The following is a 57,671-nucleotide window of genomic DNA, read 5'->3' on the forward strand; positions in this document are numbered from 1 at the left end:
GTCACACCTGTTCCCATCTCGAACACAGAAGTTAAGCTTCTTAGCGCCGATTGTAGTGAAGGGTTTCCCTTTGTGAGAGTAGGACGTTGCCGCGCAAACGAAAAGCAAGCATGCAGGATATTCCTGATGCTTGCTTTTTTTTATGCCTAAAAATAGAACAGCCTCCAACCAGCGCGGGAATTTTTCCCTCATGCAATTCGGGGAAAACGGTTAAATATCGGCTGACGCAAATTGACATACATAACTGCAAGGAATATAATATAAACAACACATGAATGTATTTTCATATGTAATGCGGAATCATTCCGTTTTCGGATAAATAATACGAATGCTTAGGGTTGAGGAGTGAAAAATATGTCTGAGAAAGTGAAGCAGATTGAATGGTACTTGGACGAATTGGATTGTGCCAATTGCGCCAACAAAGTCGAGACCGGCATCGCGAAAATAGAAGGGATCCTGGAAAGCAACGTGAATTTCATGACGAAGACTTTGCGGATCGAAATCGAAGAGGATCAAGAGACCGATATTTTACCGAAAGTGAAACAAAAACTCAGTGTACTGGAGCCGGATATCCATCCGACTCTGAAAAAAAGCGGCGCATCAATTGGAGTGGATGGATTTCCGATGGGATTGAAACATCCCCAAGATGACTTATCCACAAACATCAACAAACAGCACAACCATGATGCTGCACATGAACACACGCATGCGCATGGAGAAGGGGATAAGGATGAAATCCGGAAAGCCGTCTTCCGACTCGCTGTCGGCTTTGGGATCTTGCTGGCGGCGATTTTCGCCCCAGTCAGCGGAACGATTTCGCTGGCATTGTTTGTGACTGCGTACCTGGTTGCAGGCTACGACATCGTTTGGAGCGCGCTCCTGAATATCAAGAACGGTCAATTGTTCGACGAAAACTTCCTGATGACGATCGCCACCTTGAGTGCTTTTTATATCCAGGAGTATCCGGAAGCGGTGGCTGTTATGCTGTTCTATCAGCTGGGGGAACTGTTCCAGGACATCGCCGTCGACAAATCCCGGCGCTCCATCTCTGAACTGATGGACATTCGCCCTGATTACGCAAACGTGAAAACAGCAGCGGGTATCGAAAAAGTGGCACCGGAAACCGTCAAAATCGGCGATATCATCTTGATCCGCCCAGGCGAAAAAGTGCCGTTGGACGGGAAAGTCGTGAGCGGTACCTCCGCTGTCGATACCTCGGCATTGACCGGCGAATCGGTTCCACGTGGCATCAAAGTCGGCGACAGCATCCTAAGCGGGTTCATCAACAAGAACGGGGTCATCGAAGTAGTTGTCGAAAAGCCGTTTGCGGAGTCCACAGTCGTCAAGATTTTGGATTTGGTTCAGAACGCCAGCGGCAGAAAAGCGCCTACGGAAAACTTCATCACCAAATTCGCCCGCTACTACACGCCAGTCGTCGTCATCGCTGCCGTGTTGTTGGCGGTGCTGCCGCCGCTCTTGTTCCCGGGCGAAAGTTTCCAGGAATGGTTGTACCGGGCCAGCATCTTTCTGGTCATCTCGTGTCCGTGCGCTTTGGTCGTTTCGATTCCGGTCGGCTTCTTCGGCGGTATCGGTTCAGCCTCGCGCAAAGGCATCCTCGTCAAAGGCAGCAACTTCCTAGAAGGCCTGAATGATGTCAAAACGGTCGTGATGGACAAGACCGGAACGTTGACGGAAGGTAAATTCGCTGTGACCCGGATCGAAAGCGCCGGCGAGCTGGCGGAGGAACGCTTGCTGGAACTGGCAGCCTATGCAGAACTGCATTCCAGCCATCCGATTGCCGATTCCATCAAGGAAGCTTATGGAAAACCGATAGCTGAAGACCGGATTGCCACCACAAATGATATACCGGGCCAGGGTTTGCAGGTCGTCGTTGATGGGCAAGAAATCCTGGCAGGCAATGCCAAACTGATGGCGAAATTTGGCATCGCACATGCACCGGCTCCTGAAACCGGGACGGTTGTGCATATCGCTGTGGATAAACAGTATGCCGGCTACATCCTGATTGCAGACGCCATCAAAGCTGATGCGAAGGCCACGATCGCCGGCTTGAAGGCGAGAGGGATCCGCACCATTATGTTGACTGGGGATTCCCGTGCGGTAGGCGAGGCGGTCGCTAAAGAAATCGGCATCGATGAAGTCCATGCGGAATTGCTTCCGCAGGACAAAGTGACAAAGCTGGAGGAAGTGTTGGCGAGCAAACGCAAAGGTGAAAAAGTCATCTTCGTGGGCGATGGCATCAATGATACTCCGGTGCTGGCCCGTTCCGATATCGGGATGGCGATGGGCGGATTGGGATCCGACGCCGCCATCGAAGCGGCCGACATAGTCATCATGGACGATCAGCCATCAAAGATTTTGACAGCAATCACCGTGGCCGAGGAAACACGAAAAATCGTCTGGCAGAACATCATTTTCGCCATGTCAGTCAAAGGGGTGTTCCTGATCCTCGGCGCGTTCGGCGTCGCAACCATGTGGGAAGCCGTCTTCGCCGATGTCGGCGTGACCGTTTTGGCCGTGTTGAACAGCATCCGTATCCTGAAAAAATAATCGTTAGTATGTGGGGGCCGCCAGCGGCCCCTTTTTTGGTATGTTCCGGCGTTCGCCGGAGGACAGCGGTGAATAACGGGGCCAGCTCCGGTGGGAACCGCCAAGCCGGAGTTGAGCGCCCGAAATCCGCTGCTTCTCCGATGAGGCGGGGCTCATCGGAGCTTAAACCAAAATATTGGGAAGAACTCCGGCGAGGCCCCCGTTCCCCGGAGATCACGCAAGCTGATGCCGGCGTCCGCGCCTGCCGAAGCATCCCAATCGGTTTATCCACATAGCTGTGCTACAATTAGAAAATAATATACGAAAAGTGAGTGATGAGATTGGAAAACGGAATCCGTAATTTTGAGTTTCAAAATCCGACAAAAATAGTTTTCGGCAAGGACCAGATCAAACGCATGAATGATTTGATCCCTCAGGATGCGAAAGTATTGATTTTGTACGGCGGCGGCAGCGTCAAGAAATTCGGCACCTTCGACCGCGTAGTCGAAGCTTTGGGCAACCGCGAATGGGCTGAATTCGGCGGCATCGAGGCCAATCCGACCTATGAAACGCTGATACAAGCAGTCGATAAGATCAAAGCGGAAGGATATGACTACTTATTGGCAGTCGGCGGCGGCAGCGTCATCGACGGCGTGAAATTCGTTGCGGCAGCTGCAGTTTTCGCGGGCGATCCTGTCGATATGTTCGGCAGCGGCGTAGGCAAGGGCTTGCCGGTTACAAAAGCTCTGCCTTTCGGGACTGTGTTGACGTTGCCGGCCACTGCATCGGAAATGAACAACAATTCGGTTGTCACCTTTGTGGAAAAGCAAGCGAAGATCAGTTTCGCCAGTCCACATACTTATCCACAATTCTCCATCCTGGAACCGGAAGCGACCTACACGTTACCGAAACGTCAACTGGCCAATGGTGTCATCGATTCCTTCATCCATGTGATGGAAGCCTATCTGACGTATCCGATTGACGCAAAAGTGCAGGATCGCTGGGCGGAAGGGTTGCTGCAGACATTGATCGAAATCGGCCCGGACGTTGTCGAGGAGGACAACCACGACTATGCGACCCGCGCCAACTTCATGTGGACAGCGACGAATGCGCTCAATCGTTTCATTTCTCCCGGTGTTCCCCAGGACTGGGCTACGCATCAACTGGGCCATGAGATGACGTTGGCATTTGGGATCGACCATGCGCGCACGTTATCGATTGTCCTGCCGGCCATGATGAAAGTCCGCAAGCACCAGAAATGGGACAAACTGCTTCAGTATGCGGGACGCGTGTGGGATATCCGCGGCGATTCCAATCTGAGCGACGAAGAAAAAATCGATCTGGCCATCAAAAAGACCGAAGACTTCTTCGCCGGCCTTGGCGCGCCGATCCGCTTCTCGGACGTCGGACTGGATGAGAGCGACATTCCGGGCTTGGTGGAAGCACTCGTCCGCCACAAGAAAGAGAACATTTCCGAGCGCGGCGACTTCACTACCGAGGATGCAAGAGCCGTCTATACAGCAGGACTTTAAAATTTTGTCTATTTTTCATCACAGCGAACTCCCTGCAACCGGGGAGTTTTTTTGTGCATTTTACTAAGGTTAATTTAACAATTTTAAAAACTAACATAGTGACACTGTATAATATATGGTAATATTGAAGAAAGAGAGCATCGGAGTCAATGGGAAAGAAGGGTTGCCAATTGGAGAATAACCAGAGCATTTTTGATACAATCTGCCGGCTGAGGGACGAACAGCCTGGTCTGCCTTATCGATTCCAGGATGAGCGGACGGCTGGGCAAAAAGATGTGCTTTATGTACTTGCATCTGAAGGGATCCCTTTTTGGCGGAAAGAGGACTTGGCGAAGGAGTGCTGCGGCATCCTCAAGGACCTCGTCAACAAAGAAGAAGCGATCCTGACAGATCCTGTCCTGCGCCATTTTCTGGAGCATTATCCGATCTGCAGTTATTTTCTGGAATTACGCGAAAGAGTGCGCATTACTTTGGAAGCGGAATCAGGAGCGAGGGAGCGTCTTTATCACCTCGGCATGCGGCTCGCACGCAGCGGTACCGACCCTGAACAGGTGAAATTGGGCATCATCCTTTTGGGCTTCTTTCCGTATGATACGACCAAACAAATCATGCGCACACTGGGTTACCACAGCGAGTATACCTTGTATGTGCTCGAGAGCATCCAGTTCATTTTCCCTCTGCAGAACAATTTCATCTTTGAGTTGGCCAAGCACACGGTCGGCTACGGAAAGCTGGCGGCCATGTTCCTGCTGAAGCCGGTCCGATGGGAGCAGCAACACTGGATGATGCATGAGGGCATCAAGAGCGATTTCCTCGCCAACATCTATGCCAATCTCTGCATCCAGAAAACGGACATGCGCGCCTATTTCAAAAAGACGGAGATCACAGCCGCCAATTTTACGGATTTTGCGTATCTGATCTGTTATGCGGACTACAACAATGATAGCGTGACCATTGATGCCCAGCTGGACTTCCTGTATAGGTTCATCGACAAACGCGACTTTGCGGCAAGCTTCATCGATCTGGGCGCGCTCGTCAGCATCTGGTATCAGGTAGTCGATTTTTGGCAGCAGGATTATGACTTCATCAGTCAAAATGAGACGAAATACCGCCGTACCAAAACCATGTGGGATACCCGCATCGCCCGCTACGAAAAGCTGGTGCATAAAGTCGAAAGTTTCCTGCACCAACCCAAATGGCGCCATGTCGTTTATCAAGAAATTTCCGCCCCGAATGAATCGGATAACCTGATCATGAAAGTGCTCGTCTATCTGAACATGCATCCCGATTTTCCGGCTTTCATGGAAGTGCTGAGTCGGCAACCTTTGGGATTCAATATGCTCGATTTTTTCCTGAAAATCAATCCCGAATTCTATTTCGACGATGTCTGTGAATACCTCGAAGCGATCCTGAACCCGGATCTTTATGCGCTCCCTTTGGAAATCGAAGAGCCGGAGAATCCGAGCGTAACGGATCTGATGCGCGCCGACGAATGGTTGTTGCGCCTGTTCGAAGTGATGAGCGAGAAACGCAAATACAATGAAGCCTGGTGCATCCGCGGCATCCATTACCGCAATGCCGGCGTGCGCAAAAAGGCGGCCCAGGTGCTGCAGCAGCACAGGAAAAAATGGTCCGACCAAGTGGAATCCGAACTCCGGATTGCGCTTGAAAAAGAGCCTAACATCAAACTGAAGCGGCAAATCGACAGACTGTTGCAGCCGGAAAATCTGAAGAATCAAAAAGAAAGCCGTTATCTGAAGGTCAAGCAGCCAACATTGAGCCATGCCCATACGGATAAGGAATTGCTGCATACGTATATCGCCGGCACGCAATTCCAGGAGCTGAGCGGTGTCGCCGATTTTCTGAAACCGGGGGATTTGCTGCAGTTAGTCCGCGAGACCGATAATGCTTATGACGCGAATGCCATCGCTGTTGCGACGCAAGCCGGCTACATGCTAGGTTATGTGCCGCGGTCGGAGAATGCTGTTCTGGCCAACTTGTTGGATGCCGAAGAGCGCCTTTACGCGATTCTGGAATCGCAGACAGTCGAGATGGAACGGCCGAAAATCACCATCGTTCTGAAACGCACTTTTTTCCAGGCGCAACCGACCGAGCAGGGTCAAGGCATCATCCTGCCGTTTCCACCACCCAAGAAAAAGAAATACGAATGATGAGAATGGAGAGGAACACCGAAAGAACACGGTGGGCCTCTTTTTGCGCTGAAATGAACTTGACTATTTCGGCGGAAAGTCGAAAATGAGAGGAGAGTGTTAAATTGACTCAAGGGGGATTACATATATGAATTTTGGAAAGCTAGTGGGGACATTGATTGTGGCATTCATCGGAGGCTGGGCAGGGATCCGCTTCCGAGTTCCAGCCGGAGGGATGATCGGCTCGCTGGTCGCGGTCGCCATCTATAATTATTTTTCGCAGATGGGCTATATGCCGCCCAATCTGAAGATCGTCGGCCAAATCATCATCGGCGGGACTATCGGCATGAACTTCACGAAAAGCAGCTTGGCCGAAATGAAACAGGTGTTTCTGCCTGCGATCGCTTCCGTGTTGATCCTGTTGACTGTAGGCGTGATCGCCGGATATATCCTGCATAAAGTAGCCGGAATCGATCTGATTACAGCATTGCTGGGGACCTCGCCGGGCGGTTTGACCGATATGACGATACTTGCGGCTGCCTTCGAAGCGGATACGATCATCGTCTCGTCCATCCATCTCATCCGGTTGTTCTCGGTCATCTTCCTGATGCCGATTTTTGTCCGGATCATCAGCACGTATATCAGTAAGTAAGAAAGTGGCCGTCTCGGAATAAAATGGGACGGTCATTTTGTGTGTTGACCGTAGTAAGAGTGTTTCGCTGCTAAGGCTAGTAGTTTGTCCGATAACCGCAAAGAATCGGACAAGCGCAACGCATAAGGCTAGTAGTTTGTCCGATAACCGCAAAGAATCGGACAAGCGCAACGCATAAGGCTCGTAGGTTGTCCGATAACCGCGAAGAATCGGACAAGCGCAGCGCATAAGGCTAGTAGTTTGTCCGATAACCGCAAAGAATCGGACAAGCGCAGCGCATAAGGCTAGTAGGTTGTCCGATAACCGCGAAGAATCGGACAAGTTCAGCGCATAAGGCTCGTATGTTGTCCGATAACCGCAAAGAATCGGACAAGCGCAACACATAAGACTCGTAGGTTGTCCGATAACCGCAAAGAATCGGACAAGCCCAGCGCATAAGACTCGTATGTTGTCCGATAACCGCAAAGAATCGGACAAGCGCAACACATAAGACTCGTATGTTGTCCGATAACCGCAAAGAATCGGACAAGCGCAACACATAAGACTCGTAGGTTGTCCGATAACCGCGAAGAATCGGACAAGCGCAACACATAAGACTCGTATGTTGTCCGATAACCGCGAAGAATCGGACAAGCGCAGCACATAAGGGTCGTAGGTTGTCCGATAACCGCGAAGAATCGGACAAGCGCAGCACATAAGGCTCGTATGTTGTCCGATAACCGCGAAGAATCGGACAAGCGCAGCACATAAGGCTCGTATGTTGTCCGATAACATCCGTTCCCCGGAGTTGAGGCCACCGCCCTCCTAAAACCGATCCGACCTTACCCGATCTTCCAATTAAATTCTGCCGAAAAGGCAACAAAAAAGCGACTGTCTGCAAGAGACGGCCGCTTTTTTGTGTAAAATCATAAGCTGTTATTCGTATTTCTTCAGGAAGAACAATCCCAGTGTCCCAAGTCCTGTATGCGAACTGATCGTGGAACCGATCGTGTTCACATAGACGTGGCGCGGATGGAAATGTTCTTCGATGTACTGACGCATTTCTTCGACTGCTTCGGCATCGTCGCTGTGGCAAAGGAAGACGTTCTGTTCCTGGATCATATCCGCTTCATCGCGCAGGCGTTCGTACATCCGGTTCATGACCTTTTTGCGTCCGCGCAGTTTTTCGACGGGGACCAATTCACCATTGATGACTTCCAATAACGGTTGGATATTCAGCAATCCCCCGAAAAAGGCGCTTGATTTCGAAAGTCGGCCACCTTCGGCAAGATAATTCAGATCCTTGACCGTAAACAGAGACACGACGTTGGCAGCCGTGAAACGGACACGTGATTCGATCTCATCCAAAGTAAAACCGGCCTCGCGCATTTCGATGGCTTCAACGACGGACAAGCCTTCACCGACCGAAGCGCTCATGGAATCGACCAACCGCAGATCGAAGTCCGGGAACTCTTCTTTCAGTTGCTGATAAGCCAAGTTGGCCGCTTGGTAGGTGCCGGAAAGCTTGGCGGAAAGGGAAATGTAGATGCCTGATTCGCCGGCTTCGGCCACGTTCCGGAAACCGGATAGGAATTTTTCCAAGGACACTTGGCTCGTTTTCGGATGACCGCCGCGTGCGATCATTTCATAGACTTTGTCGGCCTGTATTTCGATCATGTCTTCGTATTCGCCGGTATCCAGCAGCGTGGTCAACGGGAAGACTTCCACATCATTCTCCTGCAGATAGGCATAGGCCAGATCACAAGCACTATCGGTAAATATTTTCATCTTGAACGCCTCCTCTAGCGCGAGTTCTATCACGGGATATTCCGTGGACTACTCTACAGTATAGCACGTTTCGTCCATTTGGAAAATTTCGGCGCTACCGCTTCATGAAGTGGAACGGAGCGGATGCCGGAACAATCGGTCAATCGTTCCGTTCGCCAAGTTCCTCCTTGATCAGCATCGCAGTCTTTTCCGGGATGCCCAATGCTTTGAGGTCTTCGTAGCTGGCTTCGCGGATGTTCTTCATCGTCTTGAAATGCTTCAGGATCTTCATGCGGGTTTTCGGTCCGACACCTTCGATCTGGTCCAATTGCGAAGCGATGCTGTTTTTTGCGCGCACTTGGCGATGGAAAGTGATTGCGAAACGGTGGACCTCTTCCTGGATTCGCTGCACAAGATGGAAGGCCTGGCTGTTCGGACTGAGTTCCACGATTTCATCCTTCTCGCCGAAGATGAGCGAGGACGTCTTGTGCTTCGTGTCCTTGACCATGCCGGCAACCGGAATGTCCAGCCCGAGTTCGTCCTCCAGCACTTCCTTGGCGGCATGCACCTGGACTTTGCCGCCGTCCATCAGGATCAGATCCGGCATGGCGCGTCCTTCGCGCAGCAGACGGCTGTATCGGCGGCGGATGACTTCCTGGGTCGTCGCGAATTCGTTGCTTCCTTCGACCGTCTTGACTTTGTATTTCCGGTAGTTTTTGCGTTCCGGCTTGCCGTCCTTGTAAACGACCATCGCCGAGACCGGATTGGTTCCCTGGATGTTCGAATGGTCGAACGATTCGATAATCTCCAGATATTCGATGCCGAGCGCCTCGGAAAGTTCCTGGATGGCGCCGACCGTCTTGTGGGTGTCGCGCTCGATCAGCATGAATTTCTCAGTCAGCGCCAGTTCGCTGTTCGTGATTGCCAGTTCGAGGATGCTGCGCTTGCTGCCGCGGACCGGGGTGTGCACCTTTGTTCCGAGCGCTTCCTGAAGCAATTCCGTGTCGACGCCTTTCGGGACGAGCACTTCCTGCGGCAGGATATGATTGGGATCCTGATAGAACTGCATGATGAAGGAAGCCAGCTCTTCCTCAGGCGTATCGTAGCAAGGGAAAAGGGCGGCTTCGCGTTTGATGATCGAGGACTGGCGCAGCAGGAAGACCTGGATCGACAGCCAACCTTTGTCCATATGGAAGGCGAAGACGTCGCGGTTCGTGTAGTCGCGGGACATGACCGTCTGTTTTTCGACGGTCGCCTCGATATAGCTGATCTGGTCGCGGTAATCGGCAGCCTGCTCGAAGTTCAGGATATCGGCGGCGCGGTGCATTTTTTCCCGCAGATCCTTCTTGATTTCCTTGACCTCGCCGTTCAGGAAAGCGGCAATGCGTTTGATCTGGGCATCATATTCCTCTTTTGATACCTCATGATCGCAGCAGCCGATACATTGGCCCATATGGTAATAAAGGCAGGCGCGCTTGGAATTTTTGGCGCACTTGCGCAACGGGTAGATTTTCTGGATGAACTCCTGCGTCTCAGTCGCCGCGTAGACGTGTGGATAGGGGCCGAAGTAGAGGCCGCCGTCATCCTCGACCGTCGAAGTGATGAGGAGCTGAGGATCCTTTTCGTTGGTGACCTTTAGATAGGGATACATCGTCCCTTGCTTCAGCTTGATGTTGTATTTCGGCTGGTAACGCTTGATCAGATTGATCTCCAGCAGCAGCGATTCCTTGTCCGTCTTGGTGACGATCGTTTCGAAGCGCTCGATGTCCGCGACCAGCAGCTGCGTTTTGCCTTCATGCTTGCTGTGGAAGTAGGACTTCACGCGGTTCTTCAAATTTTTGGCCTTGCCGATGTAGATGATTTCGTCATCCTTGTCCCGCATGATGTAGCAGCCGGGCAAGTCGGGCAACAGCGCCAATTTTTGGTTGATTTCTTCTCTGCTCATCCGTTTCAATCCTTTTACTTTTTGTTAAGAATAGTATAACATGAATGGAAACATACGTTCAGCCGTTTGATCTTGGCGCGGCGAAATCCTTTCCAGCAGCAAGGAAGTGAAAAAAGTGTCAAAGCATATGAAATATGAAAAGTGGCAGCGTCAAACGGCGCTCTTTTTGGGCAGTCAGACGATTTCGCTGTTCGGCTCTTCCCTTGTCCAATACGCGATCTTCTGGTATCTGACCTTGGAAACGCAGTCCGGCGTCATCATGACGCTCTCGACCATCTTCGGCTTCCTGCCGACGTTCTTCATCTCGCCGTTCGCCGGCGTGTGGGCCGATCGCTACAACCGGAAGCGCCTGATCGTCCTTTCCGACGGCATCACCGCGATCTCGACTTTGGTGCTTGTCCTCCTGTTCCTGGCCGGGCAGCGTTCGATCTGGATCCTGCTGGCGACCTCGGCCATCCGCGCAGTCGGGGCGGGCATCCAGATGCCGGCGGTCGGCGCCATCCTGCCGCAGATCGTGCCGGAAAAGGAATTGACCCGGATCAACGGGCTCAACGGCAGCATCCAGGCCGTCGTCATGCTGGTTTCGCCGATGATCAGCGGCGCGCTTTACCAATTTGCGCCGATGGAAGGCATTTTCCTGATCGATATCGTGACCGCGGCTTTGGCGATCGCCATCCTAGTGTTCCTGCTGAAAGTCCCGACGCATGAAAAAGCCAGCCAGGAGCAGGTCAGCAATTATCTGCAGGACATGAAACTAGGATTCCGTTACATCCAAAACCACGCGTTCATCAAAAGGCTGTTCCTCTATTTTTCGCTCGCCTTTTTCATGGCGGCGCCGGTGTCGTTCCTATCCCCTTTGCAAGTCGCGCGTTCGTTCGGTGAGGACGTTTGGCGCTTGACGGCGATCGAAATCGCCTTTTCCATCGGGATGATCGGCGGCGGTCTCTGGATCGCGTCATGGGGCGGCTTCAAGAACCGGATCCATTCCATCGCGGCGGCGATCGCGGTCATGGGTTTGAGCACTTTCGGGATGGGTGTCATCCCGGATTTCTGGATCTACCTCTTCCTGATGGGGCTGGTTGGGCTATTCATCCCGCTGCTGAACGCCCCGAGCATGACGCTGCTGCAGGAAAAGGTCGAGGAGGATTTTCTTGGCCGCGTCTTCGGCGTCCAAAGCATGGTCGCAAGCTCGATGATGCCGTTGGGGATGCTGGTCTTCGGACCGCTGGCGGACCGGATGGCGATAGAAATCCTGATGGCCGTATCGGGCGTGTTCCTGATGGTCGTGGCATTCTTCGCTATCCGCGACCGGGTCCTATTGGAAGCGGGGAAACCGGAAGATTCGGACAAGCAGGGATAGGAATGTGTTGAGGTTGTCCGATTCAGTGCGATTATCGGACAAGTTGCGATAAGAATATGTTGAGGTTGTCCGATTCAGTGTGGTTATCGGACAAGCAGCGATAAGAATGTGTTGCGGTTGTCTGATACTATGCGATTATCGGACAAGCAGCGATAAGAATGTGTTGCGGTTGTCTGATACTATGCGATTATCGGACAAGCAGGGATAAGAATGTGTTGCGGTTGTCCGATTCAGTGCGGTTATCGGACAAGCAGCGATAAGAATGCTTTGAGGTTGTCCGATTCAGTGCGATTATCGGACAAGCAGCGATAAGAACGTGAAGAGGTTGTCCGATACTTTTTAGTTATCGGATAACCGCAACCCGAAAGAAAACAACCATAAAGGACAAAATAGATGTAAACAACACCAAAAGAAGGGCCGGACACATTAAATGTGCCGGCCCTTCTTCGGTGTTTTCAGTTACAATCCGCATTTCAGCTGCGCGCCGCAATTGGTGCACGTGTTGCAGCCGCCCAGATCTTCGACCGTACCTTGTCGGCAGATCGGGCAGGTGTCGCCGATTTCGTTGCCGATTGTGACATCAGTGGACGCGAGACTGGCTATCGAATCCACCAGGAAAGTCTTGTCCTTGTTGATTTTGACGTGCTCTTTTTCTTCTTCAAGCTTGGCTTCGTCATCCCAAACGTTTTCTTCGGCTTTCAGCGTCAACACTTGCGAATCGCGGCTGCCGTCGACGTAGACCGTACCGCCCTTGGCTCCGCCCAGGTAAAGGCGCTCGTAGATTTTCTCGACTTGATCGACAGTATAGCCTTTCGGCGTGTTCACCGTTTTTGAAATGGAACTGTCGACCCAGCGCTGGATCGTCGTCTGCACATCGACGTGCTCCTCGGGGGCAAGCGTCATGGCAGTCGCAAAATAATCAGGCAATTGGTTCGGATCGGCGTCCGGATGGCGATCCAGATATTCTTGGACGATCTCCGCCTTCACTTCGATGAACTTGCCGAGACGGCCGCTGCGGTAATACGTGAAGGAGAAGTAAGGCTCCAAACCGGTGGAAACGCCGGCCATCGTGCCTGTCGATCCGGTAGGCGCCACCGTCAACAGATGCGAGTTGCGGATGCCGTATTTCAGGATGCCTTCACGGACGTGTTCCGGCATTTTTTTCATGTAGCCGGTGTTGATGAAACGCTCGCGCAGGATCTGCGTTTCTTTTCCGGTCTGTCCGACCAAGAACGGGAAGCTGCCGCGCGTTTTCGCCAACTCGATGCTTTCCTCATAGGCCGCCACGGCGATCGTTTCGAATACTTGGTCGATCAGCTGCAGGCTTTCCAGTGAACCGTAACGGACGCCGCAATAGATCAGCATATCCGCCAAGCCCATGATCCCCAAGCCAATCCGGCGTTCGCCGAGCGCTTGTTTCTTGTTTTCTTCCAAGAAGTAAGGGGTGGAGTCGATGACGTTGTCCTGCATATGGATGCCGGTGCGGACGGTCTGTTCCAATTTGGCGAAGTCGACCATCTGCAGGTCCTTGTTGACCATTTCGGCCAAGTTGACAGCGGCCAAGTTGCAGACGGAATAGGCTGCCAATGGCTGCTCGCCGCAGGGATTGGTCGCGACGACTTTTTGGCCATAGGCGACCGCATTCGTCATTTTGTTTGCGTTGTCGATGAAGAAGATGCCTGGTTCGGCGGCGTAAGTGGCGCAGACGTTGATCAGGCGCCACAATTCGCGGGCATTGACGGTACGGAAAGTGGTGACAGCGTTGCCTGCGGCTTCCCAATCGCGGACATCGCCGCAGTTGGTCCATTCGGCATCGTAGTGCATCATCTCGGCTTCATTGTAGTGCTCCACATCCGGGAAACGCAGCGCATACTCCTCATTCCTCATCACGGCGTCCATGAAGTCGTCGGTGATGCAAACGGAAATGTTGGCGCCGGTCAGGAATTCAGGATTGTTGACGGTGTAAGTGCCGCCATCACGCAGTTTCTTTTCGGCTTCATGGATGACCGAGGCGTCAAAACCGCCATGTCCGGCAATGTGCTTGTAGTTGACGATGCCTGTGTACATGTTGATGTCTTTAGACGAAAATGGCGTGAAATGCAGCTTTTCCTTCGCCAGCATGCGGATCTGTTCATCCTCAAAATTTTCGATGATGTAGCGGAGGATGCGCGGATTCTGCATCTTGGAAATGATGAATTCGAAGATGTCCGGATGCCAGTCGGCCAGCATGATCATCTGGGCGCCGCGACGGGAACCGCCTTGTTCGACCAGATGCGTCAGCTTGGCGATGTCGTCCATCCAGGAAACGGAACCGGAAGAGCGGCCGTTGACTCCTTTCACCAATGTATGGCGCGGGCGCAAAGTCGAACCGTTTGAGCCAACGCCACCGCCACGGCTCATGATTTCCATGACTTTTTTGCGGTGATCGGAAATACCGCCGCGCGAGTCGGGCACGAAAGGCATGACGTAACAGTTGAAATAGGTCACATCGGTACCGGAGCCGGCGCCGTAGAGCACGCGCCCGGCCGGGATGAAATTCAAAGCTTTTTGTTCTTCGTAGAACTTCAGGAACGCTTCATGGCGCAGTTCCGGCGTGATTTCGACCTCGGCCAGACCATGCGCATTGCGCATCGCAATCTGTTCGTAGAAAAGCTCCAGCGGTTTGTCCAATGTCAGGATCCGGCGCGTCACGATGCCGCCTTCCTCGACTTCGAAATCATCGATGTTGTGCTGGTATTCTTCGGAAACTTTGATGCGGACAGTCTGTTCCTTGTGGTTTACGGAAAGGACGGTTCCTGTTCCGCGGGCCGGATATTTCGGGTCCTCCTTGACCGTCAGAATCACCAGATCCCCTTCGGACAGGGTCTCCTTGGTAGAATCCTTGTAGGAGTAGCGATCCAACATGACGAGGCGGGACACTCCCTCGTAAGTCACGTGCATATCATCCGTGATCGGAAATACATGCGGGAACCGCTCGATGTCCTTGTTCAATTTTTCAAATCCTGCTTTAAATGTGGTCTTTGTTGCATCCACAATAATCACTCCCTTATTTACGGCGAAAACACTAGATGTTGTGCTGTCGGTTTGTTTCTCATACTATATATACTAATTCTGTTCATCGGATAAATCAAGGGGAACAGTCGGCGAATTGGATTATGCAAACGGATGAAAACGTTATTCGGATGGAAGGGGATGCGTTTGTAAATATATATCGGCCAATAAGAAGTGGGTGCCGTGCGCCGGGATGGGGATGTCGGCTGTTGTGGAAAGAACGAATGGCGAACAGCCGAGATGGCAAGCCGCTATCTGGATCCGAACAACCCAACAAATCCGACCCGGAAAATAATGCGAAACAGTACCCTGTCAGCCCTCCCAAAAGCTATAATAAAAGCAGAAAGAACTACAAAAGAAAGGAGCTCAAGCATGAATGATGATAAAGAACGCTTCGCGGATATGATCCGCAATTCGCAGCGCATCGTCGCTTTCACGGGGGCGGGCATCAGTACGGAGAGCGGCATCCCGGATTTCCGTTCGGCGGGCGGGATGTTCGACAGGCTGAGTGGCCGCCATTTCAGCGGCGAAGAGACACTCAGCATCGGTTTCCTGGAAACTTATCCGCAGCTCTTTTTCCGCAATTATGCGGCGCATTTCGATTTTTCGCAGGCGCTCCCGAACGCCGGCCATCGCTTTTTCGCCGCGCTCGAGCAGACCGGCAAGAAAGTCACCGTCGTCACCCAGAACATCGACAATCTGCATCAGTCCGCCGGCAGCAGCGCAATCATCGAACTGCACGGGAACGGGGCGAGATGGCGGACGTTCGATACGGGCGAACCCGCTGATGCCTCAGCAATCAGCATGGACGCAGAAGGCATCCAACGCGATCCCCAAGGCAGGATGGTGCGCCCCGATATCGTGCTCTACGGCGAAATGCTCGACGAGGAGGCAATGGAGCGCGCAGCCGCGGCAATCGGCGCGGCAGACATGCTGGTCGTCATAGGCACCTCGTTGGCCGTCTACCCAGCCGCGAGCTTCGTCCACTATTTCAAAGGACCGTACGCAGTCCTCTTGAACCGGACGCCCGTGCCGCAATCCTTGCATTTCCAATTGGCCGTCCAGACCGATGCAGGAGCCTTTTTGGCGGACGTCTGGGAAGAATATTTTGCAGAATGAATCATAAGGCGCATTAACAAAAAAAGGATGTGGGAAGGGGGAGTCGTTATGCCCAAACTGAGTCAGCTGGCGAGGTATCTGGTCTATTCCTACGAAAACCATACGGCAGCCCGGTTCGGCGACAACGAGCTGAAGCTGCAGACGATGCTTTATTTTGCGCAGCGGGAATGTCTGGCACTTGTGGGTGAGCGTTTGTTCGAAGAAAGCTTTGAAGCTTGGGAAGAGGGACCGGTGCTGCCGGGAATGCAGTTCTTCTTCGAGGAAGGCTACGATCCCTTCGAACCATTGGAGATGAAAAAGTTGACGGAGCGCGAACAGTTCATCCTCGACCGCATCGTCTTTGCGTACGGGCAGTATGAAGGTTGGTATTTGGCGGATTTGGCGCGCCACGAAGCATCCTGGCGCAACAGCAGAACGGCAATCCCGGCGGAAGAAACCGAGCCAAAACTTCTGGAACTTGCGGGTATCCGCGAGGACGCGAAAAAAGTCCGGCTGTATGACACATTATTTGATGTTTATCTGGATGAGTTGGAGGATTTCGAAGGGGAGGTGCTCGAGCCATGAACGAAACGCAAGCCTACATCGGTGCCATTGTGAAGACACGTTTTGCCTATCATGACCTTGAAACGGACAAAATCGCCTTCAAATCGCGCCCGTTTCTGATCATCGGGGCCGAATACGACACGCTGCCGTGCGACTTCACCGCCTTTCCGATTTCGAAAGTGTCGACGAGCCAAAATATCGACCCCGTCCACGACATCAAGGTCGAAAAGGAACGCTATCCCAAACTGAGCCTGAATGCGGAAGTTTCCTACATCCGCGTCCATAAAATCCAGACGATCCACAGTTCCCAGCTTGCAATCGGGATGCTGTCTTCCTTAAATGAAACGTATCCGGAACTTTACGCAGAAGTGAAGGATGCTTATCGGGATTTTTTCGGAGGACTATTCTGACTGAGCGGAGCGGTGCCCCCTATTGGAACGCACCGCGCAAAAAAACACCCCTGCATAGCGGAGGCCCATGATGAGCCTCCGTCTAAGCAGGGGTGTTTTACAAGCGTTTATGCAAGCTAAGCGACATGCGCTTAAGCTTCCACTGCAAATTGAAATCTTTTTTTAGCAACAACAGCTGCTCCAGCTGCAGCTACCAGCAAGGAGATTCCTCCTGCCAAGTAGAGATTGTTTGCCCCGGTCTGTTTGACATCATTCCCCTTTGTCGGGAAAGTAGCTACAACAGTGCCAGGTGCATTACTGAAAACGACTTCTTTTGAAGTAACAGTAACAGTAATATCCAATACAGCAGCAGCTGCAGTAAGCTCAGCCAAGATGGCTTGTCTATCAGCTGTTGTAAGCTGATTCATGCTGTTCGCTCCGCGTGCGTTAACGACAGCTTGTGCATTATTGATGTGGACAATGATTTGATCCGCTTCTTCAGCAGTTACATCATTGGACATCAAATAATTTTTTGCTTGCTGTACGTAATTGGATGGCACGCTAGTTGCTTCCAAAGTTGCGATGATGTCATTTTCAGTTGCAGCGGCAACATTCGGTTGCGCTCCGAAGAACAACACGAATGCAAACAAAAGAGATACGATGACTTTTTTCATATATTTTTCACCTCCTTTCAGTGCGTCTGTCAGCCGATGATGAATCAGTATTGTTCCATTTCGGCCGCATAGGCACGATTTCGGCGGTAAGCCGCTCGTTTGGCCTTACTGATCAGGCTATAACCGACCAGACAAAAAATTCCCAAAATGAAGACCAGTGCGCCTGAGCCCAACAAGAAGGTAGTGTAATGCATAGCCAACGTGCGCAGTGCGGTGTTGATGTGATCCGCTGAAACGGTGATGCGCTGCGGAATCTTAAGACTCAACGCCACGATCACCGGGATGATGACGAAGGCAGATCCGGAAACTAAGCCGCTGCCGATCCAGATCAGTGAGCGGTGAGGCAGTTTCCAGTTCAAGCCGACAAGTGCCCCGGCAATCAAAAAGAAAGCCAATGGTACGAGATAGAAGTAAGCAAGAACGGTTTGCAGCATTTTCCGGACGTTCTGGAATTGCGGGAAAGCAATAACGTTATCCAGATTGAACAGCATGGTGTGGCTACCGACAATGGCGGTGGCTTCATCAATGATCGTAGCAGTCTGCGTTTGCAAGCCTTCATCGAACGGTTGGTTGTGCTCTGCGGCGTAACTCTGAACATAAGCTGTTACGGGTTCCGCGAACATGCTGTAATCGGTCGCCGCCTCATAGGAAGCGTTAGGATCAATCAGATAGTTGAGAGCTTGTTCATTGTTCGTGCGGGCAAGTTGCTGTAGGCCATGTTGGTCCATCGCGGCTTCCACGAAGACTTCCTCGGGTATGGACGTTTCCAAGCTCAACGTCTTGAATTTAGCGGAAAGGCTTTCCTCCACTTGGGTGTAGTAGGGGCTGTCGTCCAACTGCTGATTGAGGTCGCTTGCGTTCAAAAGGACTTGCTTCATGAAGATGACCCCGATCAAGGCAACCACTACAAACATCAGGAGAAAGCTGAGGATCACTCTGCCGATTTTTTTTATATTTCGCATCAAGGTGCTCCTTTAAAAATTGATTTCTGACAGTGGCTTGCCTTCGACCAATTTTGCGGTCACGACATATCTGTCAGGTGTGTTTCCGATGTAGTCGAAAGGATAACAAGTGTACAGCGTCAAAATCTGCTCTTCGGAGGGCGCCAGAATGCTCTGGTCGGTCCCGTTTTTGATTTCAATATTGCTGATTTCATAAACATAGGTTCCGTAGGTCAGCTCCAAGCGGATAGCATCGCCGACCTGCGCGTCACCCAATGTCTTGAAGACGGAATTGGTGTGCCCGGCAATGACTGTGTTTCCGATATCCCCCGGAAATACGGAGCCATAATATTGGCCGGCGCCGTAAAGTAGTTGCGTAGCATCATCGCCGACGAAAACAGGCGTAACGATGCTTGCCGCATCCACGCTCAGCGTCCCGTATTCATCCCCGTACTTCGGGAAGGATACTTGGGTTGCCACTGTTGCATCCTCAACAACCGTGTTGCTGTCGCTCAGGTTCGTCTGCGCGATTGCGACTTCTTGCGGAAAGAACATCCGCGACAAGTAAAAGGTGTAAGAGATATTATCAAAAAAAGCCAAGGAAAGTAGCGTGATGCCGGATATGAAAAGCAGTACCGGGACGCCGATCAGCGTACCGAGCCTCCGCCGCTTTGCCTGATTTTTTTGACTTATTTTTTTCCTCATCATTCCACTCCATTCATTTTAGTTGATGCAGCTAGCTGTTTCTTGGGAAATAGGCCGGCCGGCGCAGGCTATTTTCGTAAATAACGGTTTAGCTAATATATTGCGGGCAACATATAAATGCTGACCTTTAATTTTTTCTTAACAATACTCTTTCAAGTGTAAAGTAAAAAACTGCTGATGTCCATGAAAAGCCAGTACTTGGTGTCAAGATGTGGATAATAGACAGTTTCATAAGGGCATATTCAACTCTGAAGAATTCGCCCAGTATCCTATTGGGGATGGAAGGATAAAAAAGAGCGCACTGAAAATCAGAGCCGTGCCCGCAGAGTGAGCCATACTGCAAAAAAACACCCATGCATAGCGGAGGCCCAAGAGGGGCTATTCCGTTTTCTATCCAAGGATGTTTTACAAGCTCCGATGTCCCCCCGTATCCAAACTCAGTGTCCCGTATTCATCCCCATATTTCGGGAAAGAGAGTTGGGTCATTGTGGTTGCCTCTTCCATAATTATGCCGCTGTCACTAGGACCTGTCTGAGCGACAGCGACTTCCTGCGGGAAAAACATACGCGTCATGTAAAAAGCGTAAGAGATATTATCAAAAAAAGCCAAGGAAAGTAGCGTAATGCCGGATACGAATAGCCGTACCGGGATGCCAATCAGTGTATCGATCCTCCGCCGCTTTGCCCGCTTTCTAAAAATATGCCTATTTTCCAACAAATTCGCAATTTTATCAAAAAATGATTTCCCTCTATTTGGTATTTGTTGAAATATACAAGGAAACAGAAAACGACGTTCTACTTTCGAATGTAATTATATTATTCCATGAACATCATGATCCCACCGTTTATAGTCCTATAGGACTATAAATAACTTCTACCGTAATTGTATTAATGGGCTATAATCCCACCTGAATAATTTTTTAGGTCTAAAGTAAGAAAGTGCTGATATCCATGGAATCCCATCATTTGGCACAAGATGTGGATAAGAGAGATTTCCAAAAAAATATCTGTTCTTGAAGAATAAGAGCAATTGTTCAATTTCGAATGGAAGGGAAAAAAGCGCACTGAAAATCAGATGTAATGATTATCAGTGCGCTTTTGTTATTTTTCGGTGTATCGTTTTCAATCCTAACCGCGGGTATATTGCTTTCAAGTAACAACGATTTCAATTTTTAGGATGACGGTATTGCCCGACATCGCCAAATGGGAGCTGATATCTTCATTAATGTCGCCGAGGTGCATAGCTTCATAGGGATGCACCGGCGCATCCTCGAACGGAATGGATAAGGCAATGAAACCTTCATAACAATAGAGCCCGCCCGCATGGACGGTTGTCGTCAATGGAATACTTGAGAACGGCAGCGGATTCGGCAACGGTGCATAGTATTCCTGATCGGCATATATCTTCAATTGAAACTCAAGCGGTCCTTGGAATCCTAGCATATCCGTGACCATGTTTTCCTGCATAGTTGCAGTATAGGCAATGCCGTCGATCGTCAATTTCATTGTTTTTGCCATTGTGAAACCTTCTTTCGGTAGTCTTCAGAACGGAATCGATCCGATTTTTAACAGACTAGCACTTGAAGTGGACTCCAAGTCAACATAAAATAGAGGGAAACAAGTTTATTTCGACAAAACAAAAGGCCGGCACCCCATTTCGGGAGTGTTGGCCTTTTGTCGGACAATATTTAAAAGTTTTTAAGGAGAATGGGGGATTCGAACCCCCGCGCGCCTTTCGACACCTAACGCATTTCGAGTGCGTCCTCTTCAGCCGGACTTGAGTAATTCTCCATAAATGACATTATACCGCTTTTCGAACAATCAGAAAAGATTATTTTTCAAAAAGTACCTAAAAGGGCAGAAAAAGTTTTGAAAAGAGATCCTGTCGATGAAGCGCGCTAAAACGGAAATATAAAGGTTTTGTTCCTTGATGGATTAAATTATGGTAATATACAATTTTGTGTACTCATCTTTTTATTACTTTTGCATAAATCAGGAGGAATTTGAATTGTATAAACTATTGAATAACTGGTACAAGCTGAGTCTTGTCAAACGCATCATCGCCGGTCTGATCACAGGCATCATCCTTGCCTTAACGATTCCCGATGTAGCGAAGCCAATCACCATTTTTGGATCTTTGTTTGTCGGTGCTTTAAAAGCGATCGCTCCAATGTTAGTATTTTTCTTGGTTGCATCCGCGATTTCGCAGCATAAAAAAGGGCAACAGACGAACATGAAATCTGTCATCGTGCTCTACCTTTTAGGGACCTTCTCGGCGGCACTCGTAGCAGTGGTCGCGAGCTTCATATTCCCGGTGACTTTGACATTAGGGGCCGGAGCCGAGGATGTCACAGCTCCAGGCGGTGTGGTGGAAGTCCTGAAGGCGCTGCTCCTGAACGTCGTGGATAATCCAGTCAAGGCGCTCTACAATGCCAATTATATCGGCATCCTGTCATGGGCTCTTATGCTCGGGTTTACTTTGAAGAATGCCGCAGCTTCAACGAAACTGATGCTATCCAATGTTTCTGATGCACTGACGGAAATGGTCAGAATTGTAATTGCCTTCGCTCCTTTAGGGATCATGGGGCTTGTCTTCGATGTCATCGCAACTAGCGGAATCGGTGTTCTGTTAGGCTACGGAAAACTGCTTGCGGTCCTGATCGGCTGTATGCTGTTCGTGGCTTTGGTCGTTAACCCGATCATCGTCTACAGCTATATCCGTTCCAATCCGTTCCCGCTCGTCTTCAGATGCTTGAGAGAAAGTGGAATCACGGCTTTCTTCACAAGAAGTTCTGCTGCGAACATTCCCGTGAACATGACCCTGTGTGATGATCTGGGACTGGACAGGGACACTTATTCTGTATCCATTCCGCTAGGCGCGACCATCAATATGGCCGGCGCCGCGGTTACGATTTCCGTCCTTACCTTGGCAGCGGTCAACACCTTGGGCATCCCAGTGGACTTCGGAACAGCCCTCATCCTGAGTATCCTGGCAGCGGTCAGTGCTTGTGGGGCATCGGGTGTAGCTGGTGGCTCCCTGCTGCTTATCCCGCTTGCAGCAAGCTTGTTCGGCATCCCGAACGATGTGGCTATGCAAATAGTCGGTGTCGGTTTCATCATCGGAGTCCTGCAGGATTCATTCGAAACAGCCCTTAATTCATCGACGGATGTCCTGTTCACTGCGACTGCAGAATTCGCGAAACGACGCAAGGAAGGCATCAAAGCCTGATTGAAGACAGAATAGCAAAAAACCACTGATCCATGTCGGATTAGTGGTTTTTTTTTGAATAGACAATAAATATTTGAATTTATAATTCTGAGCATTTTTTACAGTGAATTTCGAATTGATTTGAATCAGTCTTCCGTCCCCAAAATTTGATTAATCTCTTGTGACAGCAGGTCTGCCTTACCGCCGAATACGGCTTGGATGCCGCCTTGCACTTCGAAAACAGCAGTTGCTCCGAGATTCTTGATGGAATTTTTATCTACGATCGAACCGTCCTTGACGGAAACACGCAGACGGGTTGCACAAGCAGTGACGGATTCGATATTCGCTTCATTTCCTAATGCTTGAATGATGATTTGTGCTTCATCATTTAATGTAGAAGCCTTACCGGAAGCTGCAACCGGAACGTTTGCGTCAGATTCTGATTCATCCATACCAGGCACCATCACTTTGAATTTCGTGATCAAGAAGCGGAATACGAAGTAATAGATCAATGCCCAAACGATTCCGATCGGGATTACCCATATCCAGTTTGTTTTGGCATTGCCTTGCAGTGGACCGAACAGGAAGAAGTCGATGAACCCACCGGAGAAAGTGTTTCCGATACGGATGCTCAATAAGTCAGCAACAAAGAAGGATACACCATCAAGGAAGGCATGGACCACATACAACCAAGGTGCGACGAACAAGAACATATATTCAAGTGGTTCGGTAATACCGGTCAAGAATGAAGTCAGAGCACTACTGAAATACAGACCGGCATTTTTTTGGCGGTTCTGCTTCGGAATGGAGTGGTACATCGCTAAAGAAGCAGCCGGCAAACCGAACATCATTGTAGCGAAACGACCGGCGAAGAAACGGGTTCCGTAAGTGTAAAGGCCTGTATGATTCGGATCAGCCAATTGCGCGAAGAAGATGTTCTGGGCACCAGAAATGGTTTGACCCGCTACAACTTCGGTTCCGCCCAAAGAGCTATACCAAAACAGCGGATAAATCGTATGGTGCAAACCGACCGCACCGGTCAAGCGAAGCAAAAATCCATACAAGAACGTTCCAAAACTTCCCATCGCTGCGATGGCTGTACCGGCGGATGTCAGTGCGCCTTGGATCGGTGGCCAAATCAGGTAAAAGAATGCCCCAAGAATGATAGCTGCAAATGAGGCTGCAATCGGGATAAAACGCGAGCCCCCGAAGAAACCCAAAAACTGCGGCAATTCGATTTTACGATAACGATTATGCAGGAAGGCAACGGTACTTCCGACAACTATTGAACCAACAACCCCAGTGTCGATCGAAGCGCCTTCTGCGGAAAATAATTGCAGAAAACCACTGATGGTTGCGACGAAAACAACGTAACCCACACCGCCGGCCAAACCAGCAGTCCCTTTATCTCCGTTCGCGAGACCGACAGCGACCCCAATGGTGAAGATGAGCGCCAAATTGGCAAAGACGGCGCTTCCGGCAAAACTCATGATGCTCAGGATCACTTGCAACCAGCCAATGTCAAGGAAAGGATAGGCCGCCAATGTGCTTGGATTGGTCAATGCGCCACCGAAACCAAGCAAGAGGCCGGCAGCCGGTAAAATGGCGATTGGGAGCATCATGGCTCTTCCAATTTGAGAGAATTTTTTAAACATGTTTTCCACTCCTTATTTTAAGTTGTCAATGAAACGTTTCGCTATTTCTTTAGGCCGTGTGATGGCACCTCCTACGACAATTCCTGCTACACCCAATTCCTGGATTGCTTTAGCTTGTTCAGGCGTATGGATTTTACCTTCGGCGATGACATCCACACCGGCTTCCACCAGTTTTTTCATCAAGGTGATATCCGGCCCATCCTGTTGGGTGCTTTCCTCAGTGTAACCGCTTAGCGTTGTGCCGACAAAATCGATTCCTTCATTAAAGGCATTCAGGCCTTCCTCAAACGTGGCAATATCTGCCATGAACAATTGATCGGGATATTTCTCCTTGATTTCTTTGATGAAGGCATTGATCGTTTTGCCGTCATAGCGTTCCCTCAAGGTGCAGTCCAAGGCGATGACTTCCACACCCGTTTCAACCAATTCATCGATTTCCTTCAGGGTAGCCGTAATGAAGGGTGCTTGAGGGGGGTAATCACGTTTGATGATCCCGATGATCGGTAAATCAACCTTTTCCTTAATCTGTTGGATATCCCTCACCGATTCAGCACGAATCCCGACTGCGCCCGCTTGTTCAGCTGCAAGAGCCATCAAAGGCATGATGCCGCCTTCTTCTGTATATAAAGGTTCTCCTGGTTGCGCTTGACATGAGACAATGATGCCGCCACGGACTTTGTTGATGAAATCTTCCTTCTTCATGGATATTTCCTCCGTTATTTATTTTATTCCGGAGATTATCTCCGTAATTGAAATATAGCATACGCTTTCATGTTTGTAAATAGGTAATTTGCATTTTAAAAAGTTCGTGTATAATGAGAGACATAAACATGAAAAGGAATGACTTTATGGGACTAGCTCAACTGATCCAAGAAAAATATCACGCCTTGACGAAATCCGAGAAACGGATTGCGGATTACTTACTGAAAAATCAAGAACAGGCCATGTATCAGACAATGAAGGATGTAACCGAGGCGGTAAAAGTAGGCGATGCCACGCTGATCCGTTTCTCCCAAAAGCTTGGCTTTAACGGTTTTTCCGATTTGAAGATTGCCATCGCCAAAGAGGAATTCGCCAATCAGTATGAAGGCGATAATGAGCATCAATTTTACGATCGGATTTTGGAGAATCAAATCAAAGTTTTGGAATCGACCCGGCAGCTGCTCGATCCGGATGTAGTCTTGCAGGCAATCGAAGCCATCACTAAAGCAAAGCGGATCTACATCATCGGTGTGGGCTCGAGTGGGTTGTCGGCAGCTTCCTTGGAAAAGATGCTGCTCCGGGTAGGGGTACATGCGAATCACATAGTGGATCCGCATTTTCAGGCGCATGCCTTAGCGCTGCTGGGACCGGAAGACCTCGTGATTTGTTTCTCCTTGAGTGGTCGCACCAAGGATATCCACGATTCTTTGAAAATAGCCAAAGAGAACCATACACCGATCATTGCCATCACCAATTTCAAATCCTCGCCGATTGCTGCATTAGGCGACATTGTCCTGCAAACCGCCAATGTGGAATTTTTTGATGGCGGATCGCTCGCCGGGAAAATTTCGCAATTGTATATTTCGGAGACGCTGGTGCGGGGATATGAAATAAAGAATAAAATCAAAACGGTCGAATTGCGAGAAAAGGTATTGCGTTCCATTATTGATAAAACACTGGATTAATTTTGCAGCGGCATTATCCACCCGTCTCTGCAACAGTCACTAGCGACGCAGCCCATAGTGTAATTATATTATGGGCAGGCGCGCTATTTTTGCATGGATGAAAAGAAACAGGCAGTTTATGCAACTTTGTTGAACAGAAATTTTTGAGCAAAATAGTTGCTCAAAAATATGCTATAATTGAAGAAAGAATGAGGATGGACAAGTGAGTGTTCGGTACTTTGCATAAGAGCACGAGTCGTAGGAGGTTGATTATGGGGGAAGAGAAGCAAACGGACATAAAACAGCTGAAAAGTCCGATCAACAAGGAAATCATGAACATCGCGTGGCCAGTTCTGATCGAACTGGTCCTGAGTTCGTTGTTTGGGATGATCAACATGATGATGCTGGGTAATATCGCGGATCATGCCTATGCTGCAGCGGCCGTTTCGGCGGTCGGAGTGACGAACCAACCGCTGTTCCTTGGGCTCGCAGTTGTACAGGCGTTGAATATAGGCGGCACAGCTTTGATTGCTCGCTATTTCGGAGCCGGAAAACACGACCGGATGGAAAACGTCATGAAGCATGTCATGATCATCAGCATGATCCTTTCCGCCCCATTGGCCCTGGCCGCCTTTGTCTATTCCGATCAGATCATGGCCTTTATGGGCGCGCAGCCCGATACAGTCGAAGTCGGCCGGCTCTATTTCCGCATCATCTGCATCAGTTACCTATTTCAATCCTTCAATTTTAGCATTTCCGGTTCCTTGCGCGGGATCGGCGAAACCCAGATTCCGATGGGCGTGAATTTGCAAGCGAATTTCCTGAACGTCATCGGTAACGCCTTGCTGATTTACGGGCTGTTCGGAGTACCAGCTCTGGGCATCCAAGGCGCGGCGATTTCGACCGTCATCGCCAACACGGTGGCTTGCTTCCTGCTGATCCGTTACTTGCGTTCCGGCAAGAGCAAGCTGAATTTTTCGTTCGCGCATCCTTTTCATTTTTCGATGAAAACAATGAAGAGTCTGGCGAAAATCGGACTGCCCTCAGCGCTGGAACAGTTGGCGCTGCGTTCCGGAATGATTCTCTTCATCCAAATCGTGTCGGGCTTGGGGACGGTGGTCTTTGCCGCCCATAACATCGGCATGAACATCCTGACGCTGTCGTTTACACTGGGTCAAGCTTTCGGAATCGCGGCTTCGTCCTTGGTCGGCAGGGCATTGGGCGCGGGTGATGCAAAGTTGGCCGAAAACTATGCCTCGCGGACCGGTAAAATTGGCAGCCTGTGTGGTGCGATCCTCGGATTGGCCTTCTTTTTCGGTGCCGAGTATATCGTCAGTTTCTATTCCAGTGATCCCGAAATCATCCGGAACGCCGCAATCGCCATCCGGGTTGCGGCCATCACGCAGCCTTTTCAGTCGCATCAACTGATTGTCGCAGGTTCCTTGCGTGGGGCCGGGGATACGATTTTCCCGCTGATTTCGACTTTCCTTGGTATTTTGATCATCCGAGTCGCAGCCGCCACCTTCTTTGTGCAGGTGCTCGGACTGGGCATTCTCGGTGCTTGGTTGGCCGTCATGTTGGATCAGATCATCCGCTGGTTCCTGATCGCGATGCGTTTCCGGTCCGGCAAATGGAAAAAGCTGAAGCTGGCCTAAGTTAACTCGAGAAAAGGGCTAGCTATGCTTCCTCCAAAAATTTAATAAGCTTCAATTTGTCCGCCGCTTTCTGAGAAAGAGGCGGATTTTTTTCACATGCATTGGCGAAAAATGGTATACTGTTCAATGAGAGAACGGTTACAAATCGGGGCGTGATATCCGTATTTGGGACACCGAAATAAAGGAGGATGACCAGTATGGGAGGACAATTGATACTGATTCGGCATGGAATCGCAGAAGAGCGTACGCCTGAAGGGGATGACTTCTACAGAAAACTGACGGAAGCAGGAGTGGAGGAAATGAACGCTTTTCTGTCCGACATCGCACCCTTGCTGACAGAGCACAGAAATTTAAAAATATGGACGAGCCCGTTGGTAAGAGCGCGCCAGACTGCCGAATTGGTGGGTGAAGCCACGGCTGTTGAAGAGATCCAACAGCAGGAATTTTTGGCTACCGGAGATTACGTGGCCTTCATGGAGGCACTGGAACAAGAGGCCGAGGGTTTTACTGTGGCGCTAGTCGGGCACGAACCATACATGAGCATCTGGACGAAAGAATTGATCGGTGCCGCGATTCCCTTCAAAAAAGGGGCGGTGGCCTTCTTTACGGTGGATTTCGCGGATGATCCGATCGGGAATTTGGAATGGTTAGTTGATCCAGGCGAATCAGCGAAATGCAAACACGATGAAGCGGACAAAAAGCATGCGGCGGATAAACACGAAGGGACAGCGGATTGTGGTCCGTGCGATGGCGAAGATACTTTGTACGCCGACATCATCAAAGAACAGATGGCAGGCGTTCAGCATGCCTATGCCGCTTATCAACAAGACCCTGTCGAGCCGGAATCGGCGCATGATCTGCGGGTAACAATCCGCCAATTGCGGGCTTTGCTGAACTTCAATAAGGCGAACGGCGAGGAGAAATATTACCGGGAAGCGGGCGAGGATTGGCGAGAAATCGCTACCACCTTCGGGTATCTACGTGAACTGGATGTGCTTATGGAGGAATGCCGCGAGCTGCGCGGGTTGTATCCGGCTATGCTGGCCGAGGACGGCCAAGTCATGACCTGGTTGATGGAAGAACGCCAAGCGGAACAGGACAGCATCCATGAATTGATCACGAGCGGCGCATTGACTGAACGCATTCTCGATGCGGAGGCCGCTACGGCCCAGTACTTGAAATCCATCAACTTGGATGATGATCAGCAGAAAAAAGCGACAATCAAAAAGCTGGAAAAAATGAAGAAACGCTTGATGCGCAAGTGGGAAGAAGTCGATTTCTCAAACCATGAAGAGACCCACAGCTTGCGCATCAACGCCAAGAAACTTCGTTATGCCGCGACCTACCTCGCCCCGATTACCGGAGAGAAGGATAAGACGGTCATCAAGGAGATGAAAAAAATCCAGACGGGTCTCGGAACGCTTTGCGACCTGGACATCAATGGTAACCTGCTTTTGGAGATGGCCGAAAATACGGAAGATCCCGAACTGCAAAACCATTTCAGAATACTTAGTGCACATCAATTCAAGCGCCGGGAAGCCATTTTGAATGATGAAGATGACTGAAAAAACAACAGCTCGTCCTTTGACCGCATATCGGTCAGATGGCGGGCTGTACCTTTACCAGAAAAAATCCTCCTATACTTATTTTCACGACTCTGCTATCATGATAATTAGATTGTAAGTGTATACAGAAAAGGAGGTGTTTAAATTGGGAACAATGAAAGATGTAGCAGCTTTAGCCAAGGTGGGGGTCGGTACCGTATCGCGTGTGCTGAACAATTCCGGAGCTGTAAAAGAATCGACCCGCCGAAAAGTGGAAGCGGCGATGAAAGAGTTGAATTATATTCCGAATGCCTATGCGCGCGGCCTGAAGATGAACAAGACGCATACGATCGCATTGATCATTCCGACAATCTGGCATCCGTTTTTCTCGGAGTTCGCCTACTATGTGGAGCGCAATTTGTCCGAGCATAAATACAAGCTGCTCTTGTGCAACTCTGATGTCAGCAATGACAAGGAGCTGGAATATATCCAGATGGTCCAAGAAAACAAAGTGGACGGCATCATCGGCATCACCTATTCGGATTTGGATAATTTTGTCTCGTCGCATTTGCCTTTTGTTACCATCGACCGTCATTTCAAGGAAGAAACGGTCTGCGTCACATCGGACAACTTCCATGCAGGTGAGTTAGCGGTAGAAAAGTTGGTTGAGAAGGGTTGTCATAAACTCGGCTATGTCGGAACCCATTCACGCTTTCCTAGCGAGACGACGAAGAGAAGGGATGGCTTTGAAGCGCAGGCTGGACTTATGGGAGTTCCTTATGCCATCTACGATGGGGAAGACCCTGTTGTGGAATTCAAGCAAGAGATACGAACTTTTTTCGAAAAAAATCCGGATGTGGATGGCGTATTCGCCCACACCGATTTCATTGCTTTGGACATTCTCGAAGTTTTGGATGAAATGAAACGCAAAGTGCCGGAGGAAGTGCAGATCATCGGATGCGATGGCATCAAGATGGAAGCCGGGCGCAGACAGATCGTATCGACAATCCGTCAGCCTGTGGATCTGATGGCCAAAGCCGCAGTCGAAAAAATCATCCAAGTGATCGACGGCGAACCCGTCAAAACGAAGATCACTTTTCCTGTCCATTACCTAGAAGGGCCGACGACGAAAAATAAAAAGTTAAAATAATATGATTTAGGTATTGACAGAAAACGGTTACTGAATTATTATATGTTTAAATCAAAAACATATTTTTTTGAAGAAAAGTGGAAACGTTTCAATTACCGAATAAACGTTTCCCTATTTCTGAAATCGCGGGCAGGTTGGTTATCGATCAACCGCACCGATTTCAAAAGTAGCATGCCGATTCTTTGGCGCTGGCTGACCCAAGCGATTGGATCAGTCGCTGAAATTCTTCATAAACTATTTTTTTGAAAAAAAGTGGAAACGTTTCTATTCTGAAAAAAGACGTTTCTGAATTTTTTGAAGCAAAGTGGAAACGTTTCAATTTTCAAAAGGAGGAGTTAGATCAGTCATGAAAAAAAGCCAGACAAGCATCAAACCAAAGGGCACACAAACAAAATGGGAATTCATCCAACAGCACAGAATGCTCTATTACATGCTGTTGCCGGGACTGTTACTCACACTGGTATTTAAATATTTCCCGATGTACGGCATTCTCTTGGCTTTCAAGGATTACAACCCGCTGCGTGGGATCATGGGAAGCGAATGGATGGGAGTGGAAAACTTCGTAAAGTTCATCGACTCACCGAACTTCTCCGTGTTATTGGAGAATACGCTCAAAATAAGTATTTATGGACTGATTTTGGGATTCTTCCCGCCGATCCTTTTGGCATTATCCTTGAACCATCTGATCAGCACAAAATGGAAAAAGAGATTCCAACTGATTCTGTATGCACCGAACTTCATTTCCTTGGTGATTGTTGTGGGGATGCTGTTCATGTTCCTGGCCGCAGATGGCCCCATCAACGGATTCATACAGGCTATAACCGGTTCGCGGATTACCTTCATGACGGATCCTGATTATTTCCGGACTTTATACATCCTATCCGGTATTTGGCAAGGTATGGGATGGGCGTCGGTTCTCTACACAGCCACATTAGCCAACGTAAGCCAAGATCTGATCGATGCAGCGCATATGGATGGCGCTAATATCTTGTACCGCATCTGGTACATCGATCTTCCGGCGCTGCGCCCGATCATGGTCATCCAGTTCATCCTTTCTGTCGGGGGTATCATGAACGTTGGTTATGAGAAAGCGTTCCTGATGCAAACATCGATGAACCTGCCTGTTTCGGAAATCATTTCGACCTACGTCTATAAAGTCGGTCTGCAGATGGGCGATTATGGCTACTCCACTGCCGTTGGGCTATTCAATACAGTCATTAACATCATCTTGTTGCTTACTGTGAATGCAGTCGCGAACAAGGTCGGCAGTGAAGATGCCGCATTATAGAGAGGAGGATAAACATGATAACCTTAACAAAATTTGATCGTCGCATTCTGTTTCTGAACCGCATTCTGATAGGTTTCTTGGTACTGGTTACCTTATCGCCCTTGCTATATGTGCTCATCGCTTCCTTCATGGATCCGTATATTCTTCGTTCACAAGGGTTGAGCCTGAATCCTGCCAATTGGAGCGTGGAAGGGTATAAACGGGTGCTGCAAGACCCCGCAATCGTTCGCGGTTTCTTGAATTCCATCTTTTATTCAACCGCATACAGTGCCTTGACAGTAGGCGTTTCGATCCTCACGGCCTACCCGCTTTCGAAGAAGAAGCTGATAGGGAAAAGACCCATCACGATTTTCTTGATCATCACCATGTTCCTCGGTGGAGGATTGGTTCCGACCTATCTGTTGGTGAAGAACTTGGGCATGCTGAATACGGTCTGGGCGATCATCCTTCCCGGATCGATCAATATCTGGAACATCATCCTGGCGCGGACGTACTTTCAACAATTGCCTACCGAGTTGGAGGAGGCAGCCATCATTGATGGCGCAAACGAAATGCAGATATTCTTCAAAATCATGCTGCCGCTGGCAAAACCGATCATTTTCGTATTGTTCCTCTATGCCTTTGTAGGACAATGGAATTCCTACTTTGACGCCATGATTTACCTGAACGATGCAGACCTGCAGCCGCTGCAAATAGTGCTGCGAAAAATACTGATCCAAAATCAACCGCAGCAAGATATGATCGGATCCGCCACCCAGATGGCAGAAATGGCCCAATTGGCCGAACTGATCAAATACTCGACGATCGTCCTCTCCAGCTTGCCGCTTCTGGTGATGTATCCTTTCTTCCAGAAGTACTTCGATAAAGGGATGATGGCAGGTTCACTTAAAGGTTAGGCAATAAGAAATACAATATAAAGGAGAAATACAAAATGAGAGTAAAATACTTTGGCACGGCACTATTATCCACAGCAACAGTCCTGACTTTAGCAGCTTGCGGTTCATCCGGCGGGGCCTCTTCCCCGGACTACGAATTGACGGATGTATCCTTCCCGTTGAAAGAGACCGTTAGCTTGAAAATGTCCACTTCCAGTTCTCCGTTGGCTCCGGCCGATCCGAACGAAAAGCTGATTTTCCAACGTTTGGAAGAACAATCCGGCGTCAATATCGAATGGAAAAATTATTCTTCTGACTATATCGAAAAACGGAATCTGGACATTTCCAGCGGCGACTTGCCGGATGCCATGTGGAACGCCGGCGCCAGTGACTATGATCTGCTCTCATGGGCGGAAGACGGCATCATCGTTCCTTTGGAAGATCTGATCAATGAACACATGCCGAACTTCAAAAAAGTGTTGGACGAAAATCCGGAATATTTGGCCATGATCACAGCACCGGACGGCCATATCTACTCACTGCCATGGATCGAAGAATTGGGCCAGGATAAAGAGTCCATTCACACGGTGAACGATATCCCGTGGATCAACGTCGACTGGCTGGAAGCTTTGGGCTTGGAAATGCCGCAGACAACGGATGAATTGATGGTTGTATTGGAAGCGTTCAAAACCCAAGATCCGAACGGCAACGGCGAAGCCGATGAAATCCCGATTTCCTTCATCAATGATGGCGGAAATGAAGACATGAAGTTCCTCTTCGGCGCATTCGGGATCGGCGACAACGATGATCACTTGGTCGTCAATGACGACAGCACCATCGACTTCACTGCCGACAACGAAGAATTCAAAAACGGCGTTACTTATTTCAACGAGCTGCACAACAAGAATCTGGTCGATGTGGAAGCTTTCGAACAGGATTGGAATGCCTACGTGGCGAAAGGGAAAGAGCAACTGTTCGGCGTTTATTTCTCATGGGATAAAGCCAATGTTTCGGGAGCGAACGATTCCTACGAACCGCTGCCTGCTTTGGCCGGACCGAATGGGGAAAAACATGTCACGCGTACGAACGGCTTCGGATTCAGCCGCGACCGCTTCGTCATCACAAGCGCCAACAAAAATCTGGAGTTGACTGCCAAATGGGCCGATCAAATGTATGTGCCGATCCAATCTGTACAGAACAACTGGGGCACTTATGGAGATGAGACACAGCAGAATATCTTTGAATACGTAGAAGCAACCAATTCGTTGAAACACTTGCCTTTGGAAGGCACAGCACCAGGCGAATTGCGTCAAAAAACCGAAGCTGGCGGACCATTGGCAATCTTGGACGAGTACTACGGAACTGTGACGACAATGCCGGATGATGCGCAATGGCGTTTGGATATCTACAAAGACACGTACTTGGCTGATGTTCATAATCAATTCAATTATCCACGCGTATTCTTGTCGCTCGAACAAGCGGACCGGATCGCTCAAATCGAAGCGGATTTGATGCCGTTCGTCAACAGAAAACGTGCGGAATGGATCGCCAACGGGAAAATCGCCGAAGAATGGGATGCCTACGTAGAGGAATTGAACCGTTTAGGGTTGGAAGAATGGATGCAGATCAAACAAGACGCTTATGATACATACTTGTCAAACAATAAATAATCATAAAGAAAATAAAAAAAATCCAAGAAATGAGGGGTAGCGTGAACACCCAAAGTCAAGTTGAGTATTCAATCGATCGGGCCAACCGATACATAGCAGAAAATAAGGGGACAGTGAATCCGCAATACCGGAATCGCTATCATGCCTCACCTCCAGTGGGCTGGATGAACGATCCGAACGGTTTCATCCAGTTCCAAGGAGCATACCACCTGTTTTACCAGTTTCATCCCTATGATGCGAAATGGGGTCCCATGCATTGGGGCCACATGCGCTCAGCGGATTTGATCCATTGGGAAGACTTGCCTGTCGCCTTGGCGCCGGATCAAGCGTATGACCGGTCCGGTTGTTTCTCAGGAAGCGCCATCGAGCGGGACGGAAAACTTTATCTGCTTTATACAGGTGTGACCGAAGCCAATGAAGAAGGCGTCCATCACCAGGTGCAGTGCCTGGCGGTGTCGGAGGATGGTCTGCACTTCGAGAAAGTGCAGCAAAATCCGGTCATCCCGGTTGCGGCTTTGCCGGCAGATGCTTCCCAGATCGATTTCCGGGATCCTAAAGTTTTTGAACACGAAGGCACCTACTATACGGTAGTCGCCTCCAAGGCTGGCGACGAGACAGGGCAGATTTTGCTTTACCAATCTGCTGACTTGGTGGAATGGGAGTTTGCCTCCGTCTTCCTGAAGGGGAACAAAGAGCAAGGGATCATGTGGGAATGCCCGGATTTCTTCCACTTGGATGGGAAAGATTGCCTGATCTTCTCGCCGATGCAATGGCCGCAGGATGGGGACGACTATCAGAATCTGAATGCGTCGGTACTGGCTGTCGGCGAGGTGGATTGGGCGACGAAACAGTTCCACCCGGAAAGTTATCAAGAATTGGATCACGGTTTGGATTACTATGCTCCCCAAAGCCTTGAGGACGACAAAGGCAGAAGGATCTGCATCGGTTGGATGCAGATGTGGGGCCGGAATTTCCCGACGGATACGCTGGGCCACGGCTGGACAGGATCGATGACGATCCCGAGAGAGCTGAAATGGGAAGATGGCAAGTTGAAGCAATATCCGATCGGCATCGTAGCGAACAGCGACAATCAGGGAGAAATCAGCCCGGTGATCACGATGGCAGATGCCAAAGAAACAATCCCTGGTATCGCAGGGTATTGCGGATTGCTGACGCTGAAAGTGGACACGTCCGGATTGGAAAAACTGTCCATCCATCTCCGTGAGAACGAGAACGAAAGAACCATAGTCTACTATGACAAAGCAAAGAATGAATTGGGAATCGATCGATCCGCAAGCGGTATCGAACTGAAGGGGGAGGAAGCACACCCTCCTGTCAGCCGGAAAGTAGCATTGTCCGGAAAGAGCGATCATCTTGAACTCGCCATTTACTTGGACCGTTCGTCGGTTGAAGTGTTTGAGAAAAACGGCGAAGCGGTCATGACCGCAAACGTATATCCAACAGCGGAAGCGACGGGCATCTCCTTTGAATGCAGCGGCAAAGCAGTGTTTGAGGAAGCTACTTTTACGCCCTTTATCTGATCGCAGCTGCAGGTAGGTATGCGGAAAAAATATTTTGGAAAGGCAGGAGATGTTATGCGGAGAGTGTATACGATCGGAGAGATACTGATTGATTTTTTTCCGAGCGAAATCGGGGTGCCCTTGAAAGAAGTTCAGGGCTTCACCAAACAACCGGGAGGTGCGCCAGCGAATGTCGCGGTGACGGTCAGCCGTCTGGGCGGGAACGCGAGTTTCATCGGCAAAGTGGGCCAGGATGCCTTCGGGGATTATCTGACCGATGTGCTCAAACAGAATCAGGTGGATACCCGTCACCTGTTCCGGACCGCTGAGGCAAACACGGCGCTGGCATTCGTTTCGCTCCAGGAAAATGGGGAGCGCGAATTCAGTTTCTACCGCAATCCCAGCGCGGATATGCTGCTGGACAAGAAAGAGTTGGAGGAACTTGTTTTCACCGCTGCGGATATCCTGCATTTTTGCTCGGTCGATCTGATTGAAGCACCCGTAAAGTATGCGCATCTTGCCGCTTTGGAAAAAATGCAGCAGGCCGGCGGGACAATCGTTTTTGACCCGAATGTGCGCTTGAATCTCTGGCCGGATCCGGAAATGCTGAAGCAGACGATCCAGCAATTCCTGCCGTATGCCGACATCCTGAAAATCAGCGACGACGAATTGTCCTTCATTACGGACACGGATTCGGAAGCGGATGGGATAGCGGCGCTGCTGAAGACGGAACCGAAATTGCTGATCCTTACAAAAGGCAGCAAGGGAGCGGACCTGTACTTCAAAGGCGAGAAAGCCAGTGTTGAAGGAATCAGTGTCAAAGCGGTTGATACGACAGGGGCAGGCGATTCGTTCATAGGAGCCTTCCTCTATCAGATAGCCAACAGAGTTAATTGGGAAGACTGCAGTTTGGATGAAATACGCGAGATGGGCACGTTCGCCAACCGTGTGGCCGCATTGGTGACGACGCGACCAGGCGGCATGCAATCCATCCCGACCCTGCAAGAAGTATTGAGCTTGGAAGGATAATAAATGCAGCACTGAATTTAGGCTCAGAAATAACCTGCAATAACAATGTCAGCAGGGAAATCAGTTCGAATCACAGTCAGAAAAGCCGCCAAAACTGACTTGATGGGGAAATTGTCCACAGTAACCTCAATATTCCCCATCAAAATCACCTTCACGGGGAATCTCGACACGAACTCGAACCCAAAAACAAACAATTAGACACTCAGATCATCAAACCACAAGAAACCGGGTTGCCTCATTTTGAGGCAACCCGGTTTCTTGTGGTTTAGGATCCGTTGAAGACATTATTCGCCTACTATTTTCATGAACTCTTCGCCGGTGATGGTCTCTTCAACCAGCAAGAAGCGGGAAAGTTCATGGAGCTTGTCGATGTTTTCGCTCAGCAAGGCAGCGGCTTTTTCATGGGCTTTCTTGATGATGTCCAGCACTTCGCGGTCGACCTGTTCGGCCATGCCGGCGGATACGTTCATGGAAGTGTCGCCGCCCAGATATTTGTTGGTCTGGGTTTCGATCTGCATCATGTCGAAGGCATCGCTCATCCCGTAGCGCGTGATCATGGCGCGGGCCATTTTGGTCATCTGCTCGATGTCATTCGAAGCACCGGTCGTGATGCTGCCGAAGACGATCTCTTCTGCGGCGCGACCGCCTGCCAGCGTGACGATTTTGTTGAACAGTTCCTGTTTCGTCATCAACGATTTTTCGCCTTCCTCGATCTGCATCGTGTAGCCGAGTGCTCCGGAAGTGCGCGGAATGATCGTGATCTTGTGGACTGGCGCGGATTCCGTCTGCTTAGAGGCGACCAGCGCATGTCCGATTTCGTGGTAGGCGATGATTTCTTTCTCTTTCGGAGAAATGACCGCGTTTTTGCGTTGGTAACCGGCGATGACGGTTTCCACCGATTCTTCCAAATCACTTTGGGTGACGGCGGTGCGGCCCTCACGGACTGCCCTCAGGCCACCCTCGTTGATGATGTTGGCCAATTCGGCACCGGAAGCACCGGAAGTGGCGCGGGCGATCGTATTGTAATTGATGGAAGGATCCATCTTGTAGTTCGTTGCATGCACTTTCAGGATCGCTTCGCGTCCTGCCAAGTCCGGCAGTTCAACCGGTACGCGACGGTCAAAACGTCCCGGGCGCAGTAGGGCAGCGTCAAGGGATTCCGGACGGTTGGTGGCAGCCAGGAGGATGATGCCTTTGTTTGCTTCAAAGCCGTCCATTTCCGCCAGCAGTTGGTTCAAGGTCTGCTCACGCTCATCGTTACCCCCGCCGTAGCCGCCGTTATCGCGTTTCTTACCGATCGTGTCGATTTCATCGATGAAGACGATACAGGGGGCTTTCTCGTTGGCTTCCTTGAACAGGTCGCGGACTTTGGCGGCGCCGCGTCCGACGAACATTTCGACGAATTCGGAACCGGAAATGCTGAAGAACGGCACATCGGCTTCGCCTGCGACAGCGCGGGCCAACAGGGTTTTACCGGTTCCGGGAGGTCCGACCAGCAGGATACCTTTCGGATTCTTGGCACCGATATCTTGGTATTTTTTCGGTTGATGCAGGTAATCAACGACTTCGCTGAGCGCTTCTTTGGCTTCGTCCTGTCCGGCGACATCCTTGAATGTTTTCGAATCGCCTGCCTTCACGTAGACTTTGGCGTTCGATTTGCCGAATGACAGCGCGCCACCGGCACCGCCGCCGCCCATCCGTTTCGCCATCTGTTTCCCTAACAGGCTACCCAATCCCCAGAACAACAGGAGCGGTAAGACCCAAGAAACCAAGATGGAAAGGATCGGGGAGGCTTCAGTCGGGATGTCTTTGCTGAAGGTCACGTCAGCTTCTTCCAAGCGGGTGACGAGTGTCGGGTCATCGATTAGGCCGGTCATGTAGACTTGTTTGTCGCCTGCGTCATCGGTCGCGACAAAGGTGATTTGGTTCTCTTCCAGTTTCACTTCGGATACGTCACCAGTCGACACTTGATTCAGGAACGTGCTGTAAGTCACTTCCTCCACGCTTCGGTTCATGTAACTAGGCAATACGAAATAGTTCAGGAACATCAGGACGCTCAGTGCCATCAACAAGTAATAGGCTGTCGTTCTGCGTTTATCGGGGTTTTCGTTGTTCAGATTCACATTCCATTTTCGGTTGTTTTTATTTTTGTCATCTGCCATTTATGTCTGTTCAATCCTCTCGTTGTTGTTCGTTCATTTCCTGTATCAAAAGCTGCAATTCCTTGATGCCCACTGCAATTTTTTCAAGCCGTTCTTCGGACACGCCTTCCATCAGCAAGCAGTATTTGCTTTCGATATCCTGCTCCATTTTCTGAAGGATTTTGTTGCCTTCAGGTGAGAGCTTCAGGGTGATGAAACGTTCGTCGTCAGCGCGCCGTTCGCGCGTGAGGTAGCCTTGCTGCTCCAGCTTTTTGCAGATGGTGGAGACGTTGCCGTTGTTCATATCCATCACCTTCGCCAACCGGTTTAGGGACAGATCTTCGTTAAGGTTGACCTCCATCAAAATCCGCAATTGCAGCGGGGTGATGCAGTAGTCTTTTGCGACCGGGCACATCACGGTATCCTTGGAAACTTGGATGGTCCGCAGCAGATCCCAGATCTCTTTTTTCAAAAAATCAATTTTCATTTTGAAATCCGCTCCTTTTCCGGACAATAGTTGTGATGTAAAACTATTCTAAATCAAAACTATTCTTTGTGCAAGCGGTTCAACTTAGTCTTAAGCAAATCCTAAAGAATCATTCCCGGCAGGAATGTTGTGAACCTACTATAGAGCTAGTGTGTGAAGAATTCGTGAAGATGCTTGAAAATATTTGATAAGAAACGGCTGCGGCGTGCGTTGGTCGGAGTACAGTGGAGGAATCGGCTCCCAGCTCCGGCGAGGGGCCCTTCGCCGGAGGACACCGGTATCAATTGGCTTCAGCTCCGACGAGGCTCTGCTCATCGGAGAAGAGCATCAGAATGTTGGTCGAACTCCGGCGACGCCTCCGTTCACCGGAGGAGAGAAGAAAAGCGCTGCTCACCGGAGCACAGCGGAGGAATCAGTTCCCAGCTCCGGCGAGGGGCCCTTCGCCGGAGGACACCGGTAACAATCGGCTTCAACTCCGACGAAGCCATCCTCATCGGAGAAGAGCAATCAGAATGTTGGCCGAACTCCGGCGACGCCTCCGTTCGCCGGAGGATAGAAGAAAAGCGCCACTCCTCGGAGCACAGCGGACGAATCAGCTCCCAGCTCCGGCGAGGGGCCCTTCGCCGGAGGACACCGGTATCAATTGGCTTCAGCTCCGACGAAGCCGTTCTCATCGGAGAAGAGCATCAGAATGTTGGCCGAACTCCGGCGAAGCCTGCGTTCACCGGAGGATAGAGCGGAAACCCATATAAGCTCCGGTGAGGCTTCCGGATGTCGGCGACGCTGTGTATAATGGAGCAGATAGAGTGTGTGATTACGAAAAAGGACTGATGATCAGTATGAAGGCATATAAATATATCCAAACACCGCTCGGGAAATACTTGCTGGCTGAGAACGGCAAGGGCATTACGTTTCTGGAGCATGTTGCATTGGAATTGGATCCGCGGATCGAAAAGGAAATCGCGGCTGGAGAAATGGTTGAGATGGATACGCCATTGTTGCTGGAAGGGGAGCGTCAGTTACAGGAGTATTTCAATGGCGAGCGTCAGGAATTCGATCTGTCATTGGATGCGACCGGTACGCCTTTCCAATTGAAAGTCTGGGAAGCCTTGCGCCAGATCCCTTACGGGGAGACGCGAAGCTACAAAGAAATCGCCATCGCGGTCGAAAATCCGAAAGGTGTGCGCGCCATCGGCATGGCCAACAATCGCAATCCGATATCGATCATCACCCCTTGCCACCGTGTCATCGGCACGAACGGGAAGTTGGTGGGGTACGCCGGAGGACTGCATCTGAAGGAATATTTGCTGAATCATGAGACAAAGGTTGCAATCGAAAACAGCTCACCCCAAATGGATATCTGAATCGTCGGGAGAAGGGATTCTCAGTTAGGATGCCTATTCTCAATAAGAGGATAATAAATAGGTATCCATGCTGTCGTGAAGTCAATGGATAAACGTCGTTTTATAGTAGTAAATTGAAATGATATACAACAGTAAATAATCGGGAAATTCAGAAAAGAGCCAGGAACCTATTGTTCCCGGCTCTTTTTTCTTTGTGGAAATGCATATAATGTCTGATTCGAGCTAGAGAAAATGGATGCCTGACCGCGCAATAAACCAGCTATTCACTACCGGAAATTATAATCGTTATCATCATAAGTTAAACCTATGATTCTGATAAAAATGATTGATTGGATATTTGGTCAACCAGAATTTATACTTCAGATATCAAGTTGAGTGATGAGCAATCAATAGAACTGCAGTCTATGGGAACTTGTTACTAAAAGGATTCAACTGGATGGCCACAAATACATGGATATATGAAAACGTAAACATTTGGAGGGACGACATGCTAAAAGAACTACAATGCAGCATCTTTCGCGGCGGTACAAGCAAAGGTGCATTCGTAATGGAAGAAGATTTACCGGAAAATAAAGAGGAACGGGATCAGATCCTGCTAAAAATCATGGGCAGTCCTGATCAACGCCAAATTGATGGTTTGGGTGGGGCAGTGTCCACGACCAGCAAAGTTGCCATCATTTCAAAAGAAACAACTGAAGATTGGGATATCAATTATACATTTGCGCAGGTTCAGATCGATAAACCTTTTGTATCCTATGCAGGGAACTGCGGGAACATTTCATCAGCTGTCGGGGTTTTTGCTCTTGAGAATGGCCTAGTGGAAATTAGCGCGCCGATAACGACGGTGAGGGTATATAATACAAACACAAAGAAAATTATTCACGAACATATTCCTACGCCTAACGGAGAGATTACTTATGAAGGCGACTTCAGTATTTCCGGCGTTCCAGGAACGGGCTCGAAGATCGAACTGGAGTTTTTGAATCCGGAAGGTTCCTTTACAGGCAAGCTTTTGCCGACAGGACAGCCGAAAGATCTGCTGAACATCGAGGACTACGGCATTGTTGAAGTATCGATCGTCGATGCGGCAAATCCTTTGGTATATGTGCGAGCGGGAGATATCGGCTTTATCGGATCCGAAACGGCAGCCGTGATCGATGCTGATCCAGCGAATCTTGAACTGTTGGAAAAAATCAGGGGTACAGCAGCCGTCAAAATGGGCTTGGCCGATAATTGGGAAGAAGCCGCTACAGTCACGCCGGGAGTGCCCAAAATGACGATCGTATCATCAACACAGGATTACATTACGGATAGCGGCAAAGAAATAAACGCTTCCGAATATGACCTTTCCATCCGGATGATGAGCATGCAAAAAGCCCACAAAACCATCGCTTTGACAGGGGCTTTGTGTACAGCAGCTGCCTGCGCGATTCCGGGCACCATCCCGAATGAAGTACTGGGGAACGAAAATGTGAAGAATGAGATCGTACTTGGGCACAGCGATGGCCTCATTTCGGTTGCGATGAAGTACAAAAATGAAAATGGGACGATAAAGATAGACTCCGTGTCGAGTCACCGGACCGCGAGAAAAATCATGGTCGGTAAAGTCTTCTATAAAGGATAGAAATAACACAAAGAATAGGAAGTGTTGAAATGTTAGCATTGTTAGGCTATGGAATGATCGTTACCTTCATGGTTTTGTTATTAACCAAGAAAATGTCACCTTTTGCAGCATTAATTTTAGTTCCCGTTGTTTTTGGTTTAGCCGCAGCATTTATAAGTGGAACACCACTTTTGGAAGTATTTGATTGGATTTTTGGAGGTTTGTATTACTCGCTTGATGGGGATGGAAAACTTATCGGTAAAGGTGTAGCCCCAACGATTACCTTATTGCTGTTCGCCATTCTTTACTTCTCGGTTATGTTGGACGTAGGCCTATTCGACCCATTGGCTACGAAGATGATCAAATGGGCAAAAGGCGATCCAATGAAGATTTGTGTCGCTACTGGTGTTATCTCTTTAATCGTGTCACTGGATGGTGACGGGACAACGACTGTGTTGATCGTAACGACAGCGGTTCTGACGCTTTTCAAGAAAATGAAGATGAATCAGCTTTACTTGGCGGTAATCATCGGATTCTGCAACTCGGTAATGAACTTAGTCCCTTGGAGTGGCCCGATGGCGCGTGCGATGCCGGTGCTAAACTTGACACCGAAAGAATTCTTCGTACCCGTTATCCCAGGTATGATAGGCGCAACTTTTCTAGCATTGTATATGTGCTACTACTACGGTAAAAAAGAGCGCGCTCGTCTGGGCTACGAAAAAGGCAGCGGCATCATTCATGACAGCGACTTGGAACATATCATTAAAGAAATCAACGAAAAAGATGCGTATTTGAAACGCCCTAAATTGATTTGGTTCAACTTTATCCTTACAGCGGCAATCATGACAATGTTGATCATGGACGTCATCAATGGCGGTATCCTCTTCGTGCTTGGTACAGCCATCGCGTTGCTGGTCAACTATAGACAGTTGAATCTGCAATCTTCCCGTTTGATTGCAAATGGCGGAGAAGCTTTAGGTCCAGTAAGTTTGGTTTATGGTGCAGGTATCATCATGGGTGTCCTGAACGGCAGCGGCATGAGCGCAGCCATCGCACAACAAATGGCTGGTATGATTCCGGAAAACATGGGTGCCTACATTCCATTCTTCCTAGCTTTGATTTCTTTACCTGGTTTGTTCTTCTTGCCAAATGACGCTTTCTACTTCGGTATCCTGCCGGTATTGGCACCAATCGCTTATCAATACGGTGCAACACCAACTGAAATCGGTGTCGCTTCCATGATGGGTCAAGCAATCCGTTTTGCAAGTCCCTTAGTAGCCTTTCTTTATGTCTTGGTTGACAGAACAGAAGTAAGTTTTGGCGATTACTCAAAAGAATACCTGAAATGGGGTCTTCCAAGCTTCGCGATTCAAACCATTATTGCCATTCTGATCGGTGCGATTCCGCTGCCCTTCTTGTTTAATTAATCATCAAACGACTTCTCGGCAAAGCTCAATCAAGGTTCTGATGTAAGGAGGCAGTTTTCGCCCTTTTCGGTAAGCCACAATCATATCCGCATAATGTGGCTTGCCCTCGAAAGAGAAAAAGCGTGGAGCATTGCCGAATTTCAAGTGACGGATATGGGTCTCGTTCAAAAAGGAGATCCCGTATCCCGTCATCGTCAGATTGACGGCTGTCTCGATATTCCGAGTATGCGTAACTTTATTGGGGACGAAGTTATGTTCCGCAAAAATCGCTTCGGCGATTTGGCCGGTACGCTGATCGGGGAAATGCAGAATGAACCGATCCTTTTTGAACAATTGCAGATCAATGGAAGGATAGTTGCTGATCGGATTAGGCTTCCCTTGATTGATGCAAGGATGTCCTGAGGGAACAGCCAACAGGATCTCTTCCGATTTGATGATTTCATAGTCCAGATGCAATGCGTGGTGCGGCATGTTCATGATGGCGATGTCCGCTTCGCCGTTGTTGATTTTTTCTTCTACAACTTTGGAGGATTCTTCGATCAACTCGACTTCGATATTTGGGTAGATTTCATTGAATTTCGGCAAGATATCAGGAGCCAGATAGGAACCGCGCATGAAGGGAATGGAAACGCGCAGACGGCCGATTTTGTTGTCCAATATATGGGCAGCTTCGTCGTAAAAGTTTTCGCGCATACGCAGAATCTCGATTCCAGCAGCCAAAAAACGTTCACCAAGGAAAGTCAATTCATATTTCTTTCCGATTTGATTGAAGACTGGGAATCCCAAGCGGGCCTGCATATTTTTGATGTACATGCTCAATGAGGGTTGTGAGATGTATAGAGACTCAGCTGCCCTTGTCAAACTACCGCAGTCGTTGATTGCCTTCACGTATTCGATATCTTTCATTTCCATAGAAGCATCCCCTTATCATAGGTTTTGATTATGATATACATAAAAAATATATATTTCATTTATGTTTATTATAGGGATACAATCACACTAAGTAAATACAAGAATATATAAATTGGAGAGGTACTATACTATGAACAGCAAGCAGAAATCAATTAAAACCATCACTACAAATGGGAAGGAGTATAAGTACTACGATCTGAAATCATTGGAAAATGAAAAAGTGACGATTGCCAAATTGCCATATTCCATCCGTGTCTTGCTGGAAAACTTGTTGCGACAAGAAGACGGCAAGGTCATCACTGAACAACACGTCCTGTCCTTGGCTAACTGGAAACCCATCAATGAGGTGAAAACGGAGATCCCCTTCAAACCATCCCGTGTCATTCTGCAGGATTTGACAGGCGGAGCGGCAATCGTGGATTTGGCAGCATTGCGTTATGTAACCGAAAAATTGGGTAAAGATTCCGCGATCATCAATCCGGATATACCGGTGGATTTGGTCATTGACCATTCCGTTCAAGTCGACTACTCAGGATTCAATGATGCTTTCAGAATGAACGCGGAAATTGAGTTCGATCGGAATCGTGAGCGTTACGAATTCTTCAGCTGGGCTGAAAAATCCTTTGATTCCTTCAGTGTTGTTCCGCCAGCGACAGGGATTGTCCATCAAGTGAATTTGGAATACTTGGCTGATGTGGTTAAAGAAGCTGAAGTCGAGGGAGAAAGCATCCTCTACCCGGATACTTTGGTCGGGACCGATTCGCACACCACGATGATCAATGCTTTGGGTGTCCTTGGTTGGGGCGTCGGCGGCATCGAGGCAGAGGCAGGCATGTTGGGACAACCGTGTTATCTGCAGCTGCCGGATGTCGTTGGAGTCCGCTTCACAGGCAAGCTTCAAAACGGTGCAACAGCAACTGATTTAGCTTTAAAAATGACCCAAGTATTGCGAGAGCAAAAAGTGGTCGGGAAATTCGTCGAATATTTCGGTGAAGGTTTGAAAAACTTGACGATTGCCGACAGATCGGTCATTGCCAATATGGCGCCGGAATACGGAGCGACCTGCGGCTTCTTCCCGGTCGATGACGAAACATTGGGTTATCTGCGCTTCACCGGCAGAGAAGAGGCGAAAGTGGACAGGATTGAAGCCTATGTCAAAGCTAACAACCTTTTCTACAATGATGCAATCGAACCAGAGTATTCGGAGCTGATCGAAATCGACCTTTCAACAGTGGAACCAAGCTTGGCCGGTCCGAAAAGACCGCAGGATTTAGTGAAACTATCCGATGTCAGCCAAAAATTCATCGAAGCATATGCCGCTCCGATGGGGAATCAAGGCTATGGGTTGGATGCAGCTGATATCGACAACAAAGTGACGATCACTTATGAAGACGGTTATCAGGAAGAACTGGAAAACGGAGCGGTATCCATCGCAGCTATCACAAGCTGTACGAATACAAGCAACCCGTACTTGATGCTCAGCGCCGCTTTGTTGGCCAAAAATGCAGTCGAAAAAGGCCTGTCCGTCAAACGCTATGTCAAAACATCCATGTCGCCGGGATCGAAAGTGACGGCGCGCTATTATGAAAAATCGGGCTTATTGCCTTATCTGGAAGCATTGGGCTTCAACATCATCGGCTACGGCTGCATGACGTGCGTGGGCAACTCCGGACCGCTGAGACCGGAAGTCAGCGAAGCGGCCAAAGAGGGCAACATCCTCCTTTCGGCTGTGTTAAGCGGCAACCGCAACTTCGAAGGCCGCATCCATGCGGAAGTCAAAGCCGGCTATCTGGCAGCGCCGCACTTGGTCATCGCCTACGCTTTGGCGGGCAATGTCAAAGTGAATCTGGCCACCGAGCCGATCGGTATGGACAAAGCAGGGCAACCTGTCTATTTCAAGGATATCCTGCCGAGCAACGAAGAAGTCCAAAAAGTCGTGAATGAAAGCGTGCTGGCGGATATGTTCAAAGAAGAATACCGTTCCGTCTTCGACTCAAACGACCTGTGGAACAAAATTGAATCTGCGGATAAACCGGTCTACGACTGGGATGCCGATTCAACCTATATCGCAAATCCGCCTTACTTCGAAAACTTCCAATTGGAGACAGAGCCGATCACGAGTCTGAAAGGGCTGCGTGTATTGGGCAAGTTCCAGGATTCGATCACAACCGATCACATCTCACCGGTCGGAGCGATCGCAATGAAGTCGCCTGCCGGCAAATATTTGATGGAGCATGGCGTGAAACCGAAAGACTTCAACTCATACGGAAGCCGAAGAGGACACCATGAAGTGATGGTGCGCGGTACTTTCTCCAATATCCGCCTCAGAAACGCTTTGGCGGATGGCTTGGAAGGTGGTTTCACCAAATATGTGCCGACGAATGAAATCATGCCGATTTTCGATGCCAGTGTGAAATATAAAGAAGATGGCACTGGTTTGGTGATTCTGGCCGGAGATGATTACGGAATGGGATCTTCCCGTGACTGGGCGGCAAAAGGCGCCCGACTGTTGGGCGTCGATGCGGTCATCGCGAAAAGTTTCGAACGGATCCACCGCTCCAACCTGATCATGGTGGGTGCGCTTCCGCTGGAATTCCTAAAAGGTGAAGATGCAGAAACGTTAGGATTGACAGGATTGGAAGAGTACGCGATCGCAATCACGGATGAAGTAAAACCGAATGAAGTGATCACTGTCACAGCTCAAGCCGCGGATGGAACGGAAAAGACGTTCCAAGCAATCGCGAGACTGGATTCTGAGATCGAAATCGACTACTACCGCAACAAAGGCATTTTGCCGATGGTGCTCAGAAACAAGATCAAATAAGCTTTTCTAACTACACTATTCCGAGTAAAACGATAAATAGAAGAAGCCGGCCCCGACTCCGGCTTCCAGAATACGCAAAAAGCAGGCCCGTAACAGCCTGCTTTTTGCGTATTAAACTGAAAAAGAGGCAACCTCAAATTACGAGGTTGCCTCTTTTGTCATTCCACATACAAAGATAATTTCTTCTCGATGCGTGTCTGGAAAGCAGCGAAGACGCTGCAGACCGCCCAGTAGATGAGCGCGACCAGAATGTACATGGTCATGTAGTCGAACTCGCGGCCACCGACGATTTTGGCGTTCTGGAACATTTCCGGAACGGTGATCATCGCCGCCAAAGACGAACCTTTGATCAGGTCCAGCAGCACGTTGCTCATCGGCGGAATGGCGATCCGCAATGCTTGCGGCACAATGACTTTGCGCATGATGAACGACCACTTCAGACCCAAGGCATAAGCCGCTTCCCATTGCCCGTGATTCACGGAATTCAAAGAGGAACGGATGATTTCCGCGCTATAGGCGGCCGAGCTCATGCTGAAACCGATGATGGCCGCCGTAACGGCTGTGAATTGGATACCGATGAACGGAAAGCCGAAGTAAAGCAAGAACAAAATGACCAAAGTAGGCGTCCCCCTCATAAAGGAGATGTAGAGCCGTGCCAGCCAGCGCAAAGGCTTCAACTTGGCCAGCTGCAGGAGAGCAAGGAAAAAGCCAAGCAGCGTGCCATTCACCATGCTGGTCAACGCGATTCCAAGTGTATAGCCCATCCCTTTCAGGACGTACGGGAGGCTGTCGAGAGCCAATTCCGGATTAAAGATATACTGCCATTGGATGCCTGACATGTCTTGCCCACCTTTCTGATTGCCTTACTATTTCATATCGCTTACGTCGATGACTGGGAAATCATATTCGATCTGTACGGTTACATCCGCACCGTCGTAGAACTGTTTCGATAATTCCGCCAAAGTACCGTCAGCACGCATTTCGTCCAAAGCTTCGTTGAATTTCTCGGTCAATTCGTCATTGCCTTTTTTGATGGAGAAATTAGTTTCGGACGGGTTGTAGAAAATGTCATGCACTTTTACCGGGATATCAGGTAAAGCGGCAGTCGCCAATTTTTGTGCGTAATAGTCGTTCAGGATAACGTCGGTCCGTCCGTTCGCTACGTCAGACAAGTACATGTCGTTTGTTGCATTGTCGTAGATTTTTTCTTCTGCGCCGAAGTAGCGTGCGACTTTCATGTAAGTCGTGGTTGCGGCACCGGCAGCGATTTTGCCTTTCAAATCTTCCAGCGTTTCGATGCCGGAATTATCGGATTCACGGACGACCATGGCTCCGAATGAATATTTGTAAGGGGTTGTATAATTGTATTTATCGGCATTTTCGCCGTTGCGGTCGATCCCGAATGCTGCAACATCCACTGCGCCGCTGTTGACGGAAGTCAGCATGCCGTCAACACCCATTTCGGTGAATACCACTTCCACGCCGATGCGTTCAGCGATTTCGCGGATGATTTCCACTTCGTAACCGGTCAATTCGTCGGTTTCTTTGTCGTGATAAGAGTTAGGGTAAAGCGTTCCGGAAGTGGCTGCCTTCAAAACGCCGGCTTCCTCGATCTTGTCCCAGGCTGTTTCTGAATCAGTTAACACCGCTGTATCAGTAGCGCTGCTGTCGGCTGTTTCGCCGCCCCCGCAGGCTGCCAAAGTCAAACCTAGTAATGCCGTCAAACCGCCAAATAAAACTCTCTTTTTCTTAACCATCCGTGAAACCTCTCCTTTTTCCCTCGAATATGAACTAGACATAAGATAGCACGTATCTGGGCCGAAAGCAATCGTTTTATCTATAAAAATAATACAGTTTCAGATGCTGTTATAAATAATTTTCAGCGAAAAGATTGAACAAAATGAACATATCTTCTCATGTGTTTCCGAACATTCAGTAGGGAGGTTGGTACAGTTCGTAAAACAGTTTGTGAAGTGGGGAACAGCCCACGCAATATGTAACGAAAGTTACTGAAAACAAAAAAGCTCCGGTTGTCGGAAGTTGTCCGATAACCGGAAAGAATCGGACAACCGGAACGCATTAATGCTTCAACGAACTCCGCGCACATTTTCGGAATCGAAACTGAACAGGATGCCATTACCCGGCACGTCCAACTGCATCCGCTCGACGATGGCGGTTTCCAGCGCGGGAGCGACATCGGAAGTGACTAGGTTCATGATGATGTCCTTGCCGGCATCCACTTCGATCCCAAACACTTTTCGGCATTTTTCTGCGAAAGCCCCGGTCCCATGGAAGAGGGTGCCGCCGCGCGCACCGGCCGCCGCCGCCGCTTCGACGACTTCGTCACCCAATCCGGCGGCAACGAGCGTGAAAAAGACTTCGTGACCGGAATCTGGATGGGCATCCTTTTCGTCCAGATGCAGACGTTCGCCGTGCGTACCCATCAAGTGCGAAACCGGACTCGTGAACAGGATGCCGCGATTCGGCAACTCGAAATGGAAGAGTGAGCTGATGTGTTCGATGGCTGGCTGCGTCTTTTCGCGCGCGCAGACCATAAAGAGGATTTCCTTTTTTACTTCATAAAAACCGATTGTGCGCAACAAAGCGCTGGAAACCGTGCCGGAACCATGCATGATGGTCCCTCCCGTGATGCCACATTTCTTCGCTTCTTCAAGCACTCGGCTGGCTTTGCCGATGTTGACGACGACAAAAATGACGTCGTAGAATCGTGTGTTTTCAACTTGTTTAGTCAATCAAAGTCCCTCCTTTACACTATTGCGTTGGTAGATGGCGCCTAGCAATTGCAGCGAAATGATCGGCATCATCGCCACCATCGCAATCATCCCGAAACCTTCCAAGAGCACATTGGCATCCGGTGTGATTTCCGCGACACCCTGGATGAACGCCAGGATGAAAGTGGCTGTCATCGGTCCCGAAGCGACGCCGCCCGCATCAAAGGCGATCCCGACGAACAGCTTCGGCACTTTGTAGGAGAGGGCAATGATGATCAGATAGCCGGGGACGAGATAGTGCCACAGTTGCAGCCAAGGGATGAGCACACGCACGACCGACAAGAGGACGGCGAGCCCGACTCCGATGGACAGGAATCCCAGCACAATACCGCGCTTAACATATCCAGTTGTAACATCTTCTATTTGATGCGTCAATACATATACCGCAGGTTCCGCCAAAATGACCAATACCCCCAGCACAAAACCGACGATCAGGACCGGAATGGAGCTGTCAATCCCGGCGATCAGCATGCCGAGTTTGCGCCCGACTTCCATAAAACCGGCATTCACGCCGGTAAGGAAAAGGACCAATCCGACAAAGAGATAAGCCATCCCCAAGAAGATGCGGCGGAAAGCTCGTTTAGAAAGCTTTTCATCCGCAAAGAAGATGTGATTGAGCACGAAAATGATCAGGATCGGCGAAACGGCCAACAGGATTTCGCCCGCAATTTTCGGCAACTCGTGCAGGAATGGCGTAAGCCAGTGGGCTACCGTAGCCGCGGTGGCAGGTATCGAGCCCGAGAGCGGTTCATCGGAACGGAGGAACAATCCCAGGATCAGTACCGCCAGAATGGCACCGGCTGAGGCGATCCCCACCAGGCCGAAACTGTCTTCCTCGGCTGATTGCGTCCGCCGGTTCAGGGATGCGACCCCGACCGCTAGCGCCAACATGAAGGGCACAGTCAAAGCGCCGGTCGTCGATCCCGAGGCATCGAAAGCGATGGCGAACAGGTCGTTGGTGCTGAAGTAGGCCAAGCCAAAGATGGCGAGGTAGAGGAACGTGAACGTCTTGTTCAGCGGATAGCGGTAAACGATCCGGAACAATCCGATTGTGAGCATCACGGCGATGCCGACGGAAACGACGACCAGAAGCAGGTTTTTCGGATACATGCCGTTTGTGACCTCGGAGACTTGCGTCGCCAAAATATGCAGATCCGGTTCCGCGATCGAGATGAAGAAGCCGAGCACAAGTCCCATCCCGAGCACGTATTTCATGCTGTTGCTGCGAGCCAAACCTTTCCCGAGGAATTTCCCGATTGGTGTGATGCCGATGTCCACACCGAAAAGAAAGATGGACAAGCCGATGATGATCAAAAACGCACCGAACAGGAACCGCTGCAGGTCGACCGTTTCGAGCGGCGTCAAGGTGAAGTGGAGCAGGACGACAAGCAGCGTGATCGGCAGCACCGACTGCAGGACTTCCCTTAATTTTTCTGAAAATATACTCATATATTCAGTCCTTTCATAGTGATGTTATAATGTTGAAGAGTAATATTCATATATTAAACATAACATGCCAACTATTAAATAGGAAGTAAAACGCACCATATTGAAGGGCATTGGTCAATTTTCCGATACTTTAAGGAAATTCGCCCTGATCTGACGGTCACTAGAGCCAAACGTTTTGCTTTGACGGAAGCGCTCCAAAGCATTAGAATAAAGGAAACAATAGGGTTTCATGAAGGATGATTAATTATGAGCATAAAAAACAAAAGCTTGCTGAAAACTGCCATTTTGGCGGGCGCGGCGGCCTATCTGCATCTCCAAAACACGTGGATCCAGAAGACCGAGTACACGATTCCGGTAAAGAACCTTGCGCCGGAAAACGAAGGGTTGAAGATTGTCCAGCTTTCCGATCTTCATCTGCCGAAAGAAAAAATCGATCTGAACAAGCTGATCGACATGACCAAGGAAGCGGAACCGGACTTCATCTTTCTGACCGGCGACCAGATCCAAGGGGATGAGGTCTTTGATCCATCAGTTGCGGAAAAATTGTTTCGAAAATTGGCGGCAATCGCGCCGACCTATGCCATCAACGGGAACCATGACCGTCATTCACCGATGTTCCACATTGCTTTGGATCTCTACAAGAAGACAGGGATCCGCTATTTGGATGATGAAGCAATCAGCGTCCTGGCGAAAGGCAGAAAACCTGTCGTCATAATGGGTCTGAGCGACAAAAGCGCAGCCATCCAGAAAATTACGAAGGATTTCCTGAAAAAAATCAAGCTCCGCAAAGATTGGCAAGGCCAGACGCGCCTTTTGCTGGCGCATCGACCTGAACATTTCCTGAAGTACCATATCAATCCGGAGAAATCAGCTGACATCACGTTCGCCGGCCATGCGCACGGTGGGCAAATCCGCATCCCTAAAATTGGTGGGCTCTATGCGCCAGGACAAGGCCGGATGCCGCAGCATACCGAAGGGGTCTATCTGTTGCCCACGGATCCGGAAAAGAAATTGGTCGTCAGTCGGGGCATCGGTGGGTCATCCTTTCCGTTACGCATCAACAACCGACCGGAAATGGTCATCGTGACCTTGACGAGCGGCTCCGTTTCTGAAAAGCTGTAGGCGCGTGCTCTGATTACGCTTAGACGGCGAGGGAAGAGCGTTCCCTCCAGTTTGTTATGTAAGCGCATTAATAATTTTTGTATTTCTGACTGAATTGGGTTACACTTAAGGTAATAAGTAGAAGGAGTGTGGGTTATCATGGTGAAGAGCTTAATGGACAGAATGCCTTTGAATGATGGTTTTACAATCCCCGGTATCGGATACGGCACTTGGAATGTGAGCGATGATGAAGCGGAAGAATTGGTCTTCATGGCCATAATGCGCGGGTACCGCCTAATCGACACAGCCAGCATGTATGGAAATGAAGCCGGCGTAGGCCGCGGTATCCAAAAAGCAATCAATGGCGGCATTTCCAGAGATGACATTTTCGTCGTCACTAAAATCTGGAAAGACGACATGGGTTTTGAGAAAGCAATGGACGCTATTCGAGCCAGCTATGACCGTCTCGGACTGAAATACATCGACCTGTTCCTAATCCATTCGCCTAGCGAAAGCGACGATGTCAACGCAGAAACATGGAAAGCATTGGAAGATGCCACAGACTCCGGAATCGTCCGCAGTATCGGGGTTTCCAACTTCATGCGCGGCGATCTGACGCAGTTGATGGAAAATTGCCGGATCAAACCAGCCGTTAACCAACTCGAAATCAACCCTTACAACACCATGGAAGTCGTGGATGATTTCTGCTACGATAACAATATCGTGACCATGGCATACAGCCCATTGGCAAAAGGCCGGATCAACACGGAAAGCAAAGTCATCAAAATCGGCGAAAAATACGGCAAGACACCGGTGCAGATCGCTTTGAAATGGTGTGTGCAGCGTGACCTCATTCCTATTCCAAAAACGAAGGATGCCGATCGCATGAAAGAAAATCTCGACATCTTCGACTTCACCTTGACCGATCAGGAAATGGAAATGATCACGCGTATCCAAAAGCCCACTAATTTCGAAAAAGGCCACCAAGACCACAACTTGGGCAAGCGCATCGGGTTCGATACGCACAAGACAGTGTAAACAAGAATGATAGAGGGGGCCGTCTCAAGATGAGGCGGCCCTTCGTGTTGTAGCCAATTTCAAATCTGACTGTCGACTGTTGGGTAAGCAGCAAATGCCGAACACCCGACAGATAGGCGTTCTCTCGGGTGTTCGCGCCGCCGGGGAATCCGAACGCCAGACAGATAGGCGTTCTCTCGGGTGTTCGCGCCGCCGGGGAATCCGAACACCCGACAGATAGGCGTTCTCTCGGGTGTTCGCGCCGCCGGGGAATCCGAAAGCCAGACAGATAGGCGTTCTCTCGGGTGTTCGCGCCGCCGGGGAATCCGAAAGCCAGACAGATAGGCGTTCTCTCGGGTATTCGCGCCGCCGGGGAATCCAAACACCCGACAGATAGGCGTTCTCTCGGGTGTTCGCGCCGCCGGGGAATCCAAACACCCGACAGATAGGCGTTCTGTCGGGTGTTCGCGCCGCCGAGGAATCCAAACACCCGACAGATAGGCGTTCTCTCGGGTGTTTTCCTGGAAAGTAGCGTTCCTATCTCAATGCAACTGTCATCAAAATGATATACTGGCTGTAAATATGCAGAACAAGGATGGGGTATATGGATTTTTATTATGATGAAGAAGCGATCCGCTATCTGAAGGTAAAGGATCCGATTTTGGCGGACATCATCGACCGGATCGGGCCGATTGAACGTCCGATCGATGCGGATCTCTTTTCGGCGCTCATCAACAATATCGTCGGCCAGCAGATTTCGATGAAGGCCCAAGAGACCGTCTGGAAAAGGATGCTCACCGCTTTCGGCGCGATCACGCCAGAGAATCTTTGCCGAGTGAGCGTCGAAGAAATCCAGCAGTGCGGTTTGTCGACCCGCAAAGCGACGTATATCCGTGAAGCGGCCGAAAAAGTCCTTTCCGGCGCATGCGACTTGGAGGCATTGAAGGATATGAACGATGAAGCGGTCATCGCCGAGCTGTCGCAACTGCGCGGCATCGGTAAATGGACAGCCGAGATGCTGCTGATCTTTTCAATGGGCCGTCAGGACGTGCTGAGCTGGGACGACCTCGCCATCCATCGCGGACTGCGGATGGTGTATCATCACCGTAAAATCACGAAGCCGTTGTTCCAAAAATACAAACGCCGTTACGCGCCGTACGGTTCGATCGCGAGCCTCTATCTGTGGGAAGTGTCCGTCGGCGTCCTGCCGGATCTGAAGGACTATGCGCCGCTGACCGAAGCCGAAAAGAAGAAACGCCAAAAGCAGCGCCAAGAACTGAAACGGGCGGAAAAGCAACTCCTGTAATGTATAACGCAAGCATCCCCTCATTTGTATTGGGATGCTTTTTTTGATTCTGTTGCAAAGGGGATGCTTTAACCGGGCGCCAGCCCCAATCATGCCTACAAAAATCATTCATTTTGTATCTCAAAAAAATGGTATCACTAAGCAATCCACCCTGGATTAGTGTAGAATAGGAATAGAATGTTTCATAGACAACAGTGAGTGAGGGGATAAAACCATGATCAGATTAGGCATCATCGGAACCAGCAGCATCGCGCATGCATTCGCCACAGCGGCAAAAGCATCCGGACAATTCGAAATAAAAGCGGTCTACAGCCGCACCCAGTTCAACGCCCAGAGTTTCGGCGAGGGCTACGGCGCGGATGTGTTCGTCACCGAGCTGGACAAATTCACAGCCTTGGAGGAAGTGGATGCCATCTACATCGCATCGCCGAACAGTCTCCATTTCGAGCAGGCCATGTCGGCCATCGCGAACGGCAAGCATCTTATCGTCGAGAAGCCGATCTTCTCGAACACGAAAGAATGGGAGGCCGCCTTCGCCGCAGCGAAAGCCAACAATGTTTTCCTGTTTGAAGCCGCCCGCCACCTGCATGAGCCGAACTTCGCGCTAGTCAAGAACGAGATTGCTAAATTGGGCGAAATCGACGGCGCCAGCTTCACTTATGCCAAATACTCCTCCCGCTATGACCAGGTCTTGGCCGGCGAGGAACCGAATATCTTCTCGCTGGATTTTTCCGGCGGGGCGCTCGCCGATTTGGGCGTGTACTTGCTGTATGCTGCCATCGATTGGTTCGGTGTGCCCGAGGAAGTCGATTATGCCGCCAAGAAAATCCAGACGGGCGTGGATGGAGCCGGCACAATGCTGCTGAAATATCCGTATTTCACAGTCAGCCTGCACACATCGAAAATCTACAATTCTTTTGCTGATTCGGAAATCTACAGCGGCAAAAAAACGTTGCTTCTCGATGGCGTCAATTTGATCCAGTCGGTCGAATTGGTGGACGGCGAGACCGAGGAACGTTACCAATTAGCCGAAAAAGCGTCCGGACATTTCATGGATGACGAGGTCCGTGCATTCGCGCGCGTCTTGAATGATCCGGGAAATCCTGATACTATAGAAGACTATGAACGTTGGACGCAGATCAGCCGAGACGTCAACCGGACAATGGAAGCTTTGCGCAAAAAAGCGGGAATCGTTTACCCAGCGGATTAATACGAAGCGCAGGTCAGCCGGATGCTTCCGCGCGAGGCTTGCACCGCAGCTTAATAACAGGCTGCACTATAAGAAATGAGGAAATAAATGATGATGATGGAAGAAATGGCAATGCCATTCGAGAAATACTGGAATGAGATGAGTTTTCAGCTGCCGACGCCGATCCAAGAAAATGTCTTCAAACCGTTGATGGAAGGCAAAGATGTCGTTGGCCTATCGCCGACCGGTACCGGTAAAACGTTGGCTTATGCCATCCCGTTGCTGCAAAAAACGGATGCCAACAAGGAATTACAATTGTTGGTGCTCGTGCCTTCGCAGGAATTGGCGCACCAAGTAGGGCACGTTTTGGCGGAATGGGGTTCCCTGAAGGACTTGACCGCGCAAGTGATCATCGGTGGCGCGAACGTGGGCCGTCAGATCGACAAGCTGAAGGAGAAGCCGGAAATCGTGGTCGGAACCCCGGGACGCTTGCTGGAACTGGCCAACCAGAAAAAACTCAGACTGCACAACATCAAAACGGTCATCTTGGATGAAGCGGACTACTTGATGCAGGAAGAGCATCTGAACGCCTTGCGCGAGTTGATCAAAAAACTGCCGGGTTCCCGCCAGATGGGTTTCTTTTCGGCTACGAACAGCGAAAACCTGAAGGATATCCAGAAATGGTTCAACACGGAGCCACTTTGGTTCGACACGACAAAGGAAGGCCAGTTCATGGACCAGACTGTCCATGGCTTCATCGAGGCGCCGACGCGGAAGCGTGCTGAAATGCTGCGCCGCTTAGGCAACCTGGAAGGCATGCAGGCGCTCGTTTTCGTGAACTCCACCCAGGAACTCGATTACTTGGCGGGAAAACTGCAGTTCGAGGGCATCAATGTCCGCATGCTGCACAGCGATTACGGCAAGGCACAGCGTAAGAGCGCCATGGATGAATTCCGCAAAGGCAATGCGACTTTCCTGCTGACGACGGATGTTTCTGCCCGCGGGATCGACATCCAGGATCTGCCTTACGTCATCCATTACGATCTGCCGCTTTCGAAGGAAACGTACCTGCACCGTTCCGGACGTACGGGCCGGATGGGCAAAAAAGGGGTCGTGCTGTCCTTGGTGAATGACCGCAACAGTCGCGATATCAAACGCTTTGCGCCTCATCCGGATGAAGTAAAAGAATTCTTCATCTATGGCGGGGAACTCGTCAACGAATTGCCGAGCCGCGAATCACGTGACGCCATCCGCGATGCGCAGAAACCGGCCGCAGCCAAAGCAGCCAAAATCCAGAAAAAAGCTGCCTTGAAAGAAGAAGAGGCGTCCCCACAAGCGGCAGCCAAGAAAATCAAAAAGAAAAAAGTCCGCACCAAAGACCAGAAAAACAAAGGCGCGCGCCGCAAGCCGACAGAACAAAAGCTTTCTGAATAACTGAAATACTTTCCGCATTCTGCCGGAAGGAC

General features: G+C 49.8%; 43 protein-coding genes, 1 tRNA gene and 1 rRNA gene. 28 read left to right on the top strand and 17 right to left on the bottom strand.

The features are described 5' to 3' along the window. The 5 genes from rrf to C8U37_RS08005 form a co-directional block, all read left to right on the top strand. A 5S ribosomal RNA gene (rrf, locus tag C8U37_RS07980) occupies positions 1 to 95 on the top strand; the annotation flags it as partial. A gap of 259 nt (positions 96 to 354) precedes the next feature. Continuing rightward, positions 355 to 2,568, top strand: a complete 2,214-nt coding sequence (locus tag C8U37_RS07985) for a heavy metal translocating P-type ATPase (protein ID WP_108032721.1) — start codon at positions 355 to 357, stop codon at positions 2,566 to 2,568. Positions 2,569 to 2,882: 314 nt separating this feature from the next. Beyond that, a complete protein-coding gene (locus C8U37_RS07995) occupies positions 2,883 to 4,079 on the top strand; it encodes an iron-containing alcohol dehydrogenase (protein ID WP_342749371.1) in 1,197 nt (398 codons plus the stop codon). Positions 4,080 to 4,249: 170 nt separating this feature from the next. Continuing rightward, entirely contained in the window at positions 4,250 to 6,250 is a 2,001-nt protein-coding gene (locus tag C8U37_RS08000) for an HIRAN domain-containing protein (protein ID WP_170100223.1), read from the top strand. 127 nt (positions 6,251 to 6,377) lie between these two features. Further along, on the top strand, positions 6,378 to 6,881 hold the full coding sequence (locus C8U37_RS08005; protein ID WP_108032724.1) for an AbrB family transcriptional regulator: 504 nt from the start codon (positions 6,378 to 6,380) through the stop codon (positions 6,879 to 6,881). Between the two features lie 915 nt (positions 6,882 to 7,796). Here the strand turns inward: C8U37_RS08005 and C8U37_RS08010 are convergent. Then, entirely contained in the window at positions 7,797 to 8,648 is an 852-nt protein-coding gene (locus tag C8U37_RS08010; RefSeq protein ID WP_108032725.1) for a DegV family protein, read from the bottom strand. A gap of 139 nt (positions 8,649 to 8,787) precedes the next feature. Next, entirely contained in the window at positions 8,788 to 10,572 is a 1,785-nt protein-coding gene (gene uvrC / locus C8U37_RS08015; RefSeq protein ID WP_108032726.1) for an excinuclease ABC subunit UvrC, read from the bottom strand. A 115-nt stretch (positions 10,573 to 10,687) separates the two neighbouring features. Here uvrC and C8U37_RS08020 point away from each other — a divergent pair, with 115 nt between their 5' ends. Then, a complete protein-coding gene (locus tag C8U37_RS08020) occupies positions 10,688 to 11,932 on the top strand; it encodes an MFS transporter (protein WP_245879797.1) in 1,245 nt (414 codons plus the stop codon). A gap of 459 nt (positions 11,933 to 12,391) precedes the next feature. Here the strand turns inward: C8U37_RS08020 and C8U37_RS08025 are convergent, their stop codons facing one another. Continuing rightward, on the bottom strand, positions 12,392 to 14,968 hold the full coding sequence (locus C8U37_RS08025) for a vitamin B12-dependent ribonucleotide reductase (RefSeq protein ID WP_108032823.1): 2,577 nt from the start codon (positions 14,966 to 14,968) through the stop codon (positions 12,392 to 12,394). Positions 14,969 to 15,355: 387 nt separating this feature from the next. On the opposite strand from C8U37_RS08025, the gene C8U37_RS08030 reads away from it, so the two are divergent. From C8U37_RS08030 to C8U37_RS08040, 3 genes are read left to right on the top strand one after another with little or no spacing between them, the layout of a single operon-like run. Next, positions 15,356 to 16,102, top strand: coding sequence for an NAD-dependent protein deacylase (locus C8U37_RS08030; protein WP_170100224.1), 747 nt, complete (start codon positions 15,356 to 15,358; stop codon positions 16,100 to 16,102). Positions 16,103 to 16,150: 48 nt separating this feature from the next. Then, positions 16,151 to 16,666 carry a Panacea domain-containing protein gene (locus C8U37_RS08035; protein ID WP_170100225.1) on the top strand — a complete coding sequence of 172 codons (516 nt, stop codon included), beginning with the start codon at positions 16,151 to 16,153 and terminating at the stop codon, positions 16,664 to 16,666. Further along, on the top strand, positions 16,663 to 17,055 hold the full coding sequence (locus C8U37_RS08040) for a type II toxin-antitoxin system PemK/MazF family toxin (RefSeq protein ID WP_108032730.1): 393 nt from the start codon (positions 16,663 to 16,665) through the stop codon (positions 17,053 to 17,055). The genes C8U37_RS08035 and C8U37_RS08040 overlap by 4 nt, the downstream gene beginning before the upstream one ends. Before the next feature lie 131 nt (positions 17,056 to 17,186). Here the strand turns inward: C8U37_RS08040 and C8U37_RS08045 are convergent, their stop codons facing one another. The 5 genes from C8U37_RS08045 to C8U37_RS08070 all read right to left on the bottom strand — a co-directional run bounded on the left by C8U37_RS08045 (position 17,187) and on the right by C8U37_RS08070 (position 21,144). After that, the gene (locus C8U37_RS08045; protein ID WP_108032731.1) at positions 17,187 to 17,708 is read right to left on the bottom strand and encodes a hypothetical protein; all 522 of its coding nucleotides are present in this window, start codon (positions 17,706 to 17,708) and stop codon (positions 17,187 to 17,189) included. Between the two features lie 44 nt (positions 17,709 to 17,752). Beyond that, positions 17,753 to 18,670 (bottom strand): hypothetical protein, encoded by a 918-nt coding sequence (locus C8U37_RS08050; protein ID WP_108032732.1) that lies wholly within the window; start codon positions 18,668 to 18,670, stop codon positions 17,753 to 17,755. A 12-nt stretch (positions 18,671 to 18,682) separates the two neighbouring features. Continuing rightward, the gene (locus tag C8U37_RS08055) at positions 18,683 to 19,354 is read right to left on the bottom strand and encodes a class D sortase (protein ID WP_170100226.1); all 672 of its coding nucleotides are present in this window, start codon (positions 19,352 to 19,354) and stop codon (positions 18,683 to 18,685) included. 1,148 nt (positions 19,355 to 20,502) lie between these two features. Continuing rightward, complete coding sequence (locus C8U37_RS08065) at positions 20,503 to 20,871, bottom strand: cyclophilin-like fold protein (RefSeq protein ID WP_108032735.1); 369 nt, start codon at positions 20,869 to 20,871, stop codon at positions 20,503 to 20,505. A gap of 183 nt (positions 20,872 to 21,054) precedes the next feature. Then, positions 21,055 to 21,144, bottom strand: a tRNA-Ser gene (locus C8U37_RS08070). Between the two features lie 217 nt (positions 21,145 to 21,361). Here C8U37_RS08070 and sstT point away from each other — a divergent pair. Next, positions 21,362 to 22,582, top strand: coding sequence for a serine/threonine transporter SstT (sstT, locus tag C8U37_RS08075; RefSeq protein WP_108032736.1), 1,221 nt, complete (start codon positions 21,362 to 21,364; stop codon positions 22,580 to 22,582). A gap of 125 nt (positions 22,583 to 22,707) precedes the next feature. Here the strand turns inward: sstT and C8U37_RS08080 are convergent, their stop codons facing one another. Together C8U37_RS08080 and C8U37_RS08085 are read right to left on the bottom strand one after the other, a co-directional pair. Continuing rightward, entirely contained in the window at positions 22,708 to 24,216 is a 1,509-nt protein-coding gene (locus tag C8U37_RS08080) for a PTS transporter subunit EIIC (protein ID WP_108032737.1), read from the bottom strand. Between the two features lie 12 nt (positions 24,217 to 24,228). Beyond that, a complete protein-coding gene (locus C8U37_RS08085) occupies positions 24,229 to 24,918 on the bottom strand; it encodes an N-acetylmannosamine-6-phosphate 2-epimerase (protein ID WP_108032738.1) in 690 nt (229 codons plus the stop codon). Positions 24,919 to 25,064: 146 nt separating this feature from the next. Here C8U37_RS08085 and C8U37_RS08090 point away from each other — a divergent pair, with 146 nt between their 5' ends. From C8U37_RS08090 to C8U37_RS08130, 9 genes are all read left to right on the top strand, one after another. Continuing rightward, positions 25,065 to 25,883, top strand: coding sequence for a MurR/RpiR family transcriptional regulator (locus C8U37_RS08090; protein ID WP_108032739.1), 819 nt, complete (start codon positions 25,065 to 25,067; stop codon positions 25,881 to 25,883). 251 nt (positions 25,884 to 26,134) lie between these two features. Next, positions 26,135 to 27,517 carry an MATE family efflux transporter gene (locus C8U37_RS08095; protein WP_108032740.1) on the top strand — a complete coding sequence of 461 codons (1,383 nt, stop codon included), beginning with the start codon at positions 26,135 to 26,137 and terminating at the stop codon, positions 27,515 to 27,517. A 197-nt stretch (positions 27,518 to 27,714) separates the two neighbouring features. Then, complete coding sequence (locus C8U37_RS08100) at positions 27,715 to 29,082, top strand: CHAD domain-containing protein (RefSeq protein ID WP_170100227.1); 1,368 nt, start codon at positions 27,715 to 27,717, stop codon at positions 29,080 to 29,082. A 154-nt stretch (positions 29,083 to 29,236) separates the two neighbouring features. Continuing rightward, entirely contained in the window at positions 29,237 to 30,211 is a 975-nt protein-coding gene (locus tag C8U37_RS08105) for a LacI family DNA-binding transcriptional regulator (protein WP_108032824.1), read from the top strand. Positions 30,212 to 30,578: 367 nt separating this feature from the next. Beyond that, positions 30,579 to 31,499 carry an ABC transporter permease gene (locus C8U37_RS08110; RefSeq protein WP_425445661.1) on the top strand — a complete coding sequence of 307 codons (921 nt, stop codon included), beginning with the start codon at positions 30,579 to 30,581 and terminating at the stop codon, positions 31,497 to 31,499. 14 nt (positions 31,500 to 31,513) lie between these two features. Further along, on the top strand, positions 31,514 to 32,395 hold the full coding sequence (locus tag C8U37_RS08115; RefSeq protein ID WP_108032743.1) for a carbohydrate ABC transporter permease: 882 nt from the start codon (positions 31,514 to 31,516) through the stop codon (positions 32,393 to 32,395). 35 nt (positions 32,396 to 32,430) lie between these two features. Then, positions 32,431 to 34,044, top strand: a complete 1,614-nt coding sequence (locus C8U37_RS08120) for a type 2 periplasmic-binding domain-containing protein (RefSeq protein WP_108032744.1) — start codon at positions 32,431 to 32,433, stop codon at positions 34,042 to 34,044. 41 nt (positions 34,045 to 34,085) lie between these two features. After that, positions 34,086 to 35,585, top strand: a complete 1,500-nt coding sequence (locus C8U37_RS08125; RefSeq protein WP_170100228.1) for a glycoside hydrolase family 32 protein — start codon at positions 34,086 to 34,088, stop codon at positions 35,583 to 35,585. A gap of 54 nt (positions 35,586 to 35,639) precedes the next feature. Continuing rightward, positions 35,640 to 36,593, top strand: coding sequence for a carbohydrate kinase family protein (locus C8U37_RS08130; RefSeq protein ID WP_108032746.1), 954 nt, complete (start codon positions 35,640 to 35,642; stop codon positions 36,591 to 36,593). A gap of 284 nt (positions 36,594 to 36,877) precedes the next feature. On the opposite strand, the gene ftsH is transcribed toward C8U37_RS08130, so the two are convergent. Together ftsH and C8U37_RS08140 are read right to left on the bottom strand one after the other, a co-directional pair. Next, entirely contained in the window at positions 36,878 to 38,755 is a 1,878-nt protein-coding gene (gene ftsH, locus C8U37_RS08135; RefSeq protein WP_108032747.1) for an ATP-dependent zinc metalloprotease FtsH, read from the bottom strand. Between the two features lie 10 nt (positions 38,756 to 38,765). Beyond that, positions 38,766 to 39,221 (bottom strand): MarR family winged helix-turn-helix transcriptional regulator, encoded by a 456-nt coding sequence (locus tag C8U37_RS08140; protein ID WP_108032748.1) that lies wholly within the window; start codon positions 39,219 to 39,221, stop codon positions 38,766 to 38,768. An 806-nt stretch (positions 39,222 to 40,027) separates the two neighbouring features. Between C8U37_RS08140 and C8U37_RS08145 the strand changes: the two genes are divergently transcribed. The 3 genes from C8U37_RS08145 to C8U37_RS08155 all read left to right on the top strand — a co-directional run bounded on the left by C8U37_RS08145 (position 40,028) and on the right by C8U37_RS08155 (position 43,615). Beyond that, positions 40,028 to 40,585: a methylated-DNA--[protein]-cysteine S-methyltransferase gene (locus tag C8U37_RS08145; RefSeq protein WP_281257504.1), complete on the top strand. Its 558-nt coding sequence runs from the start codon at positions 40,028 to 40,030 to the stop codon at positions 40,583 to 40,585. A 487-nt stretch (positions 40,586 to 41,072) separates the two neighbouring features. Next, the gene (locus tag C8U37_RS08150; protein WP_108032749.1) at positions 41,073 to 42,209 is read left to right on the top strand and encodes a 2-methylaconitate cis-trans isomerase PrpF family protein; all 1,137 of its coding nucleotides are present in this window, start codon (positions 41,073 to 41,075) and stop codon (positions 42,207 to 42,209) included. 29 nt (positions 42,210 to 42,238) lie between these two features. Next, positions 42,239 to 43,615: a CitMHS family transporter gene (locus C8U37_RS08155; protein WP_108032750.1), complete on the top strand. Its 1,377-nt coding sequence runs from the start codon at positions 42,239 to 42,241 to the stop codon at positions 43,613 to 43,615. Between the two features lie 3 nt (positions 43,616 to 43,618). On the opposite strand, the gene C8U37_RS08160 is transcribed toward C8U37_RS08155, so the two are convergent. Next, entirely contained in the window at positions 43,619 to 44,527 is a 909-nt protein-coding gene (locus C8U37_RS08160) for a LysR family transcriptional regulator (RefSeq protein ID WP_108032751.1), read from the bottom strand. A 130-nt stretch (positions 44,528 to 44,657) separates the two neighbouring features. On the opposite strand from C8U37_RS08160, the gene acnA reads away from it, so the two are divergent. Continuing rightward, on the top strand, positions 44,658 to 47,351 hold the full coding sequence (gene acnA, locus C8U37_RS08165; protein ID WP_108032752.1) for an aconitate hydratase AcnA: 2,694 nt from the start codon (positions 44,658 to 44,660) through the stop codon (positions 47,349 to 47,351). Between the two features lie 158 nt (positions 47,352 to 47,509). Here the strand turns inward: acnA and C8U37_RS08170 are convergent, their stop codons facing one another. The 4 genes from C8U37_RS08170 to C8U37_RS08185 form a co-directional block, all read right to left on the bottom strand. Further along, a complete protein-coding gene (locus C8U37_RS08170; RefSeq protein WP_107995718.1) occupies positions 47,510 to 48,190 on the bottom strand; it encodes an amino acid ABC transporter permease in 681 nt (226 codons plus the stop codon). 27 nt (positions 48,191 to 48,217) lie between these two features. Further along, on the bottom strand, positions 48,218 to 49,108 hold the full coding sequence (locus C8U37_RS08175) for a transporter substrate-binding domain-containing protein (protein WP_108032753.1): 891 nt from the start codon (positions 49,106 to 49,108) through the stop codon (positions 48,218 to 48,220). Positions 49,109 to 49,438: 330 nt separating this feature from the next. Then, on the bottom strand, positions 49,439 to 50,104 hold the full coding sequence (locus C8U37_RS08180) for a hypothetical protein (protein WP_108032754.1): 666 nt from the start codon (positions 50,102 to 50,104) through the stop codon (positions 49,439 to 49,441). Further along, on the bottom strand, positions 50,105 to 51,592 hold the full coding sequence (locus tag C8U37_RS08185) for a DUF1538 domain-containing protein (RefSeq protein WP_108032755.1): 1,488 nt from the start codon (positions 51,590 to 51,592) through the stop codon (positions 50,105 to 50,107). Between the two features lie 246 nt (positions 51,593 to 51,838). Here C8U37_RS08185 and C8U37_RS08190 point away from each other — a divergent pair, with 246 nt between their 5' ends. From C8U37_RS08190 to C8U37_RS08210, 5 genes are all read left to right on the top strand, one after another. Further along, entirely contained in the window at positions 51,839 to 52,714 is an 876-nt protein-coding gene (locus C8U37_RS08190; RefSeq protein WP_108032756.1) for a metallophosphoesterase, read from the top strand. Between the two features lie 138 nt (positions 52,715 to 52,852). Beyond that, on the top strand, positions 52,853 to 53,731 hold the full coding sequence (locus tag C8U37_RS08195; protein WP_108032757.1) for an aldo/keto reductase: 879 nt from the start codon (positions 52,853 to 52,855) through the stop codon (positions 53,729 to 53,731). A gap of 583 nt (positions 53,732 to 54,314) precedes the next feature. Continuing rightward, positions 54,315 to 55,016 (top strand): DNA-3-methyladenine glycosylase family protein, encoded by a 702-nt coding sequence (locus C8U37_RS08200; protein WP_211306151.1) that lies wholly within the window; start codon positions 54,315 to 54,317, stop codon positions 55,014 to 55,016. Positions 55,017 to 55,230: 214 nt separating this feature from the next. Beyond that, positions 55,231 to 56,226, top strand: coding sequence for a Gfo/Idh/MocA family protein (locus C8U37_RS08205; protein ID WP_108032759.1), 996 nt, complete (start codon positions 55,231 to 55,233; stop codon positions 56,224 to 56,226). An 87-nt stretch (positions 56,227 to 56,313) separates the two neighbouring features. Next, positions 56,314 to 57,639: a DEAD/DEAH box helicase gene (locus C8U37_RS08210; RefSeq protein WP_245879798.1), complete on the top strand. Its 1,326-nt coding sequence runs from the start codon at positions 56,314 to 56,316 to the stop codon at positions 57,637 to 57,639. Positions 57,640 to 57,671 lie beyond the last annotated feature (32 nt).

The organism is Trichococcus patagoniensis (assembly GCF_003051085.1).
Lineage (GTDB): Bacteria > Bacillota > Bacilli > Lactobacillales > Aerococcaceae > Trichococcus > Trichococcus patagoniensis.

Coding starts and splice junctions, on each gene's coding strand:
- acnA (WP_108032752.1), top strand. CDS start 44,658: ATGAACAGCAAGCAGAAATCAATTAAAACCATCACTACAAATGGGAAG.
- C8U37_RS08150 (WP_108032749.1), top strand. CDS start 41,073: ATGCTAAAAGAACTACAATGCAGCATCTTTCGCGGCGGTACAAGCAAA.
- C8U37_RS08105 (WP_108032824.1), top strand. CDS start 29,237: ATGAAAGATGTAGCAGCTTTAGCCAAGGTGGGGGTCGGTACCGTATCG.
- C8U37_RS08040 (WP_108032730.1), top strand. CDS start 16,663: ATGAACGAAACGCAAGCCTACATCGGTGCCATTGTGAAGACACGTTTT.
- C8U37_RS08200 (WP_211306151.1), top strand. CDS start 54,315: ATGGATTTTTATTATGATGAAGAAGCGATCCGCTATCTGAAGGTAAAG.
- C8U37_RS08155 (WP_108032750.1), top strand. CDS start 42,239: ATGTTAGCATTGTTAGGCTATGGAATGATCGTTACCTTCATGGTTTTG.
- C8U37_RS08005 (WP_108032724.1), top strand. CDS start 6,378: ATGAATTTTGGAAAGCTAGTGGGGACATTGATTGTGGCATTCATCGGA.
- C8U37_RS08170 (WP_107995718.1), bottom strand. CDS start 48,190: ATGTCAGGCATCCAATGGCAGTATATCTTTAATCCGGAATTGGCTCTC.
- C8U37_RS08190 (WP_108032756.1), top strand. CDS start 51,839: ATGAGCATAAAAAACAAAAGCTTGCTGAAAACTGCCATTTTGGCGGGC.
- C8U37_RS08120 (WP_108032744.1), top strand. CDS start 32,431: ATGAGAGTAAAATACTTTGGCACGGCACTATTATCCACAGCAACAGTC.
- C8U37_RS08140 (WP_108032748.1), bottom strand. CDS start 39,221: ATGAAAATTGATTTTTTGAAAAAAGAGATCTGGGATCTGCTGCGGACC.
- C8U37_RS08055 (WP_170100226.1), bottom strand. CDS start 19,354: ATGAGGAAAAAAATAAGTCAAAAAAATCAGGCAAAGCGGCGGAGGCTC.
- C8U37_RS08100 (WP_170100227.1), top strand. CDS start 27,715: ATGGGAGGACAATTGATACTGATTCGGCATGGAATCGCAGAAGAGCGT.
- C8U37_RS08065 (WP_108032735.1), bottom strand. CDS start 20,871: ATGGCAAAAACAATGAAATTGACGATCGACGGCATTGCCTATACTGCA.
- C8U37_RS08090 (WP_108032739.1), top strand. CDS start 25,065: ATGGGACTAGCTCAACTGATCCAAGAAAAATATCACGCCTTGACGAAA.
- C8U37_RS08205 (WP_108032759.1), top strand. CDS start 55,231: ATGATCAGATTAGGCATCATCGGAACCAGCAGCATCGCGCATGCATTC.
- C8U37_RS07995 (WP_342749371.1), top strand. CDS start 2,883: ATGAGATTGGAAAACGGAATCCGTAATTTTGAGTTTCAAAATCCGACA.
- uvrC (WP_108032726.1), bottom strand. CDS start 10,572: ATGAGCAGAGAAGAAATCAACCAAAAATTGGCGCTGTTGCCCGACTTG.
- C8U37_RS08035 (WP_170100225.1), top strand. CDS start 16,151: ATGCCCAAACTGAGTCAGCTGGCGAGGTATCTGGTCTATTCCTACGAA.
- C8U37_RS08080 (WP_108032737.1), bottom strand. CDS start 24,216: ATGTTTAAAAAATTCTCTCAAATTGGAAGAGCCATGATGCTCCCAATC.
- C8U37_RS08050 (WP_108032732.1), bottom strand. CDS start 18,670: ATGCGAAATATAAAAAAAATCGGCAGAGTGATCCTCAGCTTTCTCCTG.
- C8U37_RS08175 (WP_108032753.1), bottom strand. CDS start 49,108: ATGGTTAAGAAAAAGAGAGTTTTATTTGGCGGTTTGACGGCATTACTA.
- C8U37_RS08095 (WP_108032740.1), top strand. CDS start 26,135: ATGGGGGAAGAGAAGCAAACGGACATAAAACAGCTGAAAAGTCCGATC.
- C8U37_RS08185 (WP_108032755.1), bottom strand. CDS start 51,592: ATGAGTATATTTTCAGAAAAATTAAGGGAAGTCCTGCAGTCGGTGCTG.
- C8U37_RS08130 (WP_108032746.1), top strand. CDS start 35,640: ATGCGGAGAGTGTATACGATCGGAGAGATACTGATTGATTTTTTTCCG.
- C8U37_RS08085 (WP_108032738.1), bottom strand. CDS start 24,918: ATGAAGAAGGAAGATTTCATCAACAAAGTCCGTGGCGGCATCATTGTC.
- C8U37_RS08030 (WP_170100224.1), top strand. CDS start 15,356: ATGAATGATGATAAAGAACGCTTCGCGGATATGATCCGCAATTCGCAG.
- C8U37_RS08210 (WP_245879798.1), top strand. CDS start 56,314: ATGATGATGATGGAAGAAATGGCAATGCCATTCGAGAAATACTGGAAT.
- C8U37_RS08195 (WP_108032757.1), top strand. CDS start 52,853: ATGGTGAAGAGCTTAATGGACAGAATGCCTTTGAATGATGGTTTTACA.
- C8U37_RS08115 (WP_108032743.1), top strand. CDS start 31,514: ATGATAACCTTAACAAAATTTGATCGTCGCATTCTGTTTCTGAACCGC.
- C8U37_RS07985 (WP_108032721.1), top strand. CDS start 355: ATGTCTGAGAAAGTGAAGCAGATTGAATGGTACTTGGACGAATTGGAT.
- C8U37_RS08160 (WP_108032751.1), bottom strand. CDS start 44,527: ATGGAAATGAAAGATATCGAATACGTGAAGGCAATCAACGACTGCGGT.
- C8U37_RS08010 (WP_108032725.1), bottom strand. CDS start 8,648: ATGAAAATATTTACCGATAGTGCTTGTGATCTGGCCTATGCCTATCTG.
- C8U37_RS08045 (WP_108032731.1), bottom strand. CDS start 17,708: ATGAAAAAAGTCATCGTATCTCTTTTGTTTGCATTCGTGTTGTTCTTC.
- ftsH (WP_108032747.1), bottom strand. CDS start 38,755: ATGGCAGATGACAAAAATAAAAACAACCGAAAATGGAATGTGAATCTG.